Consider the following 57,671-nt stretch of genomic DNA (forward strand, 5'->3'; position numbering starts at 1 on the left):
CGATCGCGCTGCCCACCCTGCAGCAGCGCAGCGAGGACGTGCCGCTGCTGGTGGCGCACTTTTTCCAGCAGCTTGCCGCCATCGACTCGCCGCTGTCAGCCGAGGCCCTGCAGCGCCTGTGCGACTACGCTTGGCCCGGCAACGTGCGTGAACTGCGCAACATGGTCGACCGGCTGCGCATCCACTGGCAGCACGGGCAAGGGACGTTGTCGCTTGCGCAGATGCTGGAATGGCTGCCGGAGCTGCATCGATCGCCCCCAGGCAGTGCGCCGGCGGCCACCGGCGAACGCACCGGGGGCGCGCAGGCGCAGCGTTCGCGCCTGTCTGCCGAGGCGGTGCGGCAGGTGCTTGAGGACTGCGCGGGCAACCGCGAGCGTGCCGCCGACGTGCTCGGCGTATCACGCACCACCCTGTGGCGCTGGCTTCGCGCCGATGCTGCCGGTATGCCGGGCTGAATGCTCAGCGTCGCCCGTGCGTGGTCGCCGCCCAGCGCGCTTCGAGGGCGGCAACGCCGCTGCCCACCACCGCGATCCACAGCAACAGCACCCCCATGGGCACCTCGGACAGGTAGAAGAACCAGCTCAGCCAATCCAGCATGCCCAGCCCATCGGGAATCCGAGCGAGGCCATCGGTGAGCGCGGCGACCAGGCAGATCGCCGCCAACAACAGCGCTGCCGGTCGGCTCAACAGGCCGATTACCAGCAACGCACCGGCGATCCATTCAATCCCGCCCAGCACCGGCGCGCTGAGGTGCGGCCAGGGAATACCGGCGTCCACCAGCGTGTGCACCATGCGTTCGCGGCCGGCGTCGGTGAACACCTTGTTCCAGCCGGACACGCTGAACATCACCCCGGCCACCACGCGCGCAAGCAGCAGCACCGCTGCCTCCGCGCCACGCCGCGCCCGTGGCACGGCAAACAGGGAACGCCATGACATCATTGAATCTCCACAATGGGTACTCCGCCCGAGTCTGCCGCACCCTTCCCTGCCGCAGGATGAAACCGGCCGGAACCAGGGTAGATGCGTCAGATCCGCCGGCGGTCAGGGGAACAACAACCGCTTGCTCCATTGCCCGTCGGCGTCCACCTCATAGCACCAGCGCTCATGCAACCGGAACTGCGCGCCGTACCAGAATTCGATCCGCTCGGGCACCACGCGCAGGCCGCTCCAGCCCTCCGGACGCGGTACGTCACGGTCGGCGAAGCGCGCTTCGATGGCGGCCACGCGCGTATCGAATTCCTCGCGCGAGGCCAGCGTCTGCGATTGCAGCGAGGCCCACGCGCCGATCTGGCTCATGCGCGGCCGCGAGGCGAAGTACGCATCGGCCTCGGCATCGGCCACCTGCTCCACCCGGCCCTCGATACGCACCTGGATGCCGGCGTCGCGCAGGCTGCGCCACAGGAACAACAATGCCGCGCGCGGATTGGCGTGCAGTTCGCGGCCCTTGTGGCTGTCCAGATGGGTGTAGAACACGAAGCCGCGGGCATCGAAGGCCTTCAGCAGCACGGTGCGCGCCGACGGCTGGCCGCGGCTGTCGGCGGTGGCCACGGTCATCGCGTTGGGTTCGACTTCCGCGCTGCCCTTGGCTTCTTCAAACAGCTGGGCGAAGGTGTTCAACGCCTCGGTATACAGATCGCTCATGGTGGGTTTCGTGCCATTCGATTTGGGTTTATTGTCGCTGCATGCTTGCCACCCCGTACATGCCCCGCAACAGAGGTTTTCCCGACGCACTGGTAGCGGAGGCGCTGGAGGATGCACTGGCGACGGCAGGCAAGGTCCCAGTATTGGCGATCAGCGGCCTGCAGGGCAGCGGCAAATCGACGCTGGCCGCGCAGGTGGTGGCGTTGGCCACGCAACGCGGGCTGCGCGCGGCAGCGTTGTCCATCGACGATTTCTACCTGACCCGGGCCCAGCGCCAACGCCTGGCACGCCAGGTACACCCGCTGCTGCTCACCCGCGGCCCGCCCGGCACCCACGACCTGCCGTTGGCGCACGCCACCTTGGATGCCATCGCCGCACGCCAGCCGGTGGTCTTGCCGCGCTTTGACAAGCTCGCCGACGAACGCCTGCCCACCGCCGATTGGCCGCGCGTGGAGGACGCGCTCGACCTGCTGGTGTTCGAGGGTTGGTTCCTCGGCACCCCGGCGCAGGACGCCGCCGCGCTGGCCACCCCGTTGAACGCACTGGAGCGCGACGCCGACCCTGACGGTCGCTGGCGGCACTGGTGCAACCAGCAGCTGGCCGAACACTACCCCGCGCTGTGGCAGCGTTGCGACCGGCTGTGGTTCCTGCAGCCACCGGATTTCACCGTGGTGCCGCGCTGGCGCTGGCAGCAGGAACAGAACCTGCAGGCCGCCCACCCCCAGCGCAGCAGCATGAGCCGCGCCCAGCTGGAGCGGTTCGTGCAGTACTACGAGCGGGTCAGCCGGCAGGCACTGCGCACCCTGCCGGCATTGGCCGACAGGGTGATCGCGCTGGACGAGCAGCGCCAGGTCATGGCCGGTGGCACAACGCCCGGCGCGTAGCCGCCTCAGCTCACCAGGAAGGTGATGCGCAGGTTGACCCGCCACTCGGTGATGTTGCCCTCGCCGTCGGTGACCACTTTGGTTTCATTGATCCAGGCGCCCTGGATGCCCTTGACCGTTTCGGACACCTTCTTGAGGCCACTGCGCACCGCGTCCTCCACGCTGGTCTTGGAAGATGCGTTGATCTCGATGATTTTGGCCACTGACATGGGTCGCTCCGACGGCGCGCGGGACATTCCGCGCCAGCCTATCGTGGGGGCCGGCGCGTAAAGGCGGCGACACGGAGGTGTTAGCATCAACGGTAATGAATCCCGCTCCGAACCTCATCCTGATTGGCCCGATGGGCGCCGGCAAAACCTGCATCGGGCGCCGCCTCGCCGAACGCTTCACGCTGGACTTCGTCGATGCCGATCACGCCATCGAGGAGGCGGCCGGGGCCACCATTGCGGCCATCTTCGAGCATTCCGGGGAAGCCGGCTTCCGCCAGTACGAGCACGACGTGCTGCAGGCGCTGTTGGCCGGTCGCAACCAACTGGTCTCCACCGGCGGTGGCGCGGTGCTGGATGCCGACAACCGGGCGACCATCGCCCGGCGCGGTTTCGTGGTGTACCTGCGGGTCAGCGTGGCCGGGCAGCTGGAACGGCTGGCGCGCGACCGCACCCGCCCACTGCTGCAGCGCCCGGACCGCGAGCAGGTACTGCACGCGATGGCGGTCCTGCGCGACCCGCTGTACCAGCAGTTGGCCGACCTCACCCTGGATACCGACCTCTTTACCCCCGCCGACGCCACCGCACAGCTGGTGCTGCGCCTGGCCGCGCACTGGCAGCGACAGGACTCCCCCGCATGACCCCTCCCCCCCGCACCGTTGCCGTTGCCGGCGACACCCCCTACACCATCCACATCGGCCCGGGCCTGCTGGGCCAGGGCGAACGCCTGGCCGAGCATGTGCGCGGCCGCCACGTGCTGCTGCTCAGTGATTCGTCGGTCGCCCCGCTGTACCTGGCCGGGGTGAAGGAAGCCCTGCTTGCCGCGCGCCCCGACCTGCAGGTTGGCGAACTGGTACTGCCGGCCGGCGAAGCCTCCAAGACCCTGGCCAACTTCGGCGCGGCGATCACCGCGCTGGCCGCCCTGGGCGCCACCCGCGACGCCTGCGTGCTGGCCCTCGGTGGCGGCGTGGTCGGCGACCTGGCCGGGTTCGCCGCCGCCTGCTGGATGCGCGGCGTGGACTGCGTGCAACTGCCGACCTCGCTGCTGGCGATGGTCGATTCTTCGGTGGGCGGCAAGACGGCGGTGGACATCCCGGAGGGCAAGAACCTGGTCGGCGCGTTCCATCCGCCGCGCGCGGTGATCGCCGATACCGCCGCCCTGCGCACCCTGCCGCCGCGCGAACTGCGCGCCGGGCTGGCCGAGGTGATCAAGTACGGTGCGATTGGCGATCCGCTGTTCTTCCAATGGCTGCAGGCCGAACACCGCGCCCTGCTGGCCGGTGATGATGCCGCCCTGGCCCAGGCCATCGCCCGCAGCTGCGAACACAAGGCCGAGATCGTCGCGCGCGACCCGCTTGAAAAAGGCGAACGCGCCCTGCTCAACCTCGGCCATACCTTCGGCCACGCCATTGAAACCGAGCAAGGCTATGGCGCCCCGGGCAACGACAACCTCAACCATGGCGAAGCGGTCGCGGTCGGCATGGTGCTGGCCGCGCGCCTGTCCGCCCAGCTGGGCATGAGCAGCACCGCCGACACCGTGCAGCTGCGGGAGCTGCTGGTGCGCTACGAGCTGCCCGTCGCCATTCCCGCCGGCCTGGGCGCCGAGGCCCTGCTGGCGCGCATGCGGCTGGACAAGAAGAACGTGGCCGGGCGCCTGCGCCTGGTGCTGTGGCGCGGCATCGGCCGCGCCGAGGTGGTGGCCGACGTCGATGAAGCCGATGTACTGCGCGTGCTGCAGCCCGACTGAGCTGCGACCGTTCGCCGCAGGCGGCGCGGGCCGACACCGTCCGCGCCGGTGTTCGCGGCTACAATCGCAGCCATGCGCGTCTTCCTGCAGCAACCGCCCAGCGGCACCGAGCCGGCCCGCTATCTCCAGCTGACCCTGCAACCGGACCTGTTCGGCGGCTGGGAGCTGTTGCGCGAATCCGGTTCGATCGGGGGACGCGCGCAGTTGCGGCGCGAGCTGTTCCTGCAGGCCGATGAAGCCCGCCGCGCGTTCGACAAGGCGCGCGACAGCCAGCTTCAGCGCGGCTACCAGATCATCCCTACCCGCGGCGAAACGCCGCGCTGAGCGCAGGCCACCGTGTTTTCATCCCTTCGGCCCTGCGCCACCCGATTCCAAGGAAGCGTCCCGTGACCAGCCCCTCCCGCCATGACCGCCTGCTGCGCGCCCTGCGCCGTGAACCGGTGGACTGCACCCCCGTCTGGCTGATGCGCCAGGCCGGCCGCTACCTGCCCGAGTACCGCGCCACCCGCGCCAAGGCCGGCAGCTTCCTGGCCATGGCCAAGAATCCGGACATCGCCTGCGAAGTCACCCTGCAGCCACTGCGCCGTTTCGACCTGGATGCGGCCATCCTGTTCTCGGACATCCTCACCATCCCCGACGCGATGGGCCTGGAGCTGTATTTCGTCGACGGCGAAGGCCCCAAGTTCCGCCACCCGGTACGCGACGTGGCCGCCATCGCCAAGCTGGCCGTGCCGGACATGGAAACCGAACTGCGCTACGTCATGGACGCGGTGCGGGTGATCCGCCGCGAGCTGGATGGCAAGGTCCCGCTGATCGGCTTCTCCGGCAGCCCCTGGACGTTGGCCTGCTACATGGTCGAAGGCGGCGGCAGCAAGGACTTCGCCCGCATCAAGGCCATGGCCCTGAACGAACCGGCCGCCCTGCACCAGCTGCTCTCGGTGGTCACCGATGCGGTCATCGCCTACCTGTCCGCCCAGCGCGCCGCCGGCGCCCAGGTGCTGCAGATATTCGACACCTGGGGCGGCGTGCTCAGCCCCGGCATGTACCGCGAATTCTCCCTGCGCTACCTGACCCGCATCGCCCGGGAACTCGAACGCGGCCAGGGCGACCAGCGCACCCCGCTGATCCTGTTCGGCAAAGGCACCGGCCTGCACCTGGCCGACCTGGCCGACACCGGTGCCGACGCCCTCGGCGTCGACTGGACCCTGGACCTCGCCGATGCCGTCACCCGCACCGGTGGTCGCGTTGCCCTGCAGGGCAACCTCGACCCGGCCACCTTGTATGGCAATCCCGAGGCGATCGAACGCGCGGCCGGCCGCGTGCTGGACAGCTACGCCCAAGGCAATGGCGGTTCGCGCGAGGGGCATGTGTTCAACCTGGGCCATGGCATGTCGCCGGACATGAATCCCGAGCATGTGGGCGTACTGGTGGAAGCGGTGCATCGGTTGAGCAGGCGCTGAGCGATCTGCTCGAAGCGCCGCCGATAAGCGGCCGTCATTCGGTTCATTCAAGAGGCCGCGGCTTCGTTGGGGCATGCCGCGAGCTTGCGGAGCCCCTTGGCGGCCGGTAGGTCCTTGGCAAAATCAAGGAGGAGGTGACAGCCGCAGGCTGGCGCCGGGGGACATTTGCACAAGGGCGTACCGGCCGCCAAGGGGCTCCGCAAGCTCGCGTTGCAGCCAGCCGAAGACGCGCCTCACTTCGGTAAACAGCATGACGACCAGGGGCGGCGCCACCGGCGACGCGAAGCGCAGCCGACCCACGGTCGGCGCTACCGCATCTTGACCACACCCTGACCCCGCATCGGCGATCATGTGCGCCTCGTTGATGAAGGCACCCACGATGACCACCAGCAGCTACGCTTCGATCCGGCCCCTGCTATGGCTGGTGTCGCTGGCGATCTTCATGCAGATGCTGGATTCCACCATCGTCAACACCGCCCTCCCCGCCATGGCCCGCAGCCTCGGCGAAAGCCCCCTGCAGATGCAGTCGGTGGTCTTCAGCTACGCCCTCGCCGTGGCCACCTTCATCCCCGCCTCCGGCTGGATCGCCGACCGCTTCGGCACCCGCCGTACCTTCCTCGTCGCCATCATCCTGTTCACCCTCGGCTCGCTCGCCTGCGCCCTGGCCCAGACCCTGCACCAGCTCGTGGCCGCCCGCGTCCTGCAAGGCATCGGCGGCGCGATGCTGCTCCCGGTCGGCCGCCTCGCCGTCATGCGCTCGGTTTCCCGCGAAGAATTCCTGCGCGCCATGAGCTTCATCGCCATCCCCGCCCTCATCGGCCCCCTCATCGGCCCCACTCTCGGTGGCTGGCTGGTCGAAGTCGCCTCCTGGCACTGGGTGTTCCTGATCAACCTCCCGATCGGCATCATCGGCTACATCGCGGCCATGAAAATCATGCCCGACCACTACGCCGAACACCGCACCCGCTTCGACCTGGCCGGCTACCTCATGCTCGCCTTCGGCATGGTCGTGCTCTCCCTTGCCCTGGACGGCATCTCCGGCATGGCCACCCCGCATGCCCTGGTGATGCTGATGACCGTGGCCGGCCTCGCCGCCCTGGTTGGCTACTGGCTGCACGCCGCCAACTCCACCGCACCGTTGTTTTCGCTTGCCCTGTTCCACGTGCCCAGTTACCGCATCGGCATCCTCGGCAACCTGTTCTCGCGGATCGGCAGCAGCGCCATGCCGCTGTTGATTCCCCTGCTGCTGCAGGTCGGCATGGGCATGAGCCCGATGAATGCCGGCCTGTTGATGATCCCCGTTGCCGCGGCCGGCATGCTCTCCAAACGCTATGCGGTCAAACTGGTCGAACGCTTCGGCTACCGCCGCGTGCTGATGGTCAACACCGTGCTGGTCGGCGTGGCCATGGCCAGTTTCATCTTCATGACCCCCGGCCAGCCGATCTGGGTGCGCGTCATCCAGCTGGCGGTATTCGGCGCGGTCAACTCGCTGCAGTTCACCGTCATGAACACGGTCACCCTGCGCGATCTCGACCGCGACTTCGCCAGTGCCGGCAACAGCCTGCTGTCGATGGTGATGATGCTGGCCACCGGCTTCGGCGCAGCGGCGGCCGGCAGCCTGTTGGCCGCCTTCGACCATCTGGACGCGCTGCACGGGGCCACCGCCGCCCTGCACGCCACCTTCGTCTGTGTCGGCGCCATCACCCTCACCTCCACCCTGATCTTCTGGCAACTGCCCGACACCCGCCCCTCCCCGCGCGATGTAGAAGAGGTCGCCGAGTAGGTGAATGCTGTTCACTTAAGCGGCCGCAGCGTCGTTCGGGCATACCGCAAGCCGAGCCCCTTCGCGGCCGGCAGGCCCTTGGTGCAAATGTCCCCCGGCCGCCTGCGGCAGCCTCCTCCTTGATTTTGCCCAAGGACCTGCCGGCCGCGAAGGGGCTCGGCTTGCGGAAGGCAGGGCAATTCCATGCTTCCGGGAGGCCGCCTGCGTTCTGCCCAGCGTTTTTTCCGCCTGCCGAACTTTTCGGTCTCCCGTATCTGGCCAGGCATGCGTGGTTCGGGTCAGCGTCACCACCAACGGTGGTGACCTACCTTTCGGTGCCCGCGCGCGGAAAACCGAAACGGCGCAAGCCAACCCACTTGGCGGCCGGCAGGTCCTTGGGCGAAACAAAGGAGGAGGCCGTCGCCGCAGGCGTCGGCCGGGGGACATTTGCGAAAGGGCCTGCCGGCCGCCAAGCAGCACCGAAAGCTCGCGATACACCCGAGCGAAGACGCACACGCTCGTTGCCGCCCGTTGAAGTGAATCTCTCCACTCAACGCAGAGAACAACCAAAAAGCGCCGCGACCCCTGGTGGGATCGCGGCGCTTTTCTTAAGTAAACAGCATTACACCGAGTAGGCGACCTCTTCTGTAGCAGCGGACCGTTGCTCCGATGACCTCCAGCGCACCCACGGTGCGCTCTACCTGCGGGGGGCGCGCAACGCCCGTGCGATCGACTCAACCAGCAGGTCCCCGGTCACCGGCTTGCGCAGGAAACCGGCGAAGCCCGCTGTCATGACCTGCTCTTCGATGCCCGGGTCGGTGCGCGCGGTCACCGCGATCATCGGCATGTCATAGCCCTGGTTGTGCAGGTGCCCGGCCAGTTCGATCCCGCCCAGCCCCGGCAGGTCCAGGTCCAGCAACACCACGTCAAAGGACATGCCGCTGACCTCGCGCAGCGCGGCGAGCGCATGCTCGGCATGCACCATCTGGTGCCCACGTGCGCCCAGCAGCCCGGTAATCACGCTGGCCACGGTCAGGTCGTCCTCGACCAGCAGGATGCGCAGGGATGGCAACGCCGGTACTTCCTCGGCACCGTCGGTCCCGGCCGCCAGCGGGGCGATTTCCAGCGGCAGCGGCAACGTCACGCTGAAGCGCGTGCCCACGCCGAGCTGGCTCTCCACCCCGATCTGGCCGTGCATCGCCAGCGCCAGTTCCCGGCAGATCGCCAGGCCCAGCCCGCTGCCACCGTACTGCGCGGCGGTGCGCGCGCCGTCGGCCTGCTCGAAGCGTCGGAACAGTCGCTGCTGCTGGTCGCTGCTGATGCCCGGACCGGTGTCGGACACCTCGAAGTACAGCCCGCGCTCGGCCGACAACGTACTGACCTTCAAACGCACTTCGCCGTGCGAGGTGAACTTCACCGCGTTGCCCAGCAGGTTGAGCAGAATCTGCCGCACCCGCACCGCATCGCCGACGCCACACAACCCGGGCGGCAACTGGTTGTCCACCGCGAAACGCAGCTGTTTCTGCTCGGCCAGCGCCGCCATCAGCGTGCACACATCCTCCACCAGGTTGTGCACCTGGAACGGTTGTGCCTGCAACTGTAGCCGCCCCGACTCGATCCGCGCCAGGTCCAGCGCATCGTTGACCAGGTGCAGCAGGTGCTCGCCGGCATGCCGGATCGAGGCGGTCCAGCTGCGCTGCTGCGGGTCCAGCGACGATCCCAGCAACAGCTCGCTCATGCCCAGCACCCCGGTCATGGGCGTGCGTACCTCATGCCCCAGGTTGGCCAGGAAGCGCGTCTTCGCCGCCGAGGCCTGCTCGGCCAGTTCCTGCTTCTGCAGGGCCAGCTGGTAGGCATGCCGACGCTGCAGCCGGCGCCGGTACAGCCAGGCGAACAGGCTCATCAGCAACAACGTCATCGAGGTCAGCACCAGCAGCCCGGACAGGCTGCGCCACCACGGTGGCTGCACCCGGAATTCCAGCGACTGCACCCTTGACCACACCTGGTCGGCCGAACGCGCCTGCACTTCCAACCGGTAACGACCGGGCGGCAGGCGCGAGAACACGCGCTCGCCCGCAGGCCCCACATCCACCCAATCCGGGTCGTACCCGGCCAATCGATACCGGTAACTGTTGGAGGACGAATCGGCGAAGGACAACAGCCGCGCCACGATGCGCAGGTCGCGGTCGGCGTCGGCGATTTCCAGCGGCGTCAGGTGGGTGAGATCGGCGACACGGTCGCCGCGGCGCACTTCCACCCGCTCGATCACCAACGGCGCCCGCCGATTGGAGGGCCGCACCTGGCGCGGATCGAACACCACCACCCCGGCCGGCGTGCCGCCCACGATGCGGCCGGTGCCGGTGCGGGTCAGCGTGCTGCGGCGGAATTCCTGGCTCGGCAGGCCGTCATGCACGCCATACAGGCGCACGCTGCCCATCTGCGGGTCGGCCCGGATCAGGCCGCGCGAACTGGCCGCCCACACCACACCCTGCGCATCCACCACCAGGCCGGTCGCCGATACCTCCGGATAACCTGCGCCGCCGCCGATCACCGCCTGCAGCAACAGCCGGCCCTCCTGCCATCGGTACTGGCTCAGCCGACCTTCCTCGGACAGCCACACACTGCCGTCGTCGGCACGGGTCAGCGCGTGGATGGCCGCCGGTGGCGCACCGGGCACCGGCTCGAACCGCGAGCGCGCCGGCACCCACTGCAACAGCCCCTGGTTGGTGGCCACCCACAGGTGGTCCTGGCCGCCGCACATCAGGTCCAGGGTGATCTGGCCCGGTGCCAGGCCGGCATGCCCGGTCGCCACCCGGTGCAGCACATGCCCATCCAGGTCACGTTGCTGCAGGCCGCTGGAAGCGGCACTCCACAGCCGCCCGCCATCACACAGTGCCAGCGATTCGACCTGGCCTTCCATGGCCGCATCCACCGCGGCATCGCGCCCCCAGCGGCGTAGCGAGGCATCCTGCGGGTCGTAGCGCAGCAGCGCATCGAACGAGCCGATCCAGACCCGTCCGTTGGGGTCCTCCTGGACCGACTGCAGCCACTGCGTACCATCCACCCAGGTGCGGTGCTGGGACACCGCACCGGTGACCGGATCGAACTTGTCCAGTGCGCCGTGCGTGCCCACTGTCCATACCCCCCCGTCGGCGGCCGCTGCCATGCCCAGTACATAGGCATTGCGCAGTGAGGAGGGGTCGTCCTCCAGCCGCGACAACACCGAGAACTGCCACCAGCGCGGCAACAGATGCCACAACCCGCCGTTGGTGCTGGCCAACCAGATGCCGCCTTCGCGGTCCTCGTAAGCGCCGGTCCAGTTAGGCCGCACCTGGCCCCGCGCCACCGCGCTGTACAACGGCACCGGCTGGAACTGGTTTTCATACGCCCGGCCCAATCCCGAGCGGGTATCCAGCCAGTACCCGCCCTGCTCGTCGCGCAGCATCATGCCCAGGATCTGGTCTCCCGGATTGACTTTCCACGGCGCCGGCTCGAAATGCCCGTCGGGGCGCCGCACCACCACCCCGGCATTGGTACCGATCCACAGGCTGCCGTCGATCTCGGCGGTCAGCCCGTTGACGGTCTGCTCGGGCAGGATGCGGCTGGGCACGCGCTCGAAATCACTGCCGGTCCAGCGTGCCAGCCCGGCCTTGGTTCCTACCCACAGGCTACCGTCACGGGTGGTCGCCAGCTGGGTGACCGATGAGGATGGCAGGCTGCGCGGGTTGCCGAGCTCGGGCATGAAACGGGTGACCTTGCCGTCGCGGTCCAGCCGGTGCAGGCCGCCTTCGAAGGTACCAAACCACACGGTGCCATCGGCGGTGGAGGTGATGCTCCAGATCGTGTTGCTGCCGATCACCGGATGGCTGGCACGGTCGAAGAAGCGCAGTTCGCGGCGGTCGGCCGACATCATCGCCAGCCCGGCGTTTTCGGTGCCGATCCACAACTGGTTGCGGGCATCGACGTGCACGCTCCAGACGTGGTTGTCGCGCAACCCGTCCTCGGCCCGCCAGACCCGATAGTTGCGCCCGTCGTAGCGGGCCAGTCCATCATTGGTGGCGATCCACAGGTAGCCGTAACCGTCCTCGGCCATGCGGTTGACCGTGTTGGACGGCAGGCCATCGAACACGGTCAGCTGGCGCGGCGTCGGTGGCACCGGCTGGGCGGCGGCGAGCGTCGGCCACCACCACGCAATTCCGATCAGCAGCAGCCAACGCAAAGGCACCACCAGTGGGGTCTCCCGATTCGGTCCATGGATGCACGTCAGGCCGCAACGACCGGTCACCCTGCGGCGCGCCGGTGCTGGGCCAGGTTCCGCATGGTAAACCGTTCGCTGCGCTGCGACGATCCACTCAGGCCGGCAGCGCTGCGCCCACTGCCGCCTGCAGCTGGTCGGCGTCGGCCGGCTTGTGCAGCAGCCCGGCCGCGCCGGCGCAACGGGCGCGCTCGGCCAGGCTAGGGTCACGCCGCGCGGTCAGCACCACCACCGGCACCCGGCAGTGCTGGGCATCGAGCATCTGCAGCAGCTGCCAGCCATCCACGCCGGGCAGGTCCAGGTCCAGCAGCACCACGTCGACGTGGCCGGTGGCCAGTTCGCCCAGCGCCGCCAACGCGTGTGCGGCAATGACCACCTGCATCCCGCGCGCGCCCAGCAACCCGCAGTGGACCTCGGCTACCAGCGGGTCATCCTCCACCAGCAGCACTCGCCGGCCGCGGCATGACCGGCCCGGGGCCGCCCCGCCCGATGCCCTTGCCTCCGCTGCCCCGGACAACGGCACGCTGAGCAGCAGCCGCCGCCCACAGGCGCCGGCCGGCACGGCCAGCAGCACGGCCCCCAGCGCTTTGGCGCACACCCGCACGCGACGCAACGCGTCGCGCAATGCCGCCTCGTTCGGCGTGGGGGCGGCCCTGTTCGGCATCGTCTGGAGGTCCAGCAGCATGCCGCTGCGCCCCGGCAGCCATTCCACCTTCGCCGCCACCGGAGACGCCGGGCTGACCTCCAGCAGCGCGTCGACCGCGGCCTGCAACAGCTGCCGCAATCGCCGCGGGTCGGCGCACACGCGCCCATCGCCGGGCAGGTGGATGCACAGCACCAGGGTGTTTCCGCGCGCGCACAGGTCCAGCTGCAACCGGTACTGCCATCGCCGCAGCAGCGTTGCCAGGTCGAACGTGCAGGCCTGCAGCGGCAATCGGCCCGCTTCCATGCGGGCGTCATCCAATGCCTCGTTGACGATCTCCAGCAACTGCCGGCCCGCGATGTCGATCCGCAGCAGCGGGCTGCGCTGCTGCGCCGCCAGGGGCGATGCAAGCAACAGCTCGCTCATGCCCAGCACCCCCGTCAGCGGCGTACGGATTTCATGGCCCAGCGTCGCCAGGTAGCGCGCCTTGGCCTGCCCGGACTGCCGTGCCCACTGCTGGCGTTGCGCGGCGCTGCGCCGCTCGCGCCGGCGCCACAGCACGCGCCAGACCGTCCAGCCAGACACGCCCGCCAACACCCCCGCCACGGCCAGCGGCCATGCCGGTAGTCCCGGCTGCTGCCAGCGACGCGGTTGAACGTGCAATGGCAGCGCCTGCAGTGCCGACCAGCGACCGTCGCTGCCACGTTCCTGGTACTGCAGCACGTGCTCGCCCGGCGCCAGCTGCGCAAAGACCACCGTGCCGCGATGACGCGTGCGCCGCCAGCCCTGCCCGTCCCCTGGCAGCCGGAAGCGGTACTGCTGGTGCCGGTCCAGCTGCGCGGACAGCACCTGTGCGGTGATCTGGATCTCCCGGTCGCCGGCATGCAGCTGCAACGGCGCCAGTGTCGGCAAGGTGATCAGGCGGCCACCACGGCGCAGCTGCACGCGCTCGATCGCCAGCGCGGACGGCGCACGCGGAGCACCCAGCCGCCGCACATCAAAGCCAAGGGCACCGCCTTCATCGTCGATGGCCAGCATCGTGTTGCCGTCAACCTGCAGGCTCCCCTGCAACAGTGCCTCGGGGATGCCATCGTCGCGCGCATACACGCGAACCTCGCGCCGGGCCGGTGCGATACGCAGCAGGCCATGGCTCGATGTGGCCCACACCACGCCGTCCGCGTCTTCGGCCATCGCGTGCAACGCAAAGGACGGCACGCCATCGCCGGCGCCCAGCAGCACGCTGTGCTGCAGGGTGCCGGCCTGCCATCGATAGCGCTGCAGCGTGCCGGCCGTGGCCAGCCACAGCCCCCCATCGGCAGCGGCATGCATCGCCGTAATGCCGGTGGGCACCTTCATTGCCGTGGGCACGCCCGATCCATTCCAGCGCAGCAGGCCGTGCTCGCCGGCCAGCCAGACGCTGCCGTCCCGCGCACAGTGCAGCGACAGCGGGCCTTGTGCGGCCGCGATCCCCAGGCGGGCCAACGACCAGCGCACCGGCCGCCGACGGTCGGCGCCACGTCGTTCCAGCGCGGTGTCGTGGAGCCGCCAGTACTGGCCGCTCGCACACGCAAGCTCCACGCTGGTCCGCCCACTGCCGGCGACGAATCCGTCCAGGCCGACGCGCTGCAGCGGTGCGGATTGCCACTGAAAATGCTGCCAGAGCGGCATCAGGCGCCAGACCCCCAGATGCCGGCCGAGCAGCCATGCGCCGCCGTAACGGTCTTCAAACGCCACCCGCAGGCGGGGCGCACCGGCACGCCCGGGTGCCGCCAGCACCACCGGTACCGCGGTTGCCGAGGATTGCCGCCAGACCCGCGCGCCTTCGGCCAGCCACGGTGCGTCGTCACGCCCCAGGCCAAGCAGGTGCGCCTGCGGATGTGCGGAAACGCGCTCCAACGCGTCCCCACCGCGCCCTCGCCAGCGCCCGGCCGCGCTGCTGACCCATACCGCGCCGGCGGCATCCACCTGCATTCCAGTGACGGCCGCGCCTGCCAGCCGCGTGTCTTCGGGTCGATGGAAACGCCCTGCGCGCCAGCGCGCCAACCCCTGTGTCGTGCCCACCCACAGATTGCCCCGAGCATCGCGTTGCAGGTGTTCGATGTCGCCTTCCGGCACACCGTCGGCTCGCAGCGTTGGCAGGTAGTGATGGAGCCGGTGCGGCGGCTGCAGATGGAACAGGCCGGCACCGCGCGTCCCGATCCAGACGCCGCCCTCGGCATCGGGCAACAGCGCGCTGATCGTTGCACCGGCCAGGGCCGGATGGTGGCTAGCGCCGAAACGGTCGATGCGGCTGCGATCGGCCGACATGCGCATCAGCTCGCCCTGGTGGGTCCCGATCCACAACCGGTCCTGGGTATCCAGGGCGAGACTGCTCAGCACGTTATCGGCCAGCCCCTGCTCCCTGCGCCAGATGCGGAATCGACGCCCGTCGAAACGCGCCAGGCCATCGTCGGTGGCAAACCAGAGGTAACCGTGTCGATCCTCCAGCACCTGGTAGACCGCGTTGGAGGGCAGACCATCGGCGGTAGTGAAGTGCGTGGCCAGCGCCCCCATCGCCGACGCGCTGCCCGGCATACCCGCAACCAGCAGCACCATCCGCAACAGCCATCCTCGGTGGCCGATGCGCGCGCGGGCAGTCATCGCTTCAACCCACAGTGCACCAGTGCCGCCCGCAGAGCGTCGGGTCCGGCCGGCAGGCGCAGGAACGCCGTGAATCCTGCCGCCGATGCATCGCGCGCCGCGCGCGCATCGGCGCGTGCGGTCAACGCCAGCCGTGGCACGCCTGGCCAACGCCGTGCCAACACCGCACCCAGGCTTTCGGCGTCGATGCGCAGGTCGGGATCACCGGCCAGCAGGTCCCAGGACATCGGCGTCCATCGCGCCAACGGCTGCTCTCCCACGCAGTGACAGCTGACCTGCAGCCCCTGCGCGCGCAGCAATGCAGCAACGACCTCGGCCACCTCCCGCTGCGAAACCACCACCAGCACGCGACGTCCGGCCATGGCGGACCCACCGGTCATCGGCGCCACCACCGTTTCCGTTTCCGTTTCCGTCCCTGCCTGCACCGTCGCGGTGCGCAGCGGCAGCCATACCTGGAACCGGGTGCCGCGGCCGGGTTGGCTTTGCACCCGGATATCGCCCCCCATCGCCTGGGCCAGTTCGCGGCTGATCGCCAACCCCAATCCGCTACCCCCATGACAAGCCAGGGTATCGGCACCGTCGGCCTGTTCGAAGCGTTGGAACAGGCGCTGTATCTGTTCGGGCGTCATGCCGGGCCCGGTGTCCTCCACCGCCAGCAGCAGACCGTCGCCGCCTGCGCCGGCCTGCGCCGACAAGCCGACCCGTCCCTGCGCGGTGAACTTCAGCGCATTGCCCACCAGGTTCAACAGGATCTGGCGCAGCCGCCGTGCATCGCCCAGCAGCGCGCGCTCGGGGTCCAGCGTGCTGTTCCAGTCCAGCGCCAGTTGCTTGGCCTCCGCCACCGGCAACAACAGCGCACGCACCTCGTGCAGCAGCAGGGTGGGCGAGAATGCCTCCATGGTCAGCTGCAGGTGGCCGGCCTCGATACTGGCCAGGTCCAGCGCATCGTCCACCAGTTGCACCAGGTGCTGACCGGCCTGTTGCAGGCTGTCGGCCTGGGTTCGCTGGCGCCCGCTCAGCGGTCCCTGCAACAGCAGTTCGCTCCAGCCGGATATCACCGTCATCGGAAGGCGGATACGCCGCCCGAGGTTCTCCAGGAACCGCGTGCGCTCGGCCGACGCCTGCTCGGCCAGGCGACGCTGGGCGCCTGCATCCAGCAAGTGCCGACGCTGCCGTAATACGCCCGCTACGCTGCGGCACAGGGCCAATGTGCTGAGCAGGCCGGCCAAGGCGAGCCCGCCTTTCCCCACGGAGGTCTGCCACCAGCTGGGCGCCACCTGGAGCATCACCGACACGGGCAGTGACCACGGGCCATCCCCATGGCGCGCCTGCACGACCACCCGGCGGTCGCCTACCGGCAGTGCGGCGAACATGCGCTGGGCGACCGGGCCGGTCGCTACCCAGTCCCGGTCCCGGCCAGCCAGTCGGAAGCGGTACTGGATGCGATCGGGATCCCCGGGGCCCAGCAGATTGACCACGATCCGGATGTCGCGGTCGGCGCTGGACAGTGGCACCGGGCCGGCGCCAGGACGCAGCGACAGCGACGCACCGTTGCGTTGCATGCCGACCGCATTGACCACCAGGGTGGGCACCGGGCGACGCTCCTGCACGGCGCCCGGTTCGAGCAGCAGCAGCCCACCTTCGCGTACGGCGGCGGCAAACGCGCCGCTGTCCAACCGGACCAGCCGCCGGCCCAGGATCTCCTGCACGGGCAGCCCGTCGGCACTGCCCAGGACGCGTACACGCCCCCGCACCGGGTCCACCCGGATCAGGCCGCGCGCCGCACCGGCCCACGCGACGCCGTCGGCATCCACGGCCAGCGCGTCCGCACGCACCATGGGATAGCCCTGCGCGCTGCCGAAACGGCGCACCTGCCGCAACGCACGACCCTCCCAGCGGTGCTGTTCAAGCGCATCCTGACGGCTGAGCCAGAGGCTGCCATCCGGTGCTTCGGCGATGGCCGCCACCGCTCCAGGCCCGACATCGGTGGCAACAAAACGCGCCTGCATCGGGTCCCAGTAGCGGAGTCCATCGCCGTCGGTGGCCCATAACCTCCCGTCGCGCGCGCACAGCAGTTGTCGCGCCACGATGCCCGGCATCAACCCCAGTGCCTGCGGCGATTCGGCGCGCAGCCGCACCCCCGTTCCCGACCACTGCTGGATCTGCCGCGCATGGGCCACCCACACGCTGCCGTCCGCACACGCCTGCAGGTTCATCGGGCCCGTCCCCGGGAGCAGTTCCAGCGACCAGCGCCGTACCTGGGCCCGCGCCGGGTCGTAGCGCAGCAGGTACCCGGCGCTGGCGATCCACAGCCGCTGCCGCGCATCCTCGGCCATGCCAACCGCGGCCGAGGTGAGCCCGGCATGGGGGTACTGGAGATGATCGCTGCTGGCACCGGTGCGCAGGTCCAGCCGCTGCAGCCGGCCCTGCCCGCCTGCCACCCATAGCCGTCCATCGGCGGCGGCGGCAAGGGCCAGTGCGTAGTGGCTGCGGATTCCCGGCAGGCCGTCGGCGGCGGCAGGCAATGCGGTGAACTCGCGCCAGCGTGCGGACAACCGCCACAGTCCGTGCGCGCGGCTGACGAACCAGAGGTCGCCGCGTCGGTCCTGCAACGCCTGGTGCATCACCACCGGTCGCGCCGGTGAACCGTGCAACGGCTGCAGGGCAACGCGCTGGCTGTGCGCGCCGCGATGCAGGTACAGGCCGGAGGTGTGCTGCTGCCACAACGCACCGTCTTCACTGCGCAGCAAGGACCGCGCGGGCGCGGCCGCAGCGGCGAGGGTGGCGTCGCCAGCGAATGTCCAGCTGTGGCGCGCGGTACGGGCGCGAATGCCGCCGCGCGGATCGGCCCACAGGTCCCGGATCCGGTGATCGGACGCTGCTGCTGGCAGGGCGACCGGTTCGAGCCGGTCACCGTGCACGCGATGCAATCCCTGCAGGGTGCCTACCCAGACGATCCCCTGGTGATCCCGCGCCAGCGCGGTGACGTGGACCGTGGCGGCCCCGGAATCCATGCGGTGCCAGCCGCCGCCGGTCGCAGGCAGGACATACAGCCGATGGTCCGCACCCATCACCCAGACGCGACCGTCGCCGCCGCTGGTGATGGCCGCAATACTGCCGCTGCGCACCGCCAGCGGCGCGCGGGCCTCGGGCGGCTCGAAGCCGCTGCGGTCGGCCGGCATCATCAGCACGCCCTGCGATGCGGTGCCCAGCCACAGCCGGTCGGTGGCATCGATGTGCAGCGCGCGCAACGTGGGGTCGATCAGACCGTCTTCGCGTTGCCACGTTCGTGAGTGGCGCCCATCAAAGCGCAGCAGGCCATCATTGCCGGCCATCCACAGATACCCGGTGGCATCCTCGGCGATGGCATGGATGCCGGTGGTCGGCAGCCCATCGATGACCCCCAGTTGGCGCGGCCAGGGCAGATCGAGCACGTCGGCAACGGCAATGCCGTGCCACAACAGGGCCACCAGCATCGCCATGGCGCGTACCCGCACGCCCGTCCGTCGATATCTCCTGCCCCGCACCACGCGTCATTCGAACCGCATCTGATTCATCACGACAACGATAGACAGCCCGACGCCCGGTTACACGCCGCGAACAGGCCCAGGTTCACAGCTTGACGAATCAAATTTTGCATCAACAACTGCAGATCAACACTTCCCATCAATCCAAAACGACTGGGCCGCCCGATCCACTGTCCGGTTGTCGCCGCGAACGCGCGCGGGCAATGGCATCGATCAACAGATCGCCAGTGACCGGCTTGCGCAGGAAACCGTCGAAACCACTCTCCAGCACCTGCTGTTCGGCGTAAGCATCCGACCGCGCGGTGACGGCGATCAACGGCAGTTCGTAGCCCATGGCACGCAGCTGCCCGGCAATGGCGATGCCGTCCAATGCCGGCAGGTCCAGATCGAGCAGGCCCACGTCGAAGCGATCGGCGGCCACTTCGGACAGCGCGGCCAGACCATGCAGCACATGGGTCACCTCGTGGCCACGCGCGCGCAACAGGCCGGCGATGACCTTGGCCACGGTTGGATCGTCCTCCACCAGCAGCATCCGCAACGGCGGCAGCTGGATGCGGGCAACGTCCTGCGCGTCGCGCGGCACGCCACCATGCTGCAGCGTCCATGGCAGGGGCAGCTCGACCGAGAAGCGCGCGCCGTGGCCGGGACGGCTGTCGATGCCGATGCTCCCGCCCATCGCCACGGCCAGCTCCTGGCAGATCGCCAGGCCCAGCCCACTGCCTCCGTAGCGCGATGCCGTGCGCGGACCGTCGGCCTGTTCGAAGCGATGGAACAGGCGCTGCTGCTGGTCGGCATTGATGCCCGGACCAGTGTCGGTCACCTCGAAGGCGATGCCCAGGCCATCGTCCAGCAGCGTCACGCCCAGGCCGACATGGCCGCGTTCGGTGAACTTGATCGCGTTGCCGAGCAGGTTCATCAGGATCTGCCGCACGCGCATTTCATCGCCACTGACCTGGACCGGGCCGGCGAGGTTGAAACTGCGCTCGAAGGCCAGCCCGCGGTGGTGCGCCATCGGCTCCATCAGCGCCTGCATCTGGGCCAGCATCGACATCAGGTCGAAGGGGCGGATGTCCAGCTCCAGCCGCCCCGCTTCGATCCGGGCCAGGTCGAGCGCGTCGTTGACCAGGCGCAACAGGTGGGTGCCTGCATGCTGGATGGAAGCGGCATAGCCACGCTGCAGTTCATCCAGCGGCGTGGCCAGCAGCAGTTCGCTCATGCCCAGCACCCCGGTCATCGGCGTACGCACCTCGTGCCCAAGCGTGGCCAGGAACTGGCTCTTGGCCTGCGACGCCTGCTCGGCGATCTGCTGCTTGTGCACAGTCAACTGCCACTGCTGCCGGCGACGCAACCGCGCGCGCGCCACGTAGGCCAGCCCCGCCACCAGCAGCAGCCACAGCAACAGGTAAACCAGGATCGCCCAGCCACTGCGCCACCACGGCGGCAGCACTTCCACGCTTAGCGTGCGCGACGGCGTCCACTGGCCTTGCGGCGTCGCCGCCTGCACATCGATGGCGTAGTGCCCGGACGGCAGCCGCGACAACAACCGTTCGCCATCGGCCGCCTGCATCACCCAGTTCTGGTCATAGCCGGCGACGCGGTAGCGGTAGCGGTTGCCCTGCGGGTTGGCAAACGACAGCAGGCGCGCGGTGACGATCAGGTCGCGGTCCAGCGGGCCGAGTACGATCGGCGCGTTGACCGGCAACGACTGCTGGCCTTCCGCATCGTCGCGGCGTACCTGCACGCTGTCGATCACCAGCTGCGAGGGCGGCAGGGGCAGGTCGGCGGCATCGGGATCGAAGCCGACCAGGCCGGTGGCGGTCACCGCCAGCACCCGCCCATTGGCCGCGCGCACCGGCGGCCGGCCACTGAACTCCACGTCGGGCAATCCATCGCGTTCGCCATAGATCCGCAGGCGCCGTTCCTTCGTATGCCAGCACACCAGGCCACGCGGCGTGGTCGCCCAAACCTTGCCCTCGCTACCGACCACCACCCCGCCCATCGACACTGCCGGCAGTCCCTGCGCGGCCCCCACGCGCTCGCGCAGGGTCATGCTCAAGCCGTCCCAGCGATAGCGCTCCAACGCGCCGTTGCGGGCCAGCCACAGTTCGTCCTCGCCCACCCAGGTAATGTCGTAGATGGAGCCGCGCGAGACCCCGGGCACCTGCTCGAAGCGGTCCTGGTTCCAGCGCAGCAGGCCCATGTCGCCCATCACCCAGAGTTGCCCGCGCGGGTCGAACAGCATCTGTTCGACCGGATTTTCAGTGAGGCCCCGCCCTTCGTCGTTACGGATGGTGTCCAGCACGGTGCCGTCGGCGGCGCGACGCTGGATACCGAAACTCATCACCGACAACCACAGCTCGCCATTGGGTGCCTGGCGGATCAGGTCGATGCGCTGGCGCACGTCCGAGCCGCCTCCGATCTGCCAGTGGCGCAGCGCGCCGGTACGCGGCTGGTAAAGCGCCAATCGCCCGGCGCGGCCGATCCACAACGCACCGTCCGCGCGCGGCAGCAGCGACCAGTTCGCGCCCACGCCCAACTGCTTGTCATCGGCAATCTGGCGCAGGGTGCCGCCGGCATCGAGCTGGTAGATGCCATGCGCACCGGCGATGTAAAAGTCATTGCCGGCCGCCGCCGCGCTGAGCAGGTACACGCTGTCCAGCGGCTTGCCATCCAGCTGGTACCAGGTGGAGAAGCGTTTCCAATCCGGCGGCAGGTAGGCCAGGCCCTGGGTGAGCATGGCCACCCACAGCCCGCCTTCATGGTCCTGCAGCATGTCCAGCACGCCACTGCGGGAGGTGAGGAAACCGCTGCCGGCATCGCCGGCGAGGACGCGCACGCCGGTATCGTCGCCGCGGTACAGGCCATCGGCGGTCCCCAGCCAGTAGCCGCCGTTGCGGTCATGCACCACCGTGGCCGCACGCACGTCCGCGCTCAGCGTCCACGGCGCCTTGCGCACGCTGCCGTCCGGATCGATCCGGAACAACCCGCCTTCGGTGCCGGCCCATACCGTGCCATCGGTGTCGCGGGTCAGGCGGAACACGCTCTTGTCCCCCAGCAGTTCGGGGGCGATGCGGGTAAAGCCCTGCCCGTCCCAGCGCGCCAGGCCACCGTCGGTGCCTACCCATACCCGGCCCTGCGGGTCGGCCAGCAGGCTGTAGATGGTGTTGTCGGGCAGGCTGGACGGATCGTCGGGGTCGGCCTGGTAACGTACCAACGCGCCGCTTTCATCCCGCCGGCACAGACCATGCCGGTTGGTACCGATCCACAGCGATTTACCCGCGTAGGCCAGTGCCCAGAACTGGCCGGTGCAGCGCTCGTTGAGCTCCGGGAAATGTTCAAAGCGCTCACGGGCGGGGCCCAGCATGCTCAGACCGACGCCGTTGACCCCCACCCAGACCCGGTCCAGCGGGTCCACCAGCAGGGTTTCGATCTCGTTGCCGGGGATGGAATCGGGGTCGGCCGGGTTGTGCTGCCAGACCCGCAGCCCGACGCCATCCACCCGCGCCAGGCCATCATCGGTGGCCGCCCAGACATAGCCCTGGCGATCCTGGGCCAGCGCCAGCACCATGCGCGACGGCATGCCTTCGGCCGCACCGAGCCGACGCATGCGTGGCGTTTCCGCCGCTGTCCCTGCCGATGTCCTGGCCGCTGCCGCCACTGCTGGCAGCGCATACAACGCCAGTGCCAACAACACGATGCCCGCGCACCACCCTCGCGCCCCTGTCGCCATCCAGCTCTCCCTATAGCGGGCAATTGTCCCACAGCGCCCGCGACTGCGCGTGCGTTGCCCGGTGGCATGCCCCGCCCGAACGCGCGGCTGCCTCCCCCGTGCCCGTGCAAGCATGGATCGCGCCGCACGGGGGCACCACGGTCTGTTGCAGCCATGGCATTGCCGGCCGTAACGGGGCTATGGGTATGATCGGTGCCGACCTACCCTTGAGCCCGGCAAATGACCCAGCGCCTGATTCTTGCCCTGCTGCTGTGCAGCGCCGCGCTGGCGGCGCAGGCAGCGCCGGACACCTATCGGCTCGATCCGGTCCATACCCGGGTGATGTTCGCGGTGGAGCATGCCGGCTTCTCGCACGCACTGGGCACCGTTTCCGGCAGCGAGGGGGTACTTGCCTTCGACCCGGACGATTGGCGCAGCGCCACGTTGAGCGTGCGCGTGCCCATGCAACGCCTGGACCTGGGCGATGACAGCTGGAACAAGGCCACGCGGGCCCGCAACCTGCTCGATACCGGGCGCTTTCCCGACGCACGTTTCGTTTCGACCCGGGTCGAACCCGTTGATGCCACCCACGCCAATGTCAGCGGCCAGCTGACCCTGCGCGAGGTCACCCGCGAGGTCACCCTGGCGGTCACCCTCAATGCGCTCAAACGCCATCCGTTGCCCCCCTTCCGCCGCACGGCCGGGTTCTCGGCCACCACCACGCTCAGCCGCAGCGCATTCGGCGTGGCCGCCTGGCCGTCGATGATCGGCGATGAAGTGCAGCTGCGGATCGAAGCCGAGGCGGTCCGCGACCGCAGCGCCACCGATCCGCAGGACACACCGTCCGTCGATGACGCGGGAACTCCCGACACCCCTGACGACTCCCAGTCACCACCCCCACAGCCGGTCCAGGAGACCACGCCATGACCGCCAAGAACACCGCGACCCGCTGGGGAGGTGTCAGCCAGACCCTGCACTGGTTGATCGCCCTGCTGATCCTCGCCCTGGGCATCGTCGGGCTGACCATGGGCGAATTTCCGAAGACGCCGAAGTACTTCTGGATCTACACGATGCACAAGTCGATCGGCATCACCGTGTTGGCGCTGGTCGTGGCGCGACTGGGCTGGCGGCTGTACGCCGGTGCACCCGAGCCGGTGCCCGGCACCCCCAGCTGGCAGGAACGCATTGCCTCGGCCACGCATTGGCTGCTGTATGGACTGATGTTCGCCATTCCGCTGTCGGGCTGGCTGTATGACTCGGCCAGTGGCCTGCGGCCGTTCCGGTGGTTCGGGTTGGTCGAGGTGCCCAAGCTCAGCGGCCCGGACGAACGCGTTACCCAGGTGTCCCATGCCATCCACGAATGGGGCTTCTGGCTGCTGATCGCGGTGGTGCTGGCCCATGCCGGCGCCGCGCTCTACCACCATTTTTACCAACGCGATGCGACCCTGGCGCGCATGCTGCCGCAGCGTTGGCTCGCCTCCCCCCAGAAGGATTGAAGATGAACATCAAACTGACCTCCCCCGCCGCCGTCGCCGCCGCCCTGGCCGGGATGATGGCGACTGCCCCGGCCTTCGCCGCCGACTACGTGCAGGCGCCCGGCTCGATACTGGTGTTTGCCACCAAGTACGACGGTGAAGTGTTCACCGGCAGCTTCCCCGGCTTCGACACCAAGCTCAGCTTCGACCCGGCCAAACTGGAGGGCTCCAAACTGGAGGTCACCATCCCGTTGGCCGGCGCCAAGAGTGGCAACAGCGACCGTGATTCGACCCTGCAGGGCGCCGACTTCTTCAACGTCGGCAAGTTCGCCCAGGCCAAGTACAGCGCCAGCACGTTCCGCGCGCTGGGCAACAACCAGTACGCCGCCGACGGCACCCTGGAGCTGCGCGGCATCAGCAAGCCGGTCACCCTGACCTTCACCTGGACCCCGGGCGCGCAGCCGGTGCTCAGCGGCAAGGCCACGATCAAGCGCCTGGACTTCGGCGTGGGCGGCGGCGACTGGGCCGACACCAAGACCATCCCCAACGAGACCGCGATCAGCACCAAGGTGGTGTTGAAGGCGAAGTAGCGCCGGGCTCTGCCCGGCTGCTCTTCCAGGGCAACGCGAAATGTGCAGGTGTCCCAGGCCGGGCCGGGGTGGGCGGGTATGCGGGACACGCTGCAAGTACATCCATGTAAGCTCCGGCGCCGCATCCATGCGGCTCAGGGTCCCGCATACCCGCCCACCCCGGCCCTCGACAATTGGCCGGTGCGCAAAGGAGGTCAAGGGCAGACATGCACGACCTTCTGGCTGGCGCTGGCGTAGCGCCGGGCTCTGCCCGGCGGGGCAGGATCCCGCAGCGGGGTAGAACCCCGCTCTACGCCAGCCAGGCCGCTACGGCGGCCTCGTTGAACGGCCAGTCCAGTTCCCGCCCCTGCGCGTCGCGCAGCACCGGCACGCGCAGGCCGTAGCGGGCTTCCAGCACCGGGTCGTCATCGATGAACACGCTGTCCAACCCGGGCACGCGGGCGTGTGCCAGTACCGCCAGGGCCTGGTCGCACAGATGGCAGTCGTCACGCTGGAACAAGGTAAACACCGGCCCACCTTCCTTCGGAAATGTTGCGCCGCAGCCATGGCAGGCGCCCGCGACAGCATAGAATAGTGCTCCATCCGATACCCGCAGTTTGGCAATCATGGCTGTCAGCACGTTCGACGTTTTCAAGATCGGCATTGGCCCGAGCTCTTCGCACACCGTGGGACCGATGAAGGCCGCCGAACGCTTCGTGCACCGCTGGCTGCTCGACCCGGGCCGCCTGCAGGACGTGGTGCGGATCCGCGCGGACGTCTATGGCTCGCTGGCCCTGACCGGGCGCGGCCATGGCACCGACAAGGCCGTGCTGCTGGGGCTGGAAGGCCAGCGCCCGAACCTGATCGACCCGGACATCATTCCCGAGACCCTCGAACGCATCCGCAGCAGCAAGCGGATCCGGCTGATGGGCACCCATGAGATCGCCTTCGACGAGAAGCGCGACCTGGGCCTGAACAAACGCCAGAAGCTGCCCTACCACACCAACGGCATGCGCTTCACCGCCTATGACGCCGACGAGCAGGTGATCGCCACCCGCGATTACTACTCGGTGGGCGGCGGCTTCGTGGTCAACCAGGATGACGCCGCCGATGACCGCATCGTGCCCGATGAAACCCCGTTGCCCTACCCGTTCAAGAGCGGCGACGAACTGCTGGCACAGACCGCGCGCAGCGGCCTGAGCATTGCCCAGATGATGTTCGAGAACGAAAAATGCTGGCGCAGCGAAGACGAGATCCGCGAACAGCTGCGTGAAATCTGGAGCGCGATGCAGAGCTGCGTGGAGCGCGGCATCCGCCAGGAGGGCACGCTGCCCGGCGGTTTGCATGTGTCGCGCCGCGCGCCGGCGCTCTACCGTGAATTGTCCTCCAAGCCGGAAGCGGCGATGCGCGATCCGTTGACCACGCTGGACTGGGTCAACCTGTACGCGCTGGCCGTCAACGAGGAGAACGCGGCCGGTGGCCGCGTGGTCACCGCCCCCACCAACGGTGCGGCCGGCGTGCTGCCCTCGGTGCTGCACTACTTCGACCGGTTCTGTCCCGGCGCCAACGAACAACGCGTGTTCGACTTCCTGTTGACCTCGGCGGCGATCGGCATCCTGTACAAGGAAAACGCCTCGATTTCCGGTGCCGAAGTCGGCTGCCAGGGCGAAGTCGGCGTGGCCTGCTCGATGGCCGCCGGTGGGCTGGTCGCCGCCCTTGGCGGCAACCCGAGCCAGATCGAGAACGCCGCCGAGATCGGCATGGAACACAACCTGGGCCTGACCTGCGATCCGATCGGCGGGCTGGTGCAGATTCCCTGCATCGAACGCAATGCGATGGGCGCGGTCAAGGCCATCAATGCCTCGCGCATGGCGATGCGGGGCGATGGCAAGCACAAGGTATCGCTGGACAAGGTCATCAAGACCATGCGCGATACCGGTCGTGACATGCAGGACAAGTACAAGGAAACCAGCCGCGGCGGGCTGGCGGTCAACGTCATCGAGTGCTGATCGCTGCCGGGTTACGCTTAGCGCTCCCCCTACGGAGACCGCCATGCGCATCCTGGCTGCCGCCCTGCTCGCCTGCCTGCCGCTGACCACCCTTGCCGCCGATACATACGGGCCACGCCTGGAAGGCTTCGACTACCCGTGGCCGGTCAAGACCTTCGACCTTGAGTCGCAGCGCCAGCCGCTGCAGATGGCCTACCTGGACGTGGCGCCGGCCGGCAAGGCGTTCGCCGGCACGGTGGTGCTGCTGCATGGCAAGAACTTCTGCGCGGCCACCTGGGAAGACACCATCAGCGCGCTCAGCGCGGCCGGCTACCGGGTGATCGCACCGGACCAGATCGGCTTCTGCAAATCCAGCAAGCCCGAACGCTACCAGTATTCGTTCGGCCAACTGGCTGCCAATACCCATGCCCTGCTCGCCCACCTCGGCCTGGACGCAGCCAAGGTCGATCTGGTTGGCCATTCGATGGGCGGCATGCTCGCGGTGCGCTACGCGCTGATGTACCCGCAGCACCTGGGCAGCCTGGCGCTGGTCAACCCGATCGGGCTGGAAGACTGGAAGGCAAAAGGCGTGCCGTGGCGCAGCGTGGATGCCTGGTATGCCAACGAGCTGAAGACCAACCTGGAGAGCATCAAGAAGTATCAGCGGGAGGTGTACTACAACGGTGATTGGCAGCCCGCGTTCGACCGCTGGGCGCGGATGCAGGCCGGAATGTATGCCGGGCCGGGCAAACAGGCCGTCGCCTGGAGCCAGGCGCTGACCTCGGACATGGTGTTCAACCAACCGGTGGTGTACGAACTGCCGCGCCTTCGCGTGCCCACCACGTTGTTCATTGGCCAGACCGACCGTACCGCGATCGGCCGCGACCTCGCGCCGCCGGCGTTGAAGGCCACGCTGGGCAACTATCCGGCACTGGGCAAGGCGGCGGCCGCGGCGATTCCCGGGGCGACCCTGGTGACGTTCGAGGACCTGGGGCATTCGCCGCAGGTGCAGGACCCGAAGCGGTTCAACGCGGCGCTGTTGAAGGCGCTGGCAGCCCCGCTGTAACCGGCCACCGCCCCCCGGTAGAGCCGACCGTTGGTCGGCTGCCACATTGACCGCGCCCGCGCGCAGCCGACCAACGGTCGGCTCTACCGGCGGGCGATGGCCAGCACGTCGTCGAGCAACGCCGCCGCCGTGACCTCTGCACCGGCGCCCGGCCCCTGGATCAGCAGCGGCTGGCTCGGGTAACGGTCGCTGTGGATCGCCACGCGATTGTCGGTCTGTGCGCCGCCGGCCAGCGGATGGCCCACGGGCAACACCCGCAGCCCCACCGAAGCACCCGCGTGGTCGAACCCACCGACGAAGCGCAGGCAGCCGCTCTGTTCGCGCGCCCGCTGCCAGTGCCGCAGCAGCGGCGCATCCAGTAGCGACAGCTGCGCGAGCGCCGCGTCGGCGGGAAGCGCAGCCAATGCGCCAGGCACCAGCGAGGCCACGTCGACCTGCTCGGCGCGCAGCGCGATGCCGCTGGCGCGGGCCAGGATCAGCAGCTTGCGGCGCACGTCCTCACCGGACAGGTCCACGCGCGGGTCCGGCTCGGTATAGCCGGCGGCGGCGGCCTCGCGCACCCAGTCGGAAAACGCGCGCTGGCCATCGTAGTGGTGGAACAGCCAGGCCAACGAGCCCGACAGCACGCCTTCGACACGATGGATGCGGTCGCCACCGGCGACCAGCGCACGCAGACTGCTCAACAGCGGCAGGCCGGCGCCGACGGTGGCGCTGTCACCATACTGCGCATCGCCGTCCCGGTGACTGTCGATGATGGCCTGTGCCCGTGCCAGCTGCGCACCGCGCCCCAGCTTGTTCGCCGTCACCACGTGCACGCCACGCGCCAGCCATTGTTCATGCCAGTTGGCCACGTCATCGCTGGCGGTGGCGTCGACAACCACATCACCGCGCTGCAGGCCCTCTGCCTCCGCCCACGGCTGCAGGGCCGGCGCACCACGCTGGGCGCGGTTGGCGTGCTGCAGTTCCTGTTCGGGCGCCAGCACACAGGCACGCGCCGTGCGCGAATTGGCCAGCCACGAAAAAACCGGCAGCTGCACGCCGCGTGCCTGCAGGGTCTGGTAACGCTGCACGAAGGCCGTACCGACCGTTCCGGTGCCAAGCAACGCCAGTTTGCGCTGCGCCGACAGGGCAGCCACCGGTTTCACTACCGCGTTCATGCATCCACCTGTTTGCGCCGCGCCGCGTCGGCCTGCCGATCGATCACCGCCTGCGCCCGCGCCAGCCCGTCCTGCAGGTCGGCCACCAGGTCTTCCGGCGATTCGATGCCCACCGACAAGCGCAGCAGCCCTTCGCTGATTCCGGCATGCGCGCGCGCTTCGGGTGTCATGGCGGCATGGGTCATGGTCGCCGGATGCGCGACCAGGCTTTCCACCCCGCCCAGCGACTCGGCCAGAGTGAAGCAACGCAGGCCGTCAACGAACGCGCGCACCGCCGCATGCGGGTCATCGCCCGGGCAGGAGGCCAGTTCAAAGGACAGCATCGCGCCGAAACCGTCCTGCTGGCGCGCGGCGATGGCGTGGCCCGGATGGTCGGCCAGACCGGGGTAATAGACGTTGGCGACCGCATCGCTGGCCACCAGCAGGTTGACCACCTCGGCGGTGTTTTCCTGGTGCGCGCGCAGCCGCGCGCCCAGCGTGCGCAGACCGCGCAGGGTCAGGAAGGCATCGAACGGCGAGCCGGTCAGGCCCAGCGCGTTGGCCCACCACGCCAGTTGCTCATGCACGGCCGCATCGCGGGCAATCACCGCGCCACCCACCACGTCGCTGTGGCCGTTGATGTACTTGGTGGTCGAATGCAGCACCACGTCGGCACCGAAACGGATCGGCTGCTGCAGTGCTGGCGACAGGAAGGTGTTGTCCACCACCACCTTGGCCCCGGCCTTGTGCGCGGCGTCGATGACAAAGCGCAGGTCGGTGATGCGCAGGAGCGGATTGGACGGGGTTTCGATCAACACTAGGGTCGGCGACCGGGCCAGGGCATCGGCCAGCGAACGCGGGTCGGTCAGGTCGGCGGTGATCAGGCCGAAATGGCCTTTTTTTGCCAGCGCATTGAACAGGCGCCAGCTGCCGCCGTAGGCGTCATGCGGTACCACCAGCGTATCGCCAGGCTGCAGCAGCGCATTGAGCACCAGGTTGATCGCGCCCATGCCGGTGGAGGTGATCACACCGCCTGCGCCGCCTTCCAGTTCGGCCAATGCCTCCCCGAGCAGGTCGCGGGTCGGGTTGCCGCTGCGCGTGTAGTCGTACTGGCGCTTGTTGCCGAAGCCATCGAAGCTGAAATTCGACGACAGCACGATCGGGGGAGTCACCGCGCCGTGGGCGGTGTCGCGGTCGATACCGGCGCGCACGGCGGCGGTGACGCGACTACAGGACGGCGGATTTCCAGCGGACAGGCTCATGCGGTTTCTCCCGGGATACGGATGGCGTTGGCGAGGATCGCGTCGATGCGATCGGTTTCTTTCAGGAAAGCGTCGTGCCCATAGGGCGAGCGCAGCACGCGCAGGCTGCCGCGTGGGCCCAGTCCTTCGACCAGAGCAACGCAATCGGCCAGCGGCACCAGGCGGTCACCCTCGACGGCGACCACCACGGTCGGCACCTCGATGGCGGCCGGGTCGACGCGATGCAGGTCGATCGATTCAGACAGGCGCAGGTAGGCATCCACCGGCGTGCGCGCCACGTACTGCGCACCGGCGGCATCGAGATAATCCTCTGCAGCTACACGCACGCGGCCATTGACCACTTCCGGGGCGGCATCGAAGCGCTCGCCGAACTCCTCCGGGGTGCGGTAGCTGAGCATCGCGAACTGGCGGGCCAGCGACAAACCGTGGCTTTCAGCGCACTGCAACTGGCCCAGCGCAACGGCGCGGCGCTGCAGTGCGCGCCAGGCGGCGGCATAGGGATGCGGGCGATGCGCACCGCTCACCGCCACCAGCGTGCGCAGGCGCGGGCGATGGCGGATGGCGAACTGCTGGCCCACCAGTGCGCCGTAGGAATAGCCGACAAAGCTCTGCAGCTGGGCGATACCGAGGTGATCGAGCAGCAGCGCCAGCGCGTCGGCCTGGTCGGCGGTGTCGATGGGCAGGTCGAGCGCGCCGTCGGCGCCGATGAAATCGAACGCCAGTATCCGCAGTGCGGCCGGATCCAACGTGCGTCCGGGGGCGACCAGCCCTTCGGCCCAGCCCTTTTCGCTGAACTCAGCACTGGACGCCACGTGCCGGTGCGCGGAAATGCCGCCGGCCAACACCACCACCGGCGCATCGCCACGCCCAACCAGTTCGTAGCGCAACCGCACTGGCCGCGGGCCGTTGTGGCGCATCGACAGCACCGCGGCGATTTCGCCGCGCACGGCGGTCAGCCCGGCGTCGACGGGGACGCTGATCGGTGCAAAGGAGTCGATGGCAACAGCAGTGGCGGTGGCGAAACCCATGGCGGTATCCAGAAGTAGGAAAACGGCCATCGAGCTTTCGCGGAGCTCGCGTTCGAAGTGCACGCACGGTGCACGGTTCGAACCATCTTTCGGAAGACGCCACGGTCTCCGCAGGATTTGGCACCTACGCAGGTCGCTTGCGCGCCTGCGGGCTGCCCCGGCTTCAAAGGGCCTGTCCCTCTGCCGGTCTCGATGGTGGAGCCACGATGCCAGCCCTTTCGGCGCATGTCAATCCTTTCATCGGGATGAAGCGATATAGTTTTTTCTCATCAGGTGGGTTTGCTTTCCTGAACCGACCCGCTTGCGTACAGTCGTCGCCATCGTCACCGGATGCCTGCCATGCGCCGTCTGCTGCTGTTGACCCTGCTGCTGCCCCCGCTGGCGGTTTCTGCCGGCCCGCCCGCCAGCACGGCGGCGTGGCGCGCCGGCTGGGGCCTGGTGCCACAGGAAGCCCCGGCCCGGCAGGGCGGCCTGGCCGAGGACGACAGCGCCGCGGGCATCGCCTCGATCCACCTGGAGGGGGTCGACCACCGCTGGCAGGCACGGGTGGACAACCACCTGGCCGGGCCGGTGCAGATCACGCTGCGCCAGCCCCCCGGCGCGGTTGCAGTGCCGGGACTGCCGCTGCAGACCGTGCTGTCGGGCGCGGCCAGCGTGGTGGTGACCCGGTTGCAGCTGCCGGCCGATACCCCGCGCCTGGATGTATTGCTGGATGCGGTGCCCGGTGATCCGGACGCGCGCCCGCAGGACGTGGCCTACCAGCTGCCGTTCGATGGTGGCCAGGTGCACGTCAGCCAGGCACCACAGGGGCATTTCAGCCACACCGACGCCGAAAACCGCGACGCGATCGACTTCACCCTGCCCGAAGGTACCCCCGTCGTCGCCGCCCGCGCCGGCCGGGTGATGCAGTTCCAGCAGCGTTTCCAGGGCAATGGCCACGACCCGCTGCGCGACCGCGACCGCGACCGCGCCAACTTTATCCGGATCCTGCACGACGACGGCAGCATGGCGGTCTATGCACATCTGCAGGGCAACGGCGTGCAGGTCCGCCGCGGCCAGCGGGTGGAGGCCGGCCAGCGTATCGGCCTGTCAGGCAACACCGGCTTCAGCACCGCCCCGCACCTGCACTTCGTGGTGCAGGCCAATGCCGGCATGCAGTTGCGCTCGATCCCGGTCCGGATCGTCACCCCGCAGGGCCAGCTGCACTTTGCCCGCGAGGGCAGCGCTCAGGGCACGGCAGCCACGCCCTGAGCCGTCGCCCGCTATACTGGACGGCTCATCTCTTTCGAAAAGCGCCCCGGGCGGGCGCGTCCTGCCATGTCCGAAGTCGCTACCGAAGCTGCGCGCCGCCGTACCTTCGCCATCATTTCCCATCCTGACGCCGGCAAGACCACGCTGACCGAAAAGCTGTTGCTGTTCGGTGGTGCGATCCAGATGGCCGGCTCGGTCAAGGGCCGCAAGGCGGCCCGCCACGCCACCTCCGACTGGATGGCGCTGGAAAAGGAACGCGGCATCTCGGTCACCTCCTCGGTGATGCAGTTCCCCTACGAAGGCAAGATCGTCAACCTGCTCGACACCCCCGGCCACGCCGACTTCGGCGAGGACACCTACCGCGTGCTGACCGCGGTGGACTCGGCGCTGATGGTGATCGACGTGGCCAAGGGCGTGGAAGAGCGCACCATCAAGCTGATGGAAGTGTGCCGCCTGCGCGACACCCCGATCATGACCTTCATCAACAAGCTCGACCGCGAAGGCAAGGAGCCGATCGACCTGCTGGACGAGGTGGAAAGCGTGCTCGGCATCCAGTGCGCCCCGGTGACCTGGCCGATCGGCATGGGCCAGCGCCTGAAGGGCGTGGTCCACCTGATCAGCGGCGAAGTGCACCTGTACGAGCAGGGGCGCAACTTCACCCGCCAGGATTCGACCATCTTCCCGTCGATCAATGCGCCGGGACTGGCCGAGAAGATCGGCGAGCGCATGCTGGCCGACCTGCGCGACGAACTGGAACTGGTGCAGGGCGCCAGCCATCGGTTCGATGTGGAGGCCTACCTGGCCGGCAAGCAGACCCCGGTATTCTTCGGCTCGGGCGTGAACAACTTCGGCGTGCAGCCGCTGCTGGACTTCTTCATCGAACACGCGCCGTCGCCGCAGGCACGGGCCACGACGGGGCGGGTGATCGCGCCGCAGGAAAACAAGCTGACCGGCTTCGTGTTCAAGATCCAGGCCAACATGGACCCGCAGCACCGCGACCGCGTGGCGTTCATGCGGGTGTGTTCGGGCCGTTTCGCCGCGGGCATGAAGACCTTCCACGTGCGTACCGGCAAGGAGATGAAGCTGGCCAACGCGCTGACCTTCATGGCCAGCGACCGCGAGATCGCCGCCGAGGCCTGGCCGGGCGATGTGATCGGCATCCACAACCACGGCACGATTTCCATCGGTGACACGTTCACCGAAGGCGAGGCGGTGAGCTTCACCGGGATCCCGAACTTCGCCCCGGAACTGTTCCGCCGCGCGCGCCTGCGTGATCCGCTCAAGCTCAAGCAGCTGCAGAAGGGCCTGGCCCAGCTGTCCGAGGAAGGCGCCACGCAGTTCTTCCGCCCGCTGATGAGCAACGACCTGATCCTGGGGGCGGTGGGTGTGCTGCAGTTCGACGTGGCCGCCTACCGGCTGAAGGACGAGTACGGCGTGGAAGCCACGTTCGAGCCGGTCAGCGTGACCACGGCGCGCTGGGTAAGCTGCAGCAATGAGAAGAAGATGGAGGAGTTCCGCGAAAAGAACGCGGGCAATCTCAGCATCGATGCGGCGGGCCACCTGGTGTACCTGGCACCCACCCGGGTCAACCTGCAGTTGGCGCAGGAGCGTGCACCGGACGTGCGCTTTGCCGCCACGCGCGAAGCGGCACACAGCATTTCGGTGTCCTGAGCCACCGGCTGAACAGGCACGCGTGCATGCGTGCGCCATCGCGGCGATGATAGGGGGGAGCGGGCTCCCCCTCCCCGCGTCCCCTCATCGCCCATGACTACTGTCGCTTCCGTACGAGAAGAAATCGCCAGCGCCCTGACTCACGGTCTCGGCGCGGTCGCTGCATTGGCAGCCAGCGCGGTCCTGATCACCCTCGCCGCGATCTACGGCGACGCCTGGCAACTGGCCAGTGCGATCGTGTTCGGCGTGGCCTTGTTGCTGCTGTACACCGCCTCGACGCTGTACCACGCGATCCAGCACCCGGTCGCCAAGGGCCGGCTGAAAGTGTTCGACCACTGCGCGATCTACGTGCTGATCGCCGGCACCTATACGCCGTTCACGCTGATCGGTCTGCGCGGCGGCCCGTGGGGCTGGGGCATGTTCACCGCGATCTGGGCGCTGGCGTTGGCGGGGGTGATCTTCAAGTTGTTCTTCACCGGCCGTTTCAAGCTGCTGTCGACGATCATCTACATCGCGATGGGCTGGATGGTGATGGTGGCGATCAAGCCCATGTGGGCCTCCATCGACGGCTGGACGCTGGGCTGGCTGCTGGCCGGCGGGCTGTCCTACACGCTGGGCACCTACTTTTACCACCGCGAATCGATCCCGTACTCGCACGCGATCTGGCACCTGTTCGTGATCGGCGGCAGCGTCTGCCATTTCGTCGCGGTAACAGCGCAGATTCTTTAACGGCTGACGTCAACGTCAAGTTCAACATCAACGGCCGGATGCCGGGATGTGGCTGACTGGGTCGGTGTGGGTGGGTAGGCGGGACACGCCGTAAACCCATCCTTGGGGGCTCGTGGTCCGCATCCATGCGGCCCAACGGTCCCGCCTACCCACCCACACCGACCCCTGACAAATCTGCGGCGCTCAGGCTAAAAGCGGTAGCGCGGCAAGTCGGTAGAGCAGGCCTCGGCCGTTTTTTGGGAAGGAGGATGCCGACCGGAGGTCGGCACCAAGCGAGAGCCAAGGACCAAAGCGCGCCTCGCCCGATACCCAACACCCAACTTCCGAATCCCGAATCCCGGCACAAGATCAGCATCAGCCACGCATGGCTCGGCTCTACGCTGCATTTTGCTGGCGCACCGGGAATCTGTCGGGGCGTGGCGCGGGTGGGTTCACGGGACCGTTGGGCGCCATGGATGGCGCTCACGAGCTTACATGGGTGAAGGCGTGCGCTTGCGAGGCACTGCCTCGCGCACGACTGAACGCCGCGCCGCCATGCGGCGTGGCCGGGCCCCGGAGGGGGACTTGCAGCGTGTCCCGGGAACCCACCCGCGCCGCGCCAACCAGCGCACCCGCAGCCTAAAGAGCCGTTGCGGTTGCGGTTGCGGTTGCGGTTGCGGTTGCCTTGATCTTGATCTTGATCTTGATCCAAAGCTTCTAGAAAAAGAAAAACACCCCCACCCTGACACCATCCTTACCAATGCTTCGCGCAGCCTGCACGATGTACAGGCAAGGATGGAGTACGTGAATACCGTCGATTCCCCGACTTCCTCCCCTGCCCCGCGCCGCTGGCAGTGGCCTCGTCCCGGCAAGCGCGGACAGCGCTGGCTTGCGATCCTGGTGTTCGTGTTCGCCGCCATCCTGCTGCTCATCGCGCTGTGGGACTGGAACTGGTTCAAAGGCCCCGTCGAACGCGCCGTGCAGGCAAAGACCGGCCGCCAATTCCATATCAACGGCGACCTTGATGTCGACCTGGGCCGCACCACCACCGTGCGGGCAGACCGTCTCACCTTCGCCAACGCCGACTGGGCCACCACCCCGCAGATGGCCAGCGCCGACCGCGCCGAAATCGCCGTCCGCGTCTGGCCACTCCTGCATGGCCAGGTCCACCTCCCCGAAGTGCGCCTCACCCGCCCCGACCTCCTGCTGGAAACCGGCCCCGGCAAAGATACCCCCGGCAACTGGGACTTCCTTGGCCCGTCCACCGGCAACCCACCGCAGCTGCAGCGCCTGCTCATCGACGATGGCCGCCTGCAGTTCCTCGACGCCGCCGGCCGCACCGACGTCCGGGTAACGCTCAACAGCGGCAAGCCGCGCACCGACGACAGTGCCCCGCCGCTGCTGGTCACGGGCAAGGGCCGCTGGAAAGGCAACCCGTTCACGCTGGACGGCAACACCGAGTCGCCCCTGGAACTCACCAACAGCGATCATCCCTTCCGCATCCACCTGGACGGGCGTGCCGGCAACACCCACGCCATCGCCAGCGGCACCCTGACCAATCCCTTCGCGCTGCGGGTGTTCAACCTTGAATTGATGCTCAGCGGCCAGGACATGGAAGATCTCTTCCCGCTGATCGGCGTGGCCATGCCCTCCACCCCGCCGTATCGGCTGAAGGGCCGGCTCAAGCGCGACAACGCTACCTGGCGCTACGAGAATTTCACCGGCAGCGCCGGCGACAGCGATCTCGGCGGCACCGCGCAGATCGACGTCGGCGGGCAACGCCCCTTCCTCAAGGCCGACCTGGTCTCCCGGCGCCTGGATTTCGACGACCTTGCCGGCTTCATCGGCGCCCCGCCGGCAACCGGTGCCGGCGAATCGGCCAACCCGGAACAGAAGGCCCTTGCCGCCACTCTGGCCGCGCGTGCCAAGGTCCTTCCCGATACCCCGTACAACCTCGGCAAGCTGCGCGCGATGGACGCCGACGTACGCTGGAAAGCACACCGCATCAACTCGCCCACGTTGCCGCTGGACGACATGGACGCGCACCTCAAACTGGATGCTGGCGTGCTGCGGCTGGAGCCGCTCAACTTCGGCGTCGCCGGCGGCGACATCCGCAGCACCGTGCGCATGGACGCCCGCAAGGACACCATCGCCACCCACCTGCAGGCCAGCATCCGCAAGGTCCAGCTGGGCAGGTTGATGCCCGATTCCAAGCTGGCCGAACAGGCCTCTGGCGGCATCAGCGGCGACGTCACCCTGACCGGCAGCGGCAACTCCATCGCGGCCATGCTGGGCAGTTCCGACGGCAATGTCGCCGTCGGCATCGGCCGCGGCCATGTCGGCAACCTGGTCATGGAACTGGCCGGACTGGATGTGGCCGAATCGCTGAAATTCCTGTTCACCGGCGACAAGCAGATCCCGTTGCGCTGCGCTTTCGGTGACTTCGGTGTCGACAACGGCGTGATGACCTCACGCGCGCTGGCCTTCGACACCACCGATACCCTGATCATCGGTGAAGGTACCGTCGACCTCAAACAGGAACAGCTGGACCTGCTGCTGCGCCCGCGCCCCAAGGACATCAGCATCCTCGCCCTGCGCTCGCCGCTGCGCATCGGTGGTACGTTCAAGGACCCCTCGTTCCGCCCGGACTTCAAGGCACTCGGCATCCGCGGCGCGATCGCGCTGACCTTGGGCAGCATCGCTCCGCCGGCCGCGCTGCTGGCCACCATCGAGACCGGCCCGGGCAAGGACACCGATTGCGGCGGTCGCTACGCCAGGTGAGCGTACCGACCAACGGTCGACACGCCGCCTAGCCCGCCACGATGTACTGCTGCAGCTGATCCAGTTTCTGCGCCTGCTCGTCGATCACCGATTTCACCAGATCGCCGATCGAGATCACCCCGATCACGCTGCCGGCGTCGACTACCGGCAGATGCCGGATGCGGAAATCGGTCACCAGCTGCAGGCAGTGTTCGACCTGTTCGCCCGGTGCCACCGTCACTACCTTCGCCGTCATGATGTCGCTGACCCGCGTGGTCCGCGAGGAACGCTCGTGCAAGACGATTTTGCGCGCGTAGTCACGTTCGGAGAGGATCCCGACCAGTTGCCGGCCCTCCATCACCAACACCGCGCCGATGCCCTTCTCGGCCATCAGCCGGATCGCGTCGATCACCGCCGCGTCTGGCGTTACCGCGAAAACCTCAGGGGACTTGCCTTCCAACAGCTGCCGTACCGTGGTCATCTCGTTGCTCTCCACCGATGGGATGCAGGCTTGAGTCTGCCACGAACGGCGCATGCCACGTGTCAACCAGGTACAGCGGCCGCTGCTTGGACTCCTCGTACAGCCGGCCCAGGTATTCGCCGATCAGGCCCAGCGCGATCAGCTGCACGCCGCCCAGGAACAGGATCACCGCCATCATCGTCGGCCAGCCCGCCACCTGGTCCCCGTACACCGCCGCCTTGCCCACCACCCACACCGCAAACACGAAGGCGAAACTTGCCGTCGCCAGCCCCAGGTAGGTGGCCGCCCGCAGCGGCGCGGTCGAAAAACCGGTCACCCCCTCCAGCGCGAAGTTCCACAGCTTCCACAGCCCGAAGTTGCTGCCCCCCGCCATCCGCGCGTGACGGTGGTAGGGCAGCGCCTTGCGACGGAACCCCACCCAGCCAAACAGCCCCTTCATGAATCGATGGCGTTCGCGCAGCTGCCCCAACGCCACCAGCGCACGCGGCGACAACAGGCGGAAGTCACCCGTGTCGGCCGGAATCGGGGTCTTGGACAAGCGCCCGATCACCCGGTAGAACGCCGCCGCCGTGCTGCGCTTGAGCCAGCTTTCGCCATCCCGTACCCGGCGCGTGCCGTACACGTTGTCGTACCCCTGCCGCCACAGCGCGACGAACTCGGGAATCAGCTCCGGCGGATCCTGGCCATCGGCATCGAGGATCATCACCGCCCCGTCCTCGACGAAGTCCAGGCCCGCCGTCAGCGCCGCCTCCTTGCCGAAATTGCGCGACAGCCGCAGCAGCCCCACGCGGGGGTCGGCGTCGGCCAGCGCCTGCATCACCGCCCAGGTCGCATCGGTGCTGCCGTCATCGACATACAGCACCCGCCCATCGATATCCTGCATCCCGTCCAGTACCGCCCCCAGCCGCGGATGCAGCAGGGGCAGCGCCAAGGCTTCATTGTGTGCCGAGATGACCAGGGTCAGGCGTTCGGCAGTCATCAGTCTTCTCCCAGGTAGGCGTTGCCACCCAACTGCCGCGCCTGGCGCTGGATCCATGCCGCCCGGCGCTGCACGTACGGCCCCGGCCTGGCCGCGTTGTAGCGGCGCGGCGCCGGCAATACCGCGGCCAGCCGCGCGCTTTCGGCCGGTGCCAGCCGCGCCGCGTCCTTGCCCCAGTACTGGCGGGCGGCCGCCTGCGCGCCGTAGATCCCGTCGCCGAACTCGGCGATGTTGGCGTACATCTCCAGGATCCTGGATTTTGGCCACATCGCCTCGATCAGCACCGTGTACCAGACCTCCAGGCCCTTGCGGACCCAGCTGCGGCCCTGCCACAGGAACAGGTTCTTGGCGACCTGCTGGCTGATCGTGCTGGCCCCGCGCAGGCGCCCGCCGCGAGCATTGTGGTCACGCGCCTTCTCGATCGCCTGCAGGTCGAAGCCATTGTGCTGCGGAAACCGCTGGTCTTCGGCGGCCACCAGCGAAATCGGCAGGCTTGGCGCCATCTGGTCCAGGTCGCGCCAGTGGTAGTGCAGCCGGTAGTCCCACTCCCCCTGGCCCAGCGCCTCGCCATAGCGCCACAGCATCACCGTGGAGATCGGCGGGTCGACGAAGCGCAGCACGCCCACCTGCAGCACGCTGACCCCCACGAACACCACCGGCAGCCACAACAGGCGTTTCCAGCGCCAGCGCTGCCGGCGCGGTGGTTCCAAGCCCGGCTCGGCCTTGAGGTTGCTGCGCTCTGCCCCCATTAGTGGTGCATCCTTTGCTTGCACGGTTGTCGGCGCATTATCCGGCAACAGCCCCTCTTTAAGCGCAGCCACCGACCCGATGACCGCCCAATCCGACACCCTTGTCCGTTTTCTGCTTCCCGATGCCGGCGTCCGCGGCGTGCATGTGCACCTCGATGAGACCTGGCAGGAGATCCTTTCGCACGCCGTCTACCCACCCGCCGCTGCCGAACTGCTCGGCGAGGCCAGCGTGGCCTCGGCGCTGTTCACCGGCCACACCAAGGTCGACGGGCGCCTGTCGATCCAACTGCGCAGCAACACCGCGATGCGCACGCTGTTCGCCGAATGCACTGCTGCCGGTACCTTGCGTGGCATCGTGCAGCTGGCCGATGGCGGTGGCGACGCGCCGCGTGAGCTGACCGCACTGGGCGAGGACGCCTTGCTGGCCATCACCATCGAGAACCCCGGCCTGGACCCGCGCGAACCGCAGCGCTACCAGAGCCTGGTCGAGCTGACCGCCGCGGGCCTGGATGAAGCCTTCGAAGACTATTTCCGCCAATCCGAACAGCTGCCCACGCGCCTGCTGCTGGCCGCCGATGGCACGCGTGCCGCCGGCCTGTTGCTGCAGAAGCTGCCCGGCGACGAGGGCGACGATGACGGCTGGTCACGCGCCAGTGCGCTGTTTGAGACGCTCGGCAAGCAGGAACTGCTGGCGGTGGCCGGCAACGAACTGCTGCACCGTCTGTTCCATGAAGAAAAACCGGCCCTGCTCGGCGAACGTCCGCTGCGCTTTGCCTGCTCCTGCTCGCGCGAGCGGGTGCAGGGGATGCTGGAGTCGCTGGGCGAGGACGAAGCCGCCGCCGCGGCCGAGCCGACCGGGGCGGTGGAAGTCCGTTGCGAATTCTGCGGACAGGAGTATCACTTTCCCTTGACGGAACTGACCATACTGTTCAGGGACGCCGCGCTTTCCTCACCGGCACCTGAACGACTTCAGTAATCGTCGCGCGAGTTTTGTTCTGGGGAGAACGAAGACTTGTTAAGAATTCATAAACACCCTAGGATCAATGTCCCGCTTCGGCGGGAACTTGCGCTCATCACCGCTGTCTGAGAGTTCCCATGCGTTCCCTTCTGCGTCTACCGCTGGCCCTTGTGATCGCCCTCGCCGCGATCACGGGCGCGCATGCGCAGTCCAAGCCGCGCCAGGACAGCACCGTGCTGCCGGTGTGGAACAAGGGTAGCGGCAAGGTCGAAGCGCTGTTGTATCTGGAACCGACCGGCGAACAGGCCGTCGGTGCCCGCTGGCACTTTGGCCGCAGCTCACTGGACGCGGCCTTCGGGCTGTCCTCCGGTGATTCGCTGGGCCTGCTCTGCAACAGCAGCCGCGGCACCAGCATCAGCGGCCTGGCCAGTCATTGCATGCTGGCCAGCCTGGGCGATGACGACGACACCGCGCTCAGTCGCCGGGTCACCGGCACCGCCGCATTCAATCGTCCCGGCGGGCGCCTGGGCATCACTGCCGGCACCGGCCGCGACACCCTGCCGGCGTGGCTGGCCGGCCCGAACAAATCACCGGCGCTGCGTGCCGAACAGAATGACCTGACCGTGTTCGGCCAGAAGAACATCGGCCGCGAAGGCTTCGTATCGATCGGCGGCACCTACGCCAGGGCCCGGCTGGTACCGCTGACCGATGCCTCCCCGGCCATCGTCGACCGCTGGGACAGCAAGAGCCTCACCATTGGGGCCGGCTACGGCAATTTCAGCGGCAACATCATCGGCCGCGTGGTCGATGTGCCCGGCCAGCCCGGCAAGTGGGAGGGCCTCGGCGTCGGCCTGACCTGGCGCACCCCCTGGAGCGGCCAGCTCACCGTTGGCGCTGAAAACGTGGTCACCCGTGGCAAGAACCCGTTTGCCCCGCGCAACGAGAGCACCGACGAAGGCACCGTGCCTTACGTCCGTTACGAACAGGATCTCTGACCCGGTCTGCGCCGCCTGGCGCGATGGGCAATGACTGAAAGGCGCGCCGGCAGGTGCGCCTTTTTCGTTTGTGGCCCTTTGTAACGCTCGGCAGCCGGGGCCGGGACGCCATCGCGGGCGCATCCAGAGGCAACGCTTCTCACAATCCAGCATATTGCGTCAAGTCCCGGCGGCCGCGCAGGACACGCGCAGGACACCCTTTGATACAAAACGTGACAAATCAATTGCAACTATTTTCTTCACTCGGGCTTAACCAACGGGACAGCCAGGTCGAATCGGCGCTGTAAGCCGTTTATTTCTAACGACTTTGCCGAATTTCACCCAAATCACACCAAACATTAACGCTACTTTAATTCTCTCCAAACGGCAGTTACTATCGAGTCAGCCTTGTGGTCCTTGGTGCCGTCTTTGGCACCGCCGCGGGCACACACCCCAGTGAATACCCAAGATTCCCTTGGAGAGAGAGAGCAATGAACTTCAATTCCAACAAGCTGCGTGATGCGGTTGTCCTCGCACTGGTTGCGACGGCCGCTACCGCAACCGCGCAAGCCCAGGAATCGGCCTCGCCGACCAACCTGGATCGTATCGAAGTCACCGGTTCGCGTATCCGCCAGGTCGATACCGAAACCGCCCAGCCGGTGCTCAGCATCAGCCGCGCCTCGATCGAAAAGAGTGGCTTCAAGACCGTCGCCGACGTCCTGCAGAACATCTCCGCAGCCGGCAGCCCGGCCATCAGCCGCTCCGAACCGCTGTCGTCCGGTGAAATGGTCGGTGGCTTCTACATCGACCTGCGCAACATCGGTACCCAGCGCACCCTGATCCTGGTCGATGGCAAGCGCCTCGGCGCCAGCGTCAGCGGCTACCAGGACGTATCCCAGATCCCCTCGGTGATCGTCGAACGCATCGACGTGCTGAAGGACGGCGCATCCTCGGTCTACGGTTCGGACGCAATGGCCGGCGTGGTGAACATCATCACCCGCAAGAACTTCGAAGGCCTGGAAGCCAACGTTTACACCGGCCAGTACGGTGAAGGCGACGGCGAGAAGACCAGCTACGATTTCGTGGCCGGCTTCACCGGTGACCGCGGCTCGATCACCATCGGTTCCGAGTACTCCGAAGAAAAGGGAATCTGGGCAAAGGATCGTTGGTTCAGCAAATACGCTCGTACCGATCGCCATCCGGAAACCGCTTCGAACTGGACGACCGTCAGCCAATGGGGCTCGGTGCGCCGTCTGTCCGGCGGTCCGTCGCTGTCCCTCAACCGTGGCGGCAACCCGTACGACGCGAATGACTACCACGTCACCGACGCGACCCCGATCACCGGTGACGTGAGCAACTCGAACGAGCAGATGCAGTTGCTCACCCCGACCGAGCGTCGCAGTGTCTTCACCAACATCCAGTACGACCTGACTGACAAGGTCCGTTTCACTGGCGACTTGCTGTACACGCGTCGTGAGTCGCAGGCCCAGGTCGCAGGTTATCCGCTGCAGTCCGCTGCGTTTGCAGGCCTCGGCTCGCTGTTGTCGGCAGACAGCCATTACAACCCCTTCGGTGAGGACATGTCCTATGTCCGCCGTGGCTGGGAAGTGCCGCGACTGTCGACCAACCAGCTGACCACCTTCCGCTTCAGCGGTGGCCTGCAGGGCTCGTTCCAGTTCAATGACAAGTTCTTCGACTGGGAAGTGGGTTACCTCTACCAGAACTCCGAGAACCTGCAGAAGCAGACGGGTAATTACAACGTGCTGGCTGCCAACCAGGCCACCGGCGCATCGTTCTACAACGACGCTACCGGTCGCGTGGAATGCGGCTCGGCTGCCGGCCTCGTTGATGGCACCAATCCGAGCTACGGCCCGGGTCCGGGCGGCTGCGTGCCGTGGAACCCGGCGATTCCGTATGGCCGCACCGGTGATGGTGGCCTGACCGGCAACTCGGACCTTCAGCAGTTCCTGTTCCCGACCACGCACAACAGTGGCGAGACCACCATGAAGAGCTACTACGCGAACCTCGCGGGTAGCCTGTTCACTCTGCCGGCCGGCGATCTGGGCTTTGCAGTGGGTTACGAGTACCGCGAAGAGCAGGGCAGCTTCAATCCCGATGCTCTCTCGCAGTCGGGCTATTCCACTGACTTGGCGGCCGGTCCGACTTCGGGCAAGTTTGACGTCAACGAGTTCTACCTGGAATTGAACGTGCCGATCCTGGCCGATCTGCCGGGCGCCAAGGAACTGAGCCTGAGCGCGGCTACCCGTTACTCGGACTACAGCACCTTCGGCAACACCACCAACAGCAAGTTCGGCCTGAAGTGGAAGCCGATCGATCAGCTGCTGGTGCGTGCCACCTGGGCCGAGGGCTTCCGCGCCCCGACCATCGCCGATCTCTACGGCGGCAGCTCGCAGTCGTTCGAGTACTTCACCGATCCCTGCGATACCGTGTACGGTTCGGCGGCGACGAATGCCGGTACGGCCGCTCGCTGCGCCGGGGATATCGCCAATGCCGCGACCTTCCGCCAGCTGCGCCAGGGCTTCGTGCCGACGGAAGGTCCGGATGAGCAGAGCCCGGTGCCGTTCACCTCCGGCTCGACTCCGACCCTGACTCCGGAAACCTCAACGTCCAAGACGGTCGGTCTGGTATGGAGCCCGACGTTCGCCCAGGGCCTGAACGTGAGCCTGGACTGGTGGAGCATCAAGATCGAGAACACGATCGTCGCCGATACACCGGATGCCCAGCTGAACGATTGCTACGTCCAGGGCGTGGCCGAGCGCTGCAACAGCTTCACCCGTGACCCGACGCTGGGCTACGTCAACAACATGCTGTATGGCGGTCGTAATGCAGGCTACCTGAAGACGGAAGGTTACGATTTCGACGTTTCCTACCGTTACGAAACCGACACTTGGGGTTCGTTCAACTTCAACCTGCAGAACACCTACGTCACCGAGAACGTCAACAAGTCCACCAACGCTGCCGACGAAATCGAAGCTATCGACAATGGGTTCGCGGACAGCACCGGTTCCTATTTCCGCCTGCGCTCGAACCTGACCGTCGGCTGGGAACTGGGTGACTTCGGCATCACGTGGGGCACGCGCTACTACTCCAGCGTCAAGGAACGTTGCGTCTACCTTGAGACCGAGTGCACCTACCCTGATTTCGGCTCGTCTGACCCGAACCGCGACTTTGCGATGAACAAGCGCGGCGCCACCACCTTCCACGACGTCCAGTTCTCCTGGAACGCCCCGTGGAATGCCACCGTCGGCATCGGTGCACGCAACGTGTTCAACCACTACGGTCCGCAGATGTACTCCAACCCGAACTCGCAGTTCGCCTACTACGGCGGCTACGACATCGGTCGTTACATCTACATGCAGTACAAGCAGAAGTTCTGATCGATCCATTGATCAATATCTGATGCAACAACGGCCCCGCAAGGGGCCGTTGTTTTTTGTGCGGGGGGCGTACGTACGGTACGCGCCCACGAAAAAGGCCGCGTCTCCGCGGCCTTTCGCTGTTCTACGTCGCCCCCACTCAACCGAGCGGAATCAACGTCTCGATCACATGCTCCACATAGGCCTCGAAGTCCTCGCGGGCCTGCTTGGGCTGCTGCAGCTGCAACGACAGCTGCAGGAAACCGACATAGGCCGCATAGGCCAGCCGCGCACGGTGCTGGGCATCGGTGCGGCTCAGCCCGGCCTGGCGGAACGAGGCCACCAGGTACTCCAGCCGGCGATGCGATACGCGGTCGATGACCGGCCGTACCATCGGGTGGTCCAGCGCCTTGAGCAGTTCGCTGTAGATGATGTGCGGCTGCACTTCATGGGCCACCACCTGGAACAGCTGGCGCAGGCGCACGCGCGGGTCCGGGACATCTTCCAGGCTGCCGAAGACCTGTTCCTGCTCGAACAGTTCCCAGCGCTCCAACGCGGCCTGCAGCAACGCATCGCGAGAGGGGAAATGCCAGTAGAAACTGCCCTTGGTCACGCCCAGGCGGCGTGCCAGCGGCTCCACCGCGACGGCCCCTACACCTTGTTCGGCAATCAGGTCCAGGGCGGCCTGGGCCCAGTCTTCCGCGCTCAGGCGGCTGTTGCGGCCGGCACGTGGCTCGCCGGCGGAAGCTTCAGGTTCATTCATGCTGTTGATTTAACCATACGCCGGGGTCCGTGTCCGCCACGGGGCTCGCCAGACCCTGCGCTACTGCCCGCGGCGTTGCTGCGGCGCGCGCGCTTCTGCCCGCGCCACCCCCCGGCTCCATACCCCAAAGTATTGACATGCCCCCACGCAGGTCCATACTAACGAGTATGGTCATCCCTTCTTCTACCCTGCCCCGCTTTGACGATGAGCGACTGACCGGCGCGCACGACGCCGTGCTGGCCGCTACCCGTTCCACGCCAGGCCGCCGCGGTACGGTGTTGTTCGCGCATGGCTTCGGCCAGACCCGGCACGCCTGGACCGCCACCGCCCAGACCCTGGCCGCCGCCGGCTACCAGACCCTGGCCTACGACGCGCGCGGCCACGGCGATTCGGACTGGAACCACGCCGATCTGGCCTACCACGGCGAACAATTCGCCGATGACCTGATCGTGCTGGCCGGCGAACAACCGCAGCCGCCGATCCTGGTCGCCGCCTCGATGGGCGGGCTGTTCGGCCTGCTCGCCGAATCGCGCTGGCCGGGCCTGTTCTCGGCGATGGTGCTGGTGGATATCACCCCGCGTTGGGATACCGCCGGGGTTGAACGCATCCTCATGTTCATGACCGCCCACCCCGACGGCTTCGCCTCGCTGTCGCAGGCCGCCGACGTGATTTCAGCCTACATGCCACATCGCCCGCGCAAATCCGAGGACGCGCTGCGCGCGCTGCTGCGCGAAGACGGCCACGGACGCTGGCGCTGGCATTGGGACCCGCGCCTGGTGGCCGAACTGGCCCGCGACAGCGAACAGCACCAGGACGCCCTGGCCGAGGCCGCACGCCAGGTGAAATGCCCGGTGCTGCTGGTCAGCGGCGGGCGCAGCACGCTGGTCACCCCACAGACGGTGGCCGAATTCCTCGCGTTGGTGCCGCATACGCGGCATGTGCAGCTGCCGGAGGCCACGCATATGGTCGCCGGCGATGACAACAACGCCTTTACCGCTACTGTGTTGGACTATCTGGACGTGTTGCCCTCGGCCTCCGCCGTGGCACAGTCCGCCACTACCGAGCACGTCACCGGAGCACGCTCATGAGCATTGTCGTTCCCTTCCTGGCCATCCTGCTGGCGGGCGCCATCGTCGCCTACCACCGGGCCCGGCTGATCACCTGGACGATCATCAGCGTTGCGCTGCTGGCCGCCTGCTGGTTCATTCCCTACGTCAACCAGACCGCCACGATTGTCGCCGCCGCCCTGGTCGCGGTCATCGCCGTGCCGCTGCTGCTGCCCTTCATCCGCAAGCCGCTGCTGACCGCGCCGATGATGAAGGTGTTCCGCAAGGTGCTGCCGCCGCTGTCGCAGACCGAACGCATCGCACTGGAAACCGGCTCGGTCGGGTTTGAAGGCCAGCTGTTCACCGGCGACCCGGACTGGAACATCCTGCTGAACTACCCCAAGCCGCAGCTCACCGCCGAGGAACAGGCCTTCCTGGATGGCCCGGTCGAAGAGCTGTGCAAGATGGTCAACGACTGGGAAATCACCCACGTCTACGCTGACCTGCCGCCGGAACTGTGGGCCTTCATCAAGAAGAACCGCTTCTTCGGCATGATCATTCCCAAGGAATATGGCGGTCTTGGTTTCAGCGCGCTGGCCCACCACAAGGTGATCCAGAAGCTGGCCTCGGTGTCGAGCGTGGTCAGCTCTACCGTGGGCGTGCCCAACTCGCTGGGCCCGGGCGAACTGCTCAACCATTACGGCACCCAGGCACAGAAGGACCAGTACCTGCCGCGTCTGGCCGATGGCCGTGAAGTGCCGTGTTTCGGCCTGACCGGGCCGTTCGCCGGTTCCGATGCCACCTCGATTCCCGATTACGGCATCGTCTGCAAGGGCGAGTGGAACGGCGAGCAGGTGCTCGGCGTCAAGCTCACCTTCGACAAGCGCTACATCACCCTGGCCCCGGTGGCCACGCTGATCGGCCTGGCGTTCCGCATGTACGACCCGGACGCGCTGATCGGCAGCACCCGCGATATCGGCATCACCCTGGCACTGCTGCCGCGTGACACCGCCGGCGTGGAAATCGGCCGTCGCCATTTCCCGCTCAACTCGACCTTCCAGAACGGCCCGATCCGCGGCAAGGACGTGTTCATCCCGCTGACCCAGCTGATCGGCGGCGCCGAGAAGGCCGGCAAGGGCTGGAACATGCTCAACGAGTGCCTGGCCGTGGGCCGCTCGATCACCCTGCCCTCCACCGCCAGCGGCGGTGCCAAGGCCGGCGCGGTGGTCACCGGTGCCTACGCGCGCATCCGCAAGCAGTTCGGCCTGTCGGTCGGCCGCTTCGAAGGCGTGGAAGAGGCCTTGGCGCGCATCGGCGGCAAGGCCTATGCGATCAGTGCGCTGTGCCAGGCCACCGCCGCGGCGGTGGATCGCGGCGACGTGCCGTCGGTACCCTCGGCGATTGCCAAGTACCACTGCACCACCATGAGCCGTGAAGTGATCTCGGACATGATGGATGTGATCGGCGGCAAGGGCATCATCCTGGGGCCGCGCAACTTCGCCGGCCGCAGCTGGCAGGCCGCGCCGATCGCCATCACGGTGGAAGGCGCCAACATCATGACCCGCAGCCTGCTGATCTTCGGCCAGGGCGCAATCCTGTGCCACCCGTGGGTGCTGCAGGAAATGAAGGCCGCGCAGGATCCGGACACCAAGGCCGGCCTGCAGGCGTTCGACCGCAGCCTGTTCGGGCACATCCGCTTTGGCATCTCCAACGCCGTGCGCTCGTTCTGGTTCGGCCTGACCGGCGCGCGCGTGGGTGCCGCCCCGGGCGATGCCTACACCCGCCGCTACTTCCGCAAGCTGGACCGCTACTCGGCCAACCTGGCGCTGATGGCCGACATCTCGATGATGACCCTCGGCGGTAAGTTGAAGTTCAAGGAATCGCTGTCCGGTCGCCTCGGCGATGTGCTGAGCCATGTCTACATGACCAGCGCCATGCTCAAGCGTTACCACGACGAAGGCGCACCGGTGGCCGACCAGCCGCTGCTGGCGTGGGCCTTCCATGACAGCGTGCATAAGATCGAAGAGTCGCTGTCGGCGGCGCTGCGCAACTTCCCGGTGCGTCCGATCGGCTGGCTGATGTGGCTGCTGATCTTCCCGTTCGGCCGTCGCGCCGAAGCCCCCGGCGACCGCCTGGGCCACCGCGTTGCCGCGCTGCTGATGGCGCCCAACGAAGCCCGCGACCGCCTCGCCAGTGGCGTGTTCCTGACCCCGTGCGAGAACAACCCGGGCGGCCGCATCAACAGCTACCTGTCCAAGGCGATCATGGCCGAGCCGGTCGAGCGCAAGTTCATCAAGGCGGTCAAGACCAAGGGCATCGAAGCGCTGGACTTCACCACCCAGCTGGACGAAGCCGTGGCCGAAGGAGTGATCACCCAGGACGAGCGCACCTTGTTGGAAGAGCTGCGCACGCTGACCCTGGAAACCATCACCGTGGACGACTTCGACACCGAAGAGCTGCGCTCGGCCGGTTACTACAAGCGCCAGCACAAGGACGCCCAGTCCGAAGCGGCGTGATAGTGGCAGCCACGTAAACGACAACGGCGGACTTCGGTCCGCCGTTTTTTTTGAGTTCTTCTCCCTTATGTGGAGAGGGGCACGATGCGAGGACGGAAGCTGTGAGCGGACCCGTCTTTTTTGTGCATTTGCGCGCGCGTCCGGGGCCGCTTGGCTTGCGGTAAGCGAAAAGCGGTATCCACGCATGGCGTGGATCTGCGGCCGCCGGCAGCCACCGATACCCCTGCGTACGAATGGCCTGCGGCGATCAGCGTCACCACCAACGGTGGTGACCTACCTCCGCAGGGGAACCGGCACCCACGGGCAGCAAACGCTCGCAGCCCACAGCAAACATCGAAGCGCGCATCCGCGTCCCGCAAGCCAAGCCCCTTGGCGGCCCCGACGCTCGCGGCATGCCCGAGCGAGGAGGCGGTCGGCACAGAGCGTCACCACCAACGGTGGTGACCTACCTGCGCAAGCGCAACCGTCGGGCTGCCTGCGTGGTGGCAGCGCCTCAGGCCGGCACCATCCACCATGCGGCCACCGCCAGGATCGCCGGCACGGCCTGGATGAAGAAGATCCGCTTGTTGACGCTCCAGGCGCCGTAGCAGCCGGCCACGATCACGCAGCCCAGCATGAAGTTCACCAGCATCGGCAGATGGTCGAACAGTCCCCAGAACAGTCCCGCCGCCAGGAAGCCGTTGTACAGGCCCTGGTTGGCTGCCAGCACCCGGGTGGCCTCGGCCTTCTCAGGCGTGTTGCGGAAAGTCTTCAAGCCCAGCGGCCGGGTCCACAGGAACATTTCCAGCACCAGGAAGTACACGTGCAGCAGTGCGACCAGCAGGGTCAGTGACAGCGCGATCCAGTACATGGGCAGGCCTTGGGGATGATCGGTGAAGCTTACTCCGCACGCTCGGCCGGCAGCTTCTTTTCTTCACGCAGCACGCCCAGCGCCGCCCACGTCATGATCGCCGCCGCCACGGCACCGCCGAGGAACACCGCATGGGACCCCAGCAGCGACAGCGCCTTGTGCACCCAGGCGAAGGTCAGGTCGGCGCCGCGGTACACCACCGTGTCAATCGCCGCGCCGGCCTTGTAGCGCCACTGGCGGTCCACACGGGTGTAGATCGTCTCGCGCGCCGGCTTGCCCAGCGAGAACTCGCTCGCCCGCGTCATCACCTGCACCATCGCCACCATCAGCGGCAGCGGTGAGGCGGCCAGCACCGAGAAGCCGATGATGATCGCCACCCCCGGGATCAACAACGCCGGGGCGATGCCGAAGCGCGACAGCAACCAGCGGGTCACCCCCAGCTGCAGGACCAGCGCCAGCGCGTTCACGGCCAGGTCCACCCGCGAGAAGAACGCCGTGCGCGAGGCGACGTCGGCATACAGGCTGCGCACGATCGCGTTCTGCTCGTTGTACAGCAGCGTGCCCACGCCCACCCCGAACACCACCATCACCGCCAGCCAGCGCAGCAGCGGCTCCCGCACGATCAGCTTCAGCCCGTCCAGCACGCCGCCGCCCATCGGCGTCTCACCGGACACCAGCTGCTGTTCCTGCTCGCGGAGCACCGCCCAGTGCCGCAGGCGAAAGATGCACAGCAGGCATACCGACAGGAAGCCGGCCGAAACCAGCATCAGGTTGGCGATGCCGATCCACGTCACCAGCGTGGACGTCAGCAACGGCCCCACCAGCGCGCCGACCGTGCCGACCGCGCCCAGGTAGCCGTAGAACGCCTTGGCCTGGACGTTGGAGAACACGTCGGCCATGAAGCTCCAGAACACCGCCACCGCGAACAGGTTGAACACGGTGATCCAGAAGAAGAACAGCATGCCGCGCCCGGGCATGCCGCTGTCGAACAACACGTAGAAGCCCAGCAGGGTGGCAATGAAGAACCCGTACACCACCGGCAGGAACACCCGGCGTGGGTAGCGGCTGACCAGCGCACCGTACAGCGGCTGCAACACCAGCATGATCACGAAGACACAGCTGAACAGGAACTGCAGCACATAGTCCTGCAACGCGATGCCCTGCCCGGAAAACCAGTCGATCAACACCGACGGAAACACCGCGTGCAGGTCCGACGAGGCGGCCATGGCCTCACGTACCGGGCGCAGCACGTAGTAGCCGGTCAGCAGGCAGAAGAAATACACCGATGCCCACAGCAACGGCGGCGATTGCCGCAGCGCGGTGCCCAGCCCCTGGCGTGCCGGTGCCGGCTGGCCCGCAGCACTCATCGCACGCGCTCCATGCTCAGGCGGCGTTGCAACGGCAGCATCGTGGGAACTCCAGGCGGCAAAGCGCGCACGTTAAACGATGCACCGCAACATCGCCAGTCTCCGCCCCTCCGCCACGCTGCAACAGTGCGTGGCGGCGACGGGTGCCCCGCTGCAGGCCGCCGTCGCCTATGCTCGCAGGCAGGCCGTGGGGACGGTGCCGTACCCGGGAGGCGCATGTACGACTACATCATCATTGGTGCGGGATCCGCCGGTTGCGTCCTGGCCAACCGGCTCAGCGCAGACCCGCGGTGCCAGGTCCTGCTGCTGGAAGCCGGGCCACGCGACCGCAACCCGTTCATCCACATGCCGGCCGGACTGGCCCGGCTGGTCAACAACCGGCGCATCAACTGGAACCTGGAAACCGAGCCCGAGCCGGCGCTGGATGGCCGTCGGCTGTGGTGGCCGCGTGGCAAGGTGCTGGGCGGTTCCAGCGCGATCAATGCGATGTGCTACGTGCGCGGCGTCGCTGCCGACTACGATGGCTGGGCCGCTGCCGGTGCCAGCGGCTGGGAATGGGCACAGGTGCTGCCCTGGTTCGTGCACAGCGAAACCAACAGCCGGGGCGGCAGCGCGCTGCACGGTGCGGCAGGGCCGCTGTCGGTGTCCGACCTGCGCCACCGCAACCGGTTGTCGGCGGCGTTCATCGATGCCGCCGCCCAGGCCGGCCATGCGCGCAACGACGATTTCAACGGTGCGCAGCAGCTCGGGGTGGGCTTCTACCAGGTCACCCAGCGCGACGGCGCGCGCTGCTCCAGCGCCACCGCCTACCTGCGCCCGGCGCGGGAACGGCGCAACCTGACCGTCCTCACCGGTGCACGCGCCACAACACTGAGCTTCAGCGGGGATGCCGCCAGCGGCGTGTTCTTCAACCACCGCGGCCACCACCGGCATGCGACAGCCCACAGCGAGGTGATCCTCTGCGGCGGCGCCATCCATTCGCCGCAACTGCTGATGCTGTCCGGGATCGGTCAGGCCCGCTACCTGCGTGGACACGGCATCAGCCCGCGCGCGGACCTGGCCGGCGTGGGCGGCAACCTGCAGGACCACCTGGACATCTGCAGCCTGGTCCACACCGGGCCCGGGGTCAGCTACGACCGCAGCAACCAGGCGCGCATCGCCTTCGACTATTTCCTGCGCGGCCATCGTGGTGCCGGCAGCAGCAACATCGCCGAGGCCGGTGGTTTCGCCCGCTCTCCCCTGGCCGACGATGCACGCGCCGATGTGCAGTTCCACTTCGTGCCGGCGATGCTGGACAACCACGGCCGCCACCGCCTGCCCGGCGATGGCTACACCCTGCATGCCTGTGCCCTGCATCCGCGCAGCCGCGGCCGCATCCAGCTGCGCGACGCCGACCCGGCCTCGCCGCCACGAATCGAAGCGAACTACCTGAGCGACGCGGAGGGCGTCGATCTGGCGATGATGAAGCACTGCGTGGGCATGTCCGCGCAGATCCTGCGGCAGGCGGCGTTCGACCGCTGGCGTGGCGCCCCGATCTTCCCGCCGCGGGACGACCTGGACGACGCCGCGCTGACCGCCTTCATCCGTGCCAAGGCCGAAACCATCTACCACCCGGTGGGCACCTGCGCGATGGGCACCCACGCCGAGGCGGTGGTCGACCCGCAGCTGCGCGTGCGTGGCGTGCGCCGCCTGCGCGTGGTGGATGCCTCGGTGATGCCGCGCCTGGTCAGCGGCAACACCAATGCCGCCACGATCATGCTGGCCGAGCGTGCCGCGCACTGGATCCTGCAGGATGCCGCAGCCCCCTGAACAGGGCTGCGCCATGGGGTGGGGGGCAACGCCGGCAAAGGGATGCAAAAACCGCGCCTTTTCAACCAGATACGCATTCATCTTCGCTTCGTTTGTGCAATCGGGAAAAGCGGCGCTAGAATCGCTTACAGCAGTTGCGCACAGGCCCTACACGATGAATCAGAACAGCAGGCGTCGTCCGATCCGCTCGGCGGCAACCGGGTTGCTGGGCCTATTGATGCCCATTGCAATGTCCTCTACGGCGCAGACCTCCAGCGCCGCGCCTGCGGCGTTCCCGGTCAACATCGAAAACGCCCAGGCAGTCGCGCATACCCAGCCCGCCGCTTACCGCGCCACGCCGGCCAACCCGCAGGTGCTGCCACCGGCGGCGAGCTTCAACGTGGCCGCGATCGAATCGATGGCCCAACAGCTGACCTACGGCGAGCGCGTCCCCGGCATGGCCGTGGCCATCGTCCAGGGCGGGCGCGTGCTCAGCGCGCGCGGCTACGGTGTCACCGACGTCAACAACCCGCAGATGGTCGATGCGCACACCGTGTTCCGGCTGGCGTCGCTGTCCAAGGCCTTCGCCGGCACCATGGCCGGGCTGCTGGTCAACGATGGCACCCTGCGCTGGGACAGCAAGGTCACCGATTATGTGCCCGGCTTCCAGCTGAGTTCGCCGGAAGCCACCGAACGCCTTACCGTGGCCGACCTGCTCAGCCACCGCGTCGGCCTGCCCTACAACGCCTATGACCGCGACGTGGAAGCCAACGCCGAGTACTACACGCTCACTCACAAGCTGGCGGCCACTTCGCTCAAGTGCCTGCCGGGCGATTGCTACGCTTACCAGAACGTGGCCTTCAGCCTGATCGGCGACGTGGTCTACGCCGCCTCGGGCAGTTTCTACGAGCAGTCGGTCGAACGCCGCCTGTTCAAGCCGCTGGGCATGGACGATGCCAGCCTCGGCCTGGCCGGCATCCAGGCCAGTTCGCGCTGGGCGCGCCCGCACGTGCGCAGCCGCAATGGCTGGGTGTCGCTCAACCCCAAGCCCACCTACTACCGTCTCGCCCCCGCAGCCGGCGTCAACGCCAGTGCCAGCGACATGGCGCAATGGTTGCTGGCTCACACCGGTCACCGCCCCGACGTGCTGCCCGCGCCACTGCTGGCCACGCTGCACTCGACCCTGATCAACACCCCGGGCGAAATGCGCTCGGGCTGGCGTCGTGAGCGCCTGCACTCGGCCGGTTACGCGCTCGGCTGGCGCAATTTCGACTATGCCGGTCATGAAGTGATCTTCCACGCCGGCGCGGTGCAGGGCTATCGCGGCCTGGTGGCGCTGGTACCCGAACGCGACCTGGGCATCGCCATCCTGTGGAACGGCGAGAGCAGCCTGCCCAGCGGCCTGTTGCCGACCGTGCTCGACCAGGCCATGGGCCTGCCCACCCAGCGCTGGCTGGACGTGGACACCGACTTCGGCAGCGACAGTCTGATGGCCGAAGACGCCGCCCCGCAGCAGGGCAAGCGCAAGGGCGTGTCGTCCAACCGTGCGGTGGCCTCGCCGCGTTGATTGCGGTGCAGGTGGCAGCATCGAAAGAAGCGACCGGTGGGTCGCTTTTTTTGTAGTTCTTTTCCCCAGTAGCTAGCGAGGGGCTTCGCCTATGGCGCGAGCGTCCGGGGCCGCTTGGCTTACGGAACGCACAGGCGCACGCCGATGTTTGACGTGGGCCGCCGGCATTCTCGACACGCCGGTACCGATGCCCTTGCGGAGGTAGGTCACCACCGTTGGTGGTGACGCGGAACTCGCCCCTTGCCCTGCCGGGCGAATGCGATCCTGCCGCAGAGGCGCACATAAAAAAACTCCCTCCCCGCTGGGCTGCCGGGGAAGGAGTTTCAGTGTGCGGCTATCGGGAACGACTTAGATCAGCGGTGCCGGGGTTGCCGGCAGGGCGACCGGGGCGGCCTTCTTCTTGCGAACGGCCGGCTTGCGCTTTGCGACCTTCTTCACCGCTTTCTTGGCCGCAGCCTTCTTGGCCGGAGCCTTGCGCGCGGTTGCCTTCTTTGCAGTGGCCTTCTTGGCTACCTTGCGGACAGCCTTCTTGGCGGTCTTCTTGGTGGCCTTCTTTGCCGTCTTCTTGGTTGCCTTCTTGGCCGTGGCCTTCTTGGCTACCTTGCGGACGGCTTTCTTCGCAGTCTTCTTGGCGGCGGACTTCTTGGCTACCTTGCGGGTCGCCTTCTTCGCCGTCTTCTTCACTGCCTTCTTCGCGGCGGCCTTCTTGGCGACCTTGCGGACTGCCTTCTTCGCCGTCTTCTTCACTGCCTTGCGGGCGGTCGCCTTCTTTGCAGCCTTCTTCACCGTCTTCTTGGCCGCCGCCTTCTTGGCGACCTTCTTCACGGTCTTCTTGGCGGCAGCTTTCTTGGCTACCTTCTTGACGGCCTTTTTGGCGGCCGGCTTTTTCTTCGCAGCTTTCTTGGTTGCCATGGGATGGCTCCTCGTCAGTGATCTATGGAGTGGAAACGCCCAGGTAAAGCAAACCCGCAGTGCGGCATCGCGGGGACCGCCGTCGCGTCAAGCGCGTCGTGACGGATACGGAGATACCTGCCGCAGGTGGCCGAACAGGTATCGAAAGGGAAAGGGTCTTGAGGTTCGCCGGGGGAAGCGAATCCTTCTCCACCGTCTTCGGACGCGAGGTGGATGTCCAGGTTGTGCTTCGCGACTGGATGTCGATTCTGCTCACTCTGTTCGCAGCAAGGTCTGCTGTGGCGAAACCTAATCACGGTTTTTTTCACTGTCAACAACCCCGGCGAAAAATTTTCACATGGACGCACCCCGCGACGGCAACTTCAGCCCCTCCGCAAACACCGCCAACGGCATGCAACGCCGTCGCACACGCACCCCCACGCCACGCACGACACGCATCACGACAAAAGAAAAGTGCTTAAAAGAAGCACTTTGGTGTTTTCAACTTGCGCGCACCCGGCGAGCTGCCCGGTTCCGGCACGCGCGTCCATCAACGTGCCAACGCCTACCCACACGGCACCCAAACGGGTACGAAAACTTTTCACATCCTCGATCGCTTTTTGCCACCGAATTTGCGCAAATGCGCAAACTTCCTGACCGTTTCGACCGCTCGGTTCGGGCTCACCGGATGCACCGCGCGCGCCCCGCATGGCCAACCGGATGCACCCGGACATGCGCGCACCGATGCCCGAACGCACCCTCATGACCAACGCGGACACCGACCCAACGGTTGCGCATGAGCGACCCGACCGGCGACGACCGGCAGCGACCGCCGTTGGTTTTCGTCACGTACGGATAACGGCAGCGTCGCTGCACCGGCCTGCGGGCGAAAAAAGTTCTTCGCCAAGCAGCGGGAAAGACAGCAGCAGCGTCGGCCACCTGCACCAGCCTGGGCCGGGGTGGATAGGTTCCCGGGACACGCTGCAGGTCCCGCTCCGCAGCCGGCCCAAACCAGTCCAGGTCCGCACCCGCCGCGCCTGCGCTGGCGGGAACGTTGACTTGGGCAATCCCCGCAATGGGGCGAAGAATTGACCCGTCCTGCCATAGGTTGACACCTGTGGCGGATGATCTGGCCGCCGTCAGGCGGCCAGAGACGCCCGATGCACCGCATCGGGCGTTTGCATTTTAAGCGACAGGTGCGGCCGCTCGGCGTTATAGATCCCCACCGACTCGGCGACCATCTGGCGTGCCTGCAGCAGGTCCCGAGGCCGGTGCAGCAGGAACTCGCCCTTCAAAATTCCATTGACCCGTTCGGCCAGCGCATTCTGGTAGCAGTCGTAGCCATCGGTCATCGAGCAGGTCACCCCATGCCTGGCGTGGATCTTCTGGTAGTAGTCCGAGCAGTACTGGATACCCCGGTCGGAGTGATGGATCAGCTGCTGCCGCGTTTTTCGTTCCTTCAGCGCCATCTGCAGTGCTTGGGCGACCTGTTCGGTCTGCAGGGTGTCGTGCACGCTCCAGCCCACGATCCTGCGCGACCACACATCGGTAATCAGGCTCAGGTATACAAATTTCCCCTGCGTGGGCAGGTAGGTAATGTCGGCTACCCAGACCTGCTCACTGCCGGTCGGTACCACGCGCCCTTCGCCGGGCTTGAGAAGATTGGGGTGCCGCCGGAAGCGGTGATGGCTGTCGGTCGTCTTGTGGTACGCCCGCCGCATGGGGACCAGCAGCCGGGCATCACGAAGGACGCCAAACAGACGGTCGCGCCCCATTGCCACTCCCGATGCTTGAAGCGTCGGTCCAATCAGATGATGCAGCTTGCGCGTGCCGATGCGCGGCTGGCGCGCTCGATAGCCACCTACCAGCGCGAGCGCCCGAGCACCGTCGGCCAATTGCCGCTGCTGACGATGGCCTGCCTGATAGTACGCTTGGCGACTGATACCAAAATGCCGGCAAGCCCTTGCCACGCTTACG

Annotated in this window: 42 protein-coding genes, 1 pseudogene and 1 riboswitch (2 of these 44 only partly in view); of the genes and pseudogenes, 24 read left to right on the forward strand and 19 right to left on the reverse strand. The window is 67.4% G+C overall.

Translation table 11 applies throughout. From position 1 onward, the window contains the following. Nucleotides 1-455, forward strand: the end of a protein-coding gene (gene prpR / locus AC3IR9_RS15600; protein WP_489295860.1) for a propionate catabolism operon regulatory protein PrpR. Its footprint begins 1,171 nt before the window's first position; the window shows 455 of its 1,626 coding nt (coding positions 1,172-1,626); the start codon falls outside the window, past its left edge; its stop codon occupies nucleotides 453-455. Nucleotides 456-459: 4 nt separating this feature from the next. Here prpR and AC3IR9_RS15605 read toward each other — a convergent pair whose 3' ends face one another. Beyond that, nucleotides 460-936, reverse strand: a complete 477-nt coding sequence (locus AC3IR9_RS15605; RefSeq protein ID WP_489291816.1) for a DoxX family protein — start codon at nucleotides 934-936, stop codon at nucleotides 460-462. A gap of 105 nt (nucleotides 937-1,041) precedes the next feature. Further along, complete coding sequence (pdxH, locus tag AC3IR9_RS15610) at nucleotides 1,042-1,641, reverse strand: pyridoxamine 5'-phosphate oxidase (RefSeq protein WP_489291818.1); 600 nt, start codon at nucleotides 1,639-1,641, stop codon at nucleotides 1,042-1,044. Between the two features lie 41 nt (nucleotides 1,642-1,682). Here pdxH and AC3IR9_RS15615 point away from each other — a divergent pair, with 41 nt between their 5' ends. Then, a complete protein-coding gene (locus AC3IR9_RS15615) occupies nucleotides 1,683-2,525 on the forward strand; it encodes a kinase (RefSeq protein ID WP_489291820.1) in 843 nt (280 codons plus the stop codon). Nucleotides 2,526-2,530: 5 nt separating this feature from the next. Here the strand turns inward: AC3IR9_RS15615 and AC3IR9_RS15620 are convergent, their stop codons facing one another. Beyond that, a complete protein-coding gene (locus AC3IR9_RS15620) occupies nucleotides 2,531-2,734 on the reverse strand; it encodes a dodecin family protein (protein ID WP_489291822.1) in 204 nt (67 codons plus the stop codon). Between the two features lie 95 nt (nucleotides 2,735-2,829). Between AC3IR9_RS15620 and AC3IR9_RS15625 the strand changes: the two genes are divergently transcribed. The 4 genes from AC3IR9_RS15625 to hemE all read left to right on the forward strand — a co-directional run bounded on the left by AC3IR9_RS15625 (nucleotide 2,830) and on the right by hemE (nucleotide 5,938). Then, on the forward strand, nucleotides 2,830-3,372 hold the full coding sequence (locus AC3IR9_RS15625) for a shikimate kinase (protein ID WP_489291824.1): 543 nt from the start codon (nucleotides 2,830-2,832) through the stop codon (nucleotides 3,370-3,372). After that, nucleotides 3,369-4,478, forward strand: coding sequence for a 3-dehydroquinate synthase (gene aroB, locus AC3IR9_RS15630; protein WP_489291825.1), 1,110 nt, complete (start codon nucleotides 3,369-3,371; stop codon nucleotides 4,476-4,478). Before AC3IR9_RS15625 ends, aroB begins: the two co-directional genes overlap by 4 nt. 72 nt (nucleotides 4,479-4,550) lie before the next feature. Next, on the forward strand, nucleotides 4,551-4,802 hold the full coding sequence (locus AC3IR9_RS15635; RefSeq protein WP_489291826.1) for a WGR domain-containing protein: 252 nt from the start codon (nucleotides 4,551-4,553) through the stop codon (nucleotides 4,800-4,802). 62 nt (nucleotides 4,803-4,864) lie between these two features. After that, entirely contained in the window at nucleotides 4,865-5,938 is a 1,074-nt protein-coding gene (hemE, locus tag AC3IR9_RS15640; protein ID WP_489291828.1) for a uroporphyrinogen decarboxylase, read from the forward strand. Nucleotides 5,939-6,061: 123 nt separating this feature from the next. Here hemE and AC3IR9_RS15645 read toward each other — a convergent pair whose 3' ends face one another. Next, nucleotides 6,062-6,316, reverse strand: coding sequence for a hypothetical protein (locus AC3IR9_RS15645; RefSeq protein WP_489291830.1), 255 nt, complete (start codon nucleotides 6,314-6,316; stop codon nucleotides 6,062-6,064). 1 nt (nucleotide 6,317) lies between these two features. Here AC3IR9_RS15645 and mdtD point away from each other — a divergent pair, with 1 nt between their 5' ends. Continuing rightward, the gene (gene mdtD, locus AC3IR9_RS15650; RefSeq protein ID WP_489291831.1) at nucleotides 6,318-7,721 is read left to right on the forward strand and encodes a multidrug transporter subunit MdtD; all 1,404 of its coding nucleotides are present in this window, start codon (nucleotides 6,318-6,320) and stop codon (nucleotides 7,719-7,721) included. A 676-nt stretch (nucleotides 7,722-8,397) separates the two neighbouring features. On the opposite strand, the gene AC3IR9_RS15655 is transcribed toward mdtD, so the two are convergent. The 4 genes from AC3IR9_RS15655 to AC3IR9_RS15670 all read right to left on the reverse strand — a co-directional run bounded on the left by AC3IR9_RS15655 (nucleotide 8,398) and on the right by AC3IR9_RS15670 (nucleotide 22,495). Further along, the gene (locus tag AC3IR9_RS15655) at nucleotides 8,398-11,928 is read right to left on the reverse strand and encodes a hybrid sensor histidine kinase/response regulator (protein WP_489291832.1); all 3,531 of its coding nucleotides are present in this window, start codon (nucleotides 11,926-11,928) and stop codon (nucleotides 8,398-8,400) included. A gap of 124 nt (nucleotides 11,929-12,052) precedes the next feature. Further along, nucleotides 12,053-15,238, reverse strand: coding sequence for a two-component regulator propeller domain-containing protein (locus AC3IR9_RS15660; RefSeq protein WP_489291833.1), 3,186 nt, complete (start codon nucleotides 15,236-15,238; stop codon nucleotides 12,053-12,055). Beyond that, complete coding sequence (locus AC3IR9_RS15665; protein WP_489291834.1) at nucleotides 15,235-18,720, reverse strand: hybrid sensor histidine kinase/response regulator; 3,486 nt, start codon at nucleotides 18,718-18,720, stop codon at nucleotides 15,235-15,237. Before AC3IR9_RS15665 ends, AC3IR9_RS15660 begins: the two co-directional genes overlap by 4 nt. Nucleotides 18,721-18,904: 184 nt before the next feature. Next, entirely contained in the window at nucleotides 18,905-22,495 is a 3,591-nt protein-coding gene (locus AC3IR9_RS15670) for a hybrid sensor histidine kinase/response regulator (protein ID WP_489291835.1), read from the reverse strand. Between the two features lie 219 nt (nucleotides 22,496-22,714). Between AC3IR9_RS15670 and AC3IR9_RS15675 the strand changes: the two genes are divergently transcribed. The 3 genes from AC3IR9_RS15675 to AC3IR9_RS15685 are packed head-to-tail and all read left to right on the forward strand — an operon-like array spanning nucleotide 22,715 to nucleotide 24,539. Further along, on the forward strand, nucleotides 22,715-23,401 hold the full coding sequence (locus AC3IR9_RS15675) for a YceI family protein (RefSeq protein WP_489291837.1): 687 nt from the start codon (nucleotides 22,715-22,717) through the stop codon (nucleotides 23,399-23,401). Then, nucleotides 23,398-23,970, forward strand: a complete 573-nt coding sequence (locus AC3IR9_RS15680) for a cytochrome b (protein ID WP_489291838.1) — start codon at nucleotides 23,398-23,400, stop codon at nucleotides 23,968-23,970. Before AC3IR9_RS15675 ends, AC3IR9_RS15680 begins: the two co-directional genes overlap by 4 nt. 2 nt (nucleotides 23,971-23,972) lie before the next feature. Continuing rightward, nucleotides 23,973-24,539 carry a YceI family protein gene (locus AC3IR9_RS15685; protein ID WP_489291840.1) on the forward strand — a complete coding sequence of 189 codons (567 nt, stop codon included), beginning with the start codon at nucleotides 23,973-23,975 and terminating at the stop codon, nucleotides 24,537-24,539. Nucleotides 24,540-24,828: 289 nt separating this feature from the next. Here the strand turns inward: AC3IR9_RS15685 and AC3IR9_RS15690 are convergent, their stop codons facing one another. Continuing rightward, on the reverse strand, nucleotides 24,829-25,047 hold the full coding sequence (locus tag AC3IR9_RS15690) for a glutaredoxin family protein (protein WP_489291841.1): 219 nt from the start codon (nucleotides 25,045-25,047) through the stop codon (nucleotides 24,829-24,831). Between the two features lie 97 nt (nucleotides 25,048-25,144). Between AC3IR9_RS15690 and AC3IR9_RS15695 the strand changes: the two genes are divergently transcribed. Together AC3IR9_RS15695 and AC3IR9_RS15700 are read left to right on the forward strand one after the other, a co-directional pair. Beyond that, nucleotides 25,145-26,527 (forward strand): L-serine ammonia-lyase, encoded by a 1,383-nt coding sequence (locus AC3IR9_RS15695; protein ID WP_489291843.1) that lies wholly within the window; start codon nucleotides 25,145-25,147, stop codon nucleotides 26,525-26,527. Between the two features lie 43 nt (nucleotides 26,528-26,570). Then, nucleotides 26,571-27,572 (forward strand): alpha/beta fold hydrolase, encoded by a 1,002-nt coding sequence (locus AC3IR9_RS15700; RefSeq protein WP_489291844.1) that lies wholly within the window; start codon nucleotides 26,571-26,573, stop codon nucleotides 27,570-27,572. Nucleotides 27,573-27,655: 83 nt separating this feature from the next. Here the strand turns inward: AC3IR9_RS15700 and AC3IR9_RS15705 are convergent, their stop codons facing one another. The 3 genes from AC3IR9_RS15705 to metX are packed head-to-tail and all read right to left on the reverse strand — an operon-like array spanning nucleotide 27,656 to nucleotide 30,998. Next, complete coding sequence (locus AC3IR9_RS15705; protein ID WP_489291845.1) at nucleotides 27,656-28,729, reverse strand: homoserine dehydrogenase family protein; 1,074 nt, start codon at nucleotides 28,727-28,729, stop codon at nucleotides 27,656-27,658. Beyond that, on the reverse strand, nucleotides 28,726-29,970 hold the full coding sequence (locus AC3IR9_RS15710; RefSeq protein WP_489291847.1) for an O-succinylhomoserine (thiol)-lyase: 1,245 nt from the start codon (nucleotides 29,968-29,970) through the stop codon (nucleotides 28,726-28,728). The genes AC3IR9_RS15705 and AC3IR9_RS15710 overlap by 4 nt, the downstream gene beginning before the upstream one ends. Then, nucleotides 29,967-30,998 (reverse strand): homoserine O-succinyltransferase MetX, encoded by a 1,032-nt coding sequence (metX, locus tag AC3IR9_RS15715; RefSeq protein ID WP_489291848.1) that lies wholly within the window; start codon nucleotides 30,996-30,998, stop codon nucleotides 29,967-29,969. Before metX ends, AC3IR9_RS15710 begins: the two co-directional genes overlap by 4 nt. 79 nt (nucleotides 30,999-31,077) lie before the next feature. Next, a riboswitch (SAM riboswitch) is annotated at nucleotides 31,078-31,197 on the reverse strand. Nucleotides 31,198-31,337: 140 nt separating this feature from the next. On the opposite strand from metX, the gene AC3IR9_RS15720 reads away from it, so the two are divergent. The 4 genes from AC3IR9_RS15720 to AC3IR9_RS15735 all read left to right on the forward strand — a co-directional run bounded on the left by AC3IR9_RS15720 (nucleotide 31,338) and on the right by AC3IR9_RS15735 (nucleotide 37,409). Continuing rightward, a complete protein-coding gene (locus AC3IR9_RS15720) occupies nucleotides 31,338-32,249 on the forward strand; it encodes a M23 family metallopeptidase (RefSeq protein ID WP_489291850.1) in 912 nt (303 codons plus the stop codon). A 66-nt stretch (nucleotides 32,250-32,315) separates the two neighbouring features. Continuing rightward, nucleotides 32,316-33,920 carry a peptide chain release factor 3 gene (locus AC3IR9_RS15725; protein ID WP_489291852.1) on the forward strand — a complete coding sequence of 535 codons (1,605 nt, stop codon included), beginning with the start codon at nucleotides 32,316-32,318 and terminating at the stop codon, nucleotides 33,918-33,920. A gap of 93 nt (nucleotides 33,921-34,013) precedes the next feature. After that, the gene (trhA, locus tag AC3IR9_RS15730; RefSeq protein WP_489291854.1) at nucleotides 34,014-34,649 is read left to right on the forward strand and encodes a PAQR family membrane homeostasis protein TrhA; all 636 of its coding nucleotides are present in this window, start codon (nucleotides 34,014-34,016) and stop codon (nucleotides 34,647-34,649) included. Nucleotides 34,650-35,423: 774 nt separating this feature from the next. Then, a complete protein-coding gene (locus AC3IR9_RS15735) occupies nucleotides 35,424-37,409 on the forward strand; it encodes an AsmA family protein (protein WP_489291855.1) in 1,986 nt (661 codons plus the stop codon). A gap of 28 nt (nucleotides 37,410-37,437) precedes the next feature. Here the strand turns inward: AC3IR9_RS15735 and AC3IR9_RS15740 are convergent, their stop codons facing one another. The 3 genes from AC3IR9_RS15740 to mtgA are packed head-to-tail and all read right to left on the reverse strand — an operon-like array spanning nucleotide 37,438 to nucleotide 39,597. Beyond that, a complete protein-coding gene (locus AC3IR9_RS15740) occupies nucleotides 37,438-37,869 on the reverse strand; it encodes a CBS domain-containing protein (RefSeq protein WP_489291856.1) in 432 nt (143 codons plus the stop codon). After that, nucleotides 37,829-38,848 (reverse strand): glycosyltransferase family 2 protein, encoded by a 1,020-nt coding sequence (locus AC3IR9_RS15745; RefSeq protein WP_489291857.1) that lies wholly within the window; start codon nucleotides 38,846-38,848, stop codon nucleotides 37,829-37,831. The genes AC3IR9_RS15740 and AC3IR9_RS15745 overlap by 41 nt, the downstream gene beginning before the upstream one ends. Then, nucleotides 38,848-39,597 carry a monofunctional biosynthetic peptidoglycan transglycosylase gene (mtgA, locus tag AC3IR9_RS15750; protein ID WP_489291858.1) on the reverse strand — a complete coding sequence of 250 codons (750 nt, stop codon included), beginning with the start codon at nucleotides 39,595-39,597 and terminating at the stop codon, nucleotides 38,848-38,850. The genes AC3IR9_RS15745 and mtgA overlap by 1 nt, the downstream gene beginning before the upstream one ends. A gap of 79 nt (nucleotides 39,598-39,676) precedes the next feature. Between mtgA and hslO the strand changes: the two genes are divergently transcribed. The 3 genes from hslO (at nucleotide 39,677) to AC3IR9_RS15765 (ending at nucleotide 44,927) form a co-directional block, all read left to right on the forward strand. Continuing rightward, nucleotides 39,677-40,573, forward strand: a complete 897-nt coding sequence (gene hslO, locus AC3IR9_RS15755) for an Hsp33 family molecular chaperone HslO (RefSeq protein WP_489291859.1) — start codon at nucleotides 39,677-39,679, stop codon at nucleotides 40,571-40,573. A gap of 119 nt (nucleotides 40,574-40,692) precedes the next feature. Beyond that, complete coding sequence (locus tag AC3IR9_RS15760) at nucleotides 40,693-41,550, forward strand: XOO1806 family protein (RefSeq protein ID WP_489291860.1); 858 nt, start codon at nucleotides 40,693-40,695, stop codon at nucleotides 41,548-41,550. Nucleotides 41,551-42,020: 470 nt separating this feature from the next. Then, nucleotides 42,021-44,927, forward strand: a complete 2,907-nt coding sequence (locus AC3IR9_RS15765; RefSeq protein WP_489291861.1) for a TonB-dependent receptor plug domain-containing protein — start codon at nucleotides 42,021-42,023, stop codon at nucleotides 44,925-44,927. Nucleotides 44,928-45,066: 139 nt separating this feature from the next. Here AC3IR9_RS15765 and AC3IR9_RS15770 read toward each other — a convergent pair whose 3' ends face one another. Next, entirely contained in the window at nucleotides 45,067-45,669 is a 603-nt protein-coding gene (locus AC3IR9_RS15770; protein WP_489291862.1) for a TetR/AcrR family transcriptional regulator, read from the reverse strand. Between the two features lie 167 nt (nucleotides 45,670-45,836). Between AC3IR9_RS15770 and AC3IR9_RS15775 the strand changes: the two genes are divergently transcribed. Further along, nucleotides 45,837-46,757 (forward strand): alpha/beta fold hydrolase, encoded by a 921-nt coding sequence (locus tag AC3IR9_RS15775; protein ID WP_489291864.1) that lies wholly within the window; start codon nucleotides 45,837-45,839, stop codon nucleotides 46,755-46,757. Continuing rightward, nucleotides 46,754-49,231 (forward strand): acyl-CoA dehydrogenase, encoded by a 2,478-nt coding sequence (locus tag AC3IR9_RS15780; protein WP_489291865.1) that lies wholly within the window; start codon nucleotides 46,754-46,756, stop codon nucleotides 49,229-49,231. The genes AC3IR9_RS15775 and AC3IR9_RS15780 overlap by 4 nt, the downstream gene beginning before the upstream one ends. A gap of 493 nt (nucleotides 49,232-49,724) precedes the next feature. On the opposite strand, the gene AC3IR9_RS15785 is transcribed toward AC3IR9_RS15780, so the two are convergent. Beyond that, nucleotides 49,725-50,081 (reverse strand): DUF1304 domain-containing protein, encoded by a 357-nt coding sequence (locus tag AC3IR9_RS15785; RefSeq protein ID WP_489291866.1) that lies wholly within the window; start codon nucleotides 50,079-50,081, stop codon nucleotides 49,725-49,727. 29 nt (nucleotides 50,082-50,110) lie between these two features. Further along, on the reverse strand, nucleotides 50,111-51,448 hold the full coding sequence (locus AC3IR9_RS15790; protein WP_489291868.1) for an NTP/NDP exchange transporter: 1,338 nt from the start codon (nucleotides 51,446-51,448) through the stop codon (nucleotides 50,111-50,113). Between the two features lie 216 nt (nucleotides 51,449-51,664). Here AC3IR9_RS15790 and AC3IR9_RS15795 point away from each other — a divergent pair, with 216 nt between their 5' ends. The 3 genes and pseudogenes from AC3IR9_RS15795 to AC3IR9_RS15805 all read left to right on the forward strand — a co-directional run. Next, on the forward strand, nucleotides 51,665-53,257 hold the full coding sequence (locus tag AC3IR9_RS15795; protein WP_489291869.1) for a GMC family oxidoreductase: 1,593 nt from the start codon (nucleotides 51,665-51,667) through the stop codon (nucleotides 53,255-53,257). A 154-nt stretch (nucleotides 53,258-53,411) separates the two neighbouring features. Next, nucleotides 53,412-54,803 carry a serine hydrolase domain-containing protein gene (locus tag AC3IR9_RS15800; protein ID WP_489291870.1) on the forward strand — a complete coding sequence of 464 codons (1,392 nt, stop codon included), beginning with the start codon at nucleotides 53,412-53,414 and terminating at the stop codon, nucleotides 54,801-54,803. Between the two features lie 400 nt (nucleotides 54,804-55,203). Further along, nucleotides 55,204-55,716, forward strand: a pseudogene (locus AC3IR9_RS15805) (hypothetical protein); the annotation flags it as partial. Nucleotides 55,717-56,833: 1,117 nt separating this feature from the next. Here the strand turns inward: AC3IR9_RS15805 and AC3IR9_RS15810 are convergent. Beyond that, nucleotides 56,834-57,671 (reverse strand): IS3 family transposase gene (locus AC3IR9_RS15810; protein WP_489291031.1) (it continues 397 nt past the right edge of the window). Within the gene, nucleotides 56,834-57,671 belong to an annotated coding region that runs on past the window's edge; the region does not span the whole gene.

The sequence above is a fragment of the Stenotrophomonas sp. GL_101 genome (assembly GCF_057835675.1).

Bases quoted from the DNA above. Each gene is read 5' to 3' on its own strand.
- AC3IR9_RS15605 (WP_489291816.1), bottom strand. From the start codon at position 936: ATGTCATGGCGTTCCCTGTTTGCCGTGCCACGGGCGCGGCGTGGCGCG.
- pdxH (WP_489291818.1), bottom strand. From the start codon at position 1,641: ATGAGCGATCTGTATACCGAGGCGTTGAACACCTTCGCCCAGCTGTTT.
- AC3IR9_RS15615 (WP_489291820.1), top strand. From the start codon at position 1,683: ATGCTTGCCACCCCGTACATGCCCCGCAACAGAGGTTTTCCCGACGCA.
- AC3IR9_RS15620 (WP_489291822.1), bottom strand. From the start codon at position 2,734: ATGTCAGTGGCCAAAATCATCGAGATCAACGCATCTTCCAAGACCAGC.
- AC3IR9_RS15625 (WP_489291824.1), top strand. From the start codon at position 2,830: ATGAATCCCGCTCCGAACCTCATCCTGATTGGCCCGATGGGCGCCGGC.
- aroB (WP_489291825.1), top strand. From the start codon at position 3,369: ATGACCCCTCCCCCCCGCACCGTTGCCGTTGCCGGCGACACCCCCTAC.
- AC3IR9_RS15635 (WP_489291826.1), top strand. From the start codon at position 4,551: ATGCGCGTCTTCCTGCAGCAACCGCCCAGCGGCACCGAGCCGGCCCGC.
- mdtD (WP_489291831.1), top strand. From the start codon at position 6,318: ATGACCACCAGCAGCTACGCTTCGATCCGGCCCCTGCTATGGCTGGTG.
- AC3IR9_RS15660 (WP_489291833.1), bottom strand. From the start codon at position 15,238: ATGACTGCCCGCGCGCGCATCGGCCACCGAGGATGGCTGTTGCGGATG.
- AC3IR9_RS15665 (WP_489291834.1), bottom strand. From the start codon at position 18,720: ATGGCGATGCTGGTGGCCCTGTTGTGGCACGGCATTGCCGTTGCCGAC.
- AC3IR9_RS15670 (WP_489291835.1), bottom strand. From the start codon at position 22,495: ATGGCGACAGGGGCGCGAGGGTGGTGCGCGGGCATCGTGTTGTTGGCA.
- AC3IR9_RS15675 (WP_489291837.1), top strand. From the start codon at position 22,715: ATGACCCAGCGCCTGATTCTTGCCCTGCTGCTGTGCAGCGCCGCGCTG.
- AC3IR9_RS15680 (WP_489291838.1), top strand. From the start codon at position 23,398: ATGACCGCCAAGAACACCGCGACCCGCTGGGGAGGTGTCAGCCAGACC.
- AC3IR9_RS15685 (WP_489291840.1), top strand. From the start codon at position 23,973: ATGAACATCAAACTGACCTCCCCCGCCGCCGTCGCCGCCGCCCTGGCC.
- AC3IR9_RS15695 (WP_489291843.1), top strand. From the start codon at position 25,145: ATGGCTGTCAGCACGTTCGACGTTTTCAAGATCGGCATTGGCCCGAGC.
- AC3IR9_RS15700 (WP_489291844.1), top strand. From the start codon at position 26,571: ATGCGCATCCTGGCTGCCGCCCTGCTCGCCTGCCTGCCGCTGACCACC.
- AC3IR9_RS15705 (WP_489291845.1), bottom strand. From the start codon at position 28,729: ATGAACGCGGTAGTGAAACCGGTGGCTGCCCTGTCGGCGCAGCGCAAA.
- AC3IR9_RS15710 (WP_489291847.1), bottom strand. From the start codon at position 29,970: ATGAGCCTGTCCGCTGGAAATCCGCCGTCCTGTAGTCGCGTCACCGCC.
- metX (WP_489291848.1), bottom strand. From the start codon at position 30,998: ATGGGTTTCGCCACCGCCACTGCTGTTGCCATCGACTCCTTTGCACCG.
- AC3IR9_RS15720 (WP_489291850.1), top strand. From the start codon at position 31,338: ATGCGCCGTCTGCTGCTGTTGACCCTGCTGCTGCCCCCGCTGGCGGTT.
- AC3IR9_RS15725 (WP_489291852.1), top strand. From the start codon at position 32,316: ATGTCCGAAGTCGCTACCGAAGCTGCGCGCCGCCGTACCTTCGCCATC.
- trhA (WP_489291854.1), top strand. From the start codon at position 34,014: ATGACTACTGTCGCTTCCGTACGAGAAGAAATCGCCAGCGCCCTGACT.
- AC3IR9_RS15735 (WP_489291855.1), top strand. From the start codon at position 35,424: ATGGAGTACGTGAATACCGTCGATTCCCCGACTTCCTCCCCTGCCCCG.
- AC3IR9_RS15740 (WP_489291856.1), bottom strand. From the start codon at position 37,869: ATGACCACGGTACGGCAGCTGTTGGAAGGCAAGTCCCCTGAGGTTTTC.
- AC3IR9_RS15745 (WP_489291857.1), bottom strand. From the start codon at position 38,848: ATGACTGCCGAACGCCTGACCCTGGTCATCTCGGCACACAATGAAGCC.
- mtgA (WP_489291858.1), bottom strand. From the start codon at position 39,597: ATGGGGGCAGAGCGCAGCAACCTCAAGGCCGAGCCGGGCTTGGAACCA.
- hslO (WP_489291859.1), top strand. From the start codon at position 39,677: ATGACCGCCCAATCCGACACCCTTGTCCGTTTTCTGCTTCCCGATGCC.
- AC3IR9_RS15760 (WP_489291860.1), top strand. From the start codon at position 40,693: ATGCGTTCCCTTCTGCGTCTACCGCTGGCCCTTGTGATCGCCCTCGCC.
- AC3IR9_RS15765 (WP_489291861.1), top strand. From the start codon at position 42,021: ATGAACTTCAATTCCAACAAGCTGCGTGATGCGGTTGTCCTCGCACTG.
- AC3IR9_RS15770 (WP_489291862.1), bottom strand. From the start codon at position 45,669: ATGAATGAACCTGAAGCTTCCGCCGGCGAGCCACGTGCCGGCCGCAAC.
- AC3IR9_RS15775 (WP_489291864.1), top strand. From the start codon at position 45,837: ATGGTCATCCCTTCTTCTACCCTGCCCCGCTTTGACGATGAGCGACTG.
- AC3IR9_RS15780 (WP_489291865.1), top strand. From the start codon at position 46,754: ATGAGCATTGTCGTTCCCTTCCTGGCCATCCTGCTGGCGGGCGCCATC.
- AC3IR9_RS15785 (WP_489291866.1), bottom strand. From the start codon at position 50,081: ATGTACTGGATCGCGCTGTCACTGACCCTGCTGGTCGCACTGCTGCAC.
- AC3IR9_RS15790 (WP_489291868.1), bottom strand. From the start codon at position 51,448: ATGAGTGCTGCGGGCCAGCCGGCACCGGCACGCCAGGGGCTGGGCACC.
- AC3IR9_RS15795 (WP_489291869.1), top strand. From the start codon at position 51,665: ATGTACGACTACATCATCATTGGTGCGGGATCCGCCGGTTGCGTCCTG.
- AC3IR9_RS15800 (WP_489291870.1), top strand. From the start codon at position 53,412: ATGAATCAGAACAGCAGGCGTCGTCCGATCCGCTCGGCGGCAACCGGG.